Genomic DNA, 57,671 nt, shown 5'->3' on the forward strand with positions numbered 1-57,671 from the left:
TTGTGGTAGGGGCAATTGTTTTTCTGAAGGAACCCTTAGCCATTCCTAATTTATTAGATTTGCCTTTTATTTCTGTTCGACCATTGGGATTGATTTTTCTGTTGATTATTGTCGCTTATTTGTTCCTCACTGTTGCCCGTCAAAAGCCATTAATTATTGGTAAATGGACTTTACCCCATCTTCCGGTGAGACTAGCTTTAGGTCAATTGTTAGTTTCTGCCTTAGATTGGTCTTTAGCTGCGGCTGTTTTTTATGCCATTTTAAGCGCATCTGTTTCTTTACCCTATTCTACTTTTTTTGGAATTTATATGTTAGCACAAGTGGCGGGATTAGCCAGTAATGTGCCAGGGGGATTAGGGGTTTTTGAAACGGTAATGATTTTGTTACTATCTTCCTTTATTTCTTCTGAGGAATTATTAGGGTCATTATTAATTTATCGTGGGGTTTATTATTTTATTCCTTTGACGGTTTCTGCTGTATTGTTAGGTAAATATGAATTAGGGCGTTTTTTGGGTAATAAAAGTAGTTCTTGGGCAGAAGTTCAACAGTAATAAAATAACAGGAAACAGGAAATAGAAAACTGGGAAATCAGTCTAACCTTTGGGTTGATTTTTAAATGCTAAAATTAACCCCAAAGCCTGTTCTACAATATCTGTTTGATTGACTTTTTTTTCTAATTCTTCTGGTTGATAACGTCCTTCTTCAACCTCTAAAGAAGCTGTATCTAAGGCATTAGGATAAGCTTGTTCTAAGGTTTCTCTTAACTCATCCTCACTTAAATAATAACCTTTCGCTTTGCGCCGTTTATTTTTTAGTTGAATTTCTCGCACAGAGTTACGAATAGAAACATCCCAGGAACGAGTTGTGCGGTTTTCTGCTTGCTGTTTAATTAGATGAAGTAATACAATAACAGCATAGCTACGAATATTACTAATAATACCGCTTTTACCCATTTCTTCCAGGTCTTCTACAATGGCCAAAGAACCTCTAATATCACCTTTTAGTAGTAATTCTTTGAGTTCTAGTATTTCTTCCATAGTTTCAATCGGATAAATAATGAGTTCTTTATTATGCTAAAATCCCATCACTTCAGCAATTTTTGATATTTCAGGTTTAATGCCTGATTTAACTTGATTGTTACTATGTTTAATAGCACAATCAGGATCTTTTAGTCCATTTCCTGTTAAGACACAAACCACAGTTGCCTCACTGGGAACTTGCTCTTTTACCTTTAATAAACCGGCCACAGAAGCGGCACTCGCGGGTTCACAAAAGATGCCTTCATGGGCTGCTAAAAGACGATAAGCCTCTAGGATTTCCTCATCAGTAACAGCATTAAATTGACCAAGACTGGCTTCTTTTGCTGCCCAAGCTTTATCCCAACCAGCAGGGTTGCCGATGCGAATTGCTGTTGCTAAAGTTTGGGGATTAGAAATAGGTTTACCATCAATGAATGGGGCAGCACCTGCGGCTTGAAAACCCATCATTTTTGGCAATTTATCACATTTTCCAACGCTATGATATTGACAAAATCCCATCCAATAAGCACTAATATTTCCCGCATTTCCCACTGGAATACATAACCAGTCGGGGGAATTTCCTAAGACATCAATAATCTCAAAAGCGGCGGTTTTTTGTCCTTCTAAACGGTAGGGGTTAACAGAATTAACTAAGGTTACGGGATAATTTTCGGCCATTTTCCGCACCACCGTTAACGCCTCATCAAAATTCCCTTCAATGGCAATCACTTCTGCCCCATATAATAAAGCTTGGGCGAGTTTTCCTAGGGCTACATAGCCATCAGGAATAATCACAAATGCCCGCATTCCTGCCCGTCTAGCGTAGGCAGCAGCAGCAGCAGAAGTATTCCCTGTACTGGCACAAATCACGGCTTTGGCCCCGTCTTCTTTCGCTTTCGAGATGGCCATAGTCATGCCCCGATCTTTAAAGCTTCCAGTGGGGTTTAAGCCATCATATTTTACCAATACTTTAACCCCCCGTCCGATTTGTTGGGAGATGTAGGGAACGGGAATGAGGGGAGTATTGCCTTCGAGAAGGGTAATAACCGGAGTTTCTTCGGTGACAGGAAGATAGGGACGATAGGTTTCAATTAATCCCCGCCAAGGTTTGAAGTCTGAAGGGGTAGGGGTTTCAATGCTGTTATGAGGGGGTTGAGACGTGATGGGTTGAACAGTCATAGGGTGATGGGTTTCAGACTTCTGTTTTTTGACCAGGATTTTCCTATCCTCCTATTGTACCTAAAAGAGCGTCCTAATCTTCAATAGTTGACTTTTGGTTAAAGTTATGTAATAGTTATTTTTTGGGTATTAATATGCGGGACTGGCGGAATTGGTAGACGCGCTAGATTCAGATTCTAGTGTTCTTTCGGACTTTCGGGTTCAAGTCCCGAGTTCCGCATTAATTGAAAGGGTTTCCTCTCCCTATGATTACCAGTGTTCGGAATCCTCTGGTTAAACAGATTCGTAGTTTGCATCGGACGAAGGGAAGACGCGAACAAAATCTTTTTCTATTGGAAGGCACTCATTTGCTAGAGACGGCTTGTCAGGTGAATTTTTCCCTTGTAACCTTATGTTACACTGAGCAATGGCAAGCCCGTTACCCTCAATTGTGGGAAAATGCGCTTAAACGGGTAGAACGGCACGAATTAGTTACCCCAGAGGTATTAGCAACTATGGCAACGACGGTTAACCCTGATGGGGTGGTTGCTACAGCAGTATCTCGGAAGATGGCCATTGGTGCGATCGCTGATTTTAAGTTAGGATTAGTATTGGAAAGATTGCAAGATCCTGGTAATTTAGGGACAATTATTCGCACGGCAGTAGGGACTGAAATTGATGGAATTTGGTTAAGTGATGATAGTGTTGATATTGATCATCCTAAAGTATTAAGGGCTTCTGCGGGGGCTTGGTTTCAGCTTCCTTTGATGGTTGTTTCAGACTTAACGGATGTAATTAAAACCTATCAAAAATCAGGTATTAATATTGTAGCAACATTACCCAATGCCAATCAAACTTATTGGGATTTAGATTTTAGGAAACCCACTTTAATCTTATTGGGAAATGAAGGAGCAGGGTTATCAGATGATTTAGTTGAGTTAGCCGATGAAACTGTGACTATTCCTTTGGGAAAAGGGGTAGAGTCATTAAATGTAGCCATTGCTGCTGCTTTAATGTTATATGAAGCGAGACGACAAGGTAAACAATAATTCCAGTATAGGGTTTATGTAGGGGCAATTCATGAATTGCCCCTACTGTGTACTGTATAAACTCGCTAATTGCTGTCACCTTATTAATAACCACATAATTAAAACATTATTGGCTGATTTTTGAGGGAATATCTAATTGTTGAGTGGCAGCTTTTTGGGCGGCCAATTTTGGTTTTACATAAAGATTTTCTAACAAAACCCCACCACCCGCTACCCAAGGGGGAAGAATTAATGCCCCCAGAATTCCTAATAATTGAACGCCACTTAATACCCCTAAAAGTTGATACAATGGCGGCACATTAACAGATGATCCTACCAAAAGAGGATCAAGAACATAGGTTTCTACATTTTGAATAATAACAAATAATAATAATACCCAGAGAAAAAACCATCCCCCTTGGGCGACTGCAACAATTAGGGCAGGAATTGACCCTAAAACTGGGCCAAAGAAAGGAATTAAATTAGTAATTCCGGCAATGGTTCCCAACCCTAGGGCAAATTCACCAAGTCCTAAAAATTTTAGTCCCAAACTAACCGCTAAACCTAAAATAAAAGAGACTAATAATCTGCCTTGAATATACCCTCCCATTTTTTGACTTACAGGAATAACTTGGGCTTCTAAACGTTCATCCCAAGGGACAGGAAATAAGCTAACAATTCCTTTAACTAAGTTTTTGGAACCTGATAGCATATAACCTGATAATAAGATGGCTAAAATTACATTAAAAACGCTACCAATTATCCCTCTTGTTAAGCCACCCACCCCAATTAGTAATTGCTGACTAGAACGTAATGTCCAAGATACCAAAGATTGCAGATTAAATAATCGATTAATAAACTCAATAACGTCTGGTTCTGTAAAGCCTTTTTGAGTCATAAATGTTTGAATTTCACTACCTAAAACCTCTAGATATACGGGAAATTTTTCTAGTAAATTTTGAATTTGACTGATGATTGTTGGCCCTAATAGGAAGCTAATGCCAGTTATTAAAAATAGTAATCCTAGATAGACTGAAATGACAGCCAACCAACGAGGAAAACCAATCTTTTCCACACTTTTAACCAAGGGAGAAAGGGTAGACGCAATGACAACGGCAATCATTAAAATAACAAGAAGTCCTCGGAGATGCCATAATAATAAAATGGCAAATCCTGAGCCAGCAATCAGGAACAAATTAGAGAAAGAGATTGAGATTTGTTGCTTAGGTATCATAGTTAATAATATTAATAGGCTCTAGATTTTCAGCAGGATCAAATCCAAAAATACGAGAATAGAAAAAGAATTCACTATCTAATGCTCGCTTAATATTTTCAGCACGACGGAACCCATGTTGTTCTTGTTCAAAGGGAACATAAGCAACTGGGATTCCTTTATTTTTTAGACATTCTATCATCTTTTCTGCTTGGTTAGGAGGAACCACTTTATCTTCTAATCCCTGAAAGAAGATGACGGGACAATCTAATTTCTCTGAAAAATGGATGGGAGATCTCGCTTCATAAATTGCTTTTTCTTCAGGATATTTACCAATCAAACCGTCTAAATAACGAGATTCAAATTTATGAGTATCTTTGGCCAATGCTTCTAAATCACTAATGCCATAATAACTCGCTCCCGCCTTAAATGTATCCTTAAAAGTTAAGGCAGCTAAAGTAGTATAACCTCCCGCACTTCCGCCAGAAATTGCCAAGCGATCGCCGTCTACTTTTCCTTGATAAACTAAATATTTTGCCCCATTAATACAGTCATCAACATCAACAATTCCCCAATTTTTATCTAACCGTTGACGGTATTCTCTACCAAACCCTGTACTGCCACCATAATTAACATCAAGATAGGCAAATCCTCGACTTGTCCAATATTGAATTTTTAGACTAAAATTAGGGGAAGCTGCGGCAGTTGGCCCTCCATGACTTTTAACTAATAAAGGGGGTAATTCTCCATTAGTACCAATATAATCTTTATTCGTGGGAGGATAATACCAACCATAAGCACTTAAACCATTTTCTGTGGGAAAAGTAATCAATTCTGGTATGGAAAAATAGCCTGGATCAATATCAACATTACTGGAAGATTGTAGGATTTTTGTTTGCCCTAACTTTAAGTTTAAATAAATAGCTGCTGTGGGTTCTGTTGAGGAGCCACCAATTAACACAATATGCTGTTGATGAGCATGAAGAGAGGCAATATTTGTGTAGGGGGTATCTAATAAACTTAATTGTTTATTCGAGATATCTAAACTAGCTAAATACCACCGTCCATCTTGAGTAAAAGTACAAATTATTTTATTGGCAGAAGTGAAGGCATAAGTTGATAAACCAAACACCCAATGAGGATAAGAAAATTCTGCTGTTAAAGGAAAAAGAGGAACAATACTACCCGGTGATTTATAACAATAAAGATTCCACCAACCATTTTTGTCACTGGAAAAATATAATTGGCCGTCAGGAGACCATTTAGGTTCATTAATTGATTCATCAATATCACCAGCAAGACATTTTATTTCTTCTAATGAACCATCATCTTGAACATTTCCTAACCATAATTTTGTGGCATTCCAAGGCATATTAGGATGATTCCAACTAATCCAAACCAGTTTCGTTCCATCAGGGTTAAGACGGGGAGAAGAATAAAAATCATGACCAGAAACTAAGGTTTTGATTGCTCCTGTTTTAAGATCAATAGAAACTAAGGTATTTTGAGGTTCAACCTCAGCATTACTATGATCTTCACAAACACTAATTAAACGATTATTTTTCTTGTCTAAAATAAAATCTGCATAACGATATTTGTTTTCTGGAGTGACAGGTGAGGGGTCTTGATTAGGGAATTTTTGATAAATTCTTTGATCAGAAAAATTCACAAAATAAATAATACCCTCCACAACTAAAAATGAGCCGCCACCATATTCATGAACACGACTACGAACATTAAAAGGTTGAGGAGTCATTTCTAGGTTTTGACCATCAGATGTGTATTTTATTAGTACATTACGTCCCCCTTCTGTGGGCCGTCCTTCTAACCAATAAATGTCATCGCCATCAAAAATAATACCACCTAAACCAAGACTTCCTGCCACAATTAAATCAGATGTAATCGGAGATTTCCAGGAACCAAAAGGAGCAATTTTGGGAGATAGCATAATAATTATCAGGTTTTTATATGATCATTGAGTGCAAGCAAGGGGACATTGCCCCAATAGGTTATGGTATGTTAATTTTGGGGGAACGCCAAAGACATAACAACGGTCAATTATAGCGACAATTAAGCGCGATCGCAGCGAGAGTATAGGCAATGACAAAAATACGGGTAGGATTATTGTTTGGAGGGAGATCGGGAGAACATGAAGTCTCCATTAACTCCGCTACGGCGATCGCTCAGGCTTTACAATTAGGGGATAATCTCCACAAATACGATGTTTTGCCTGTATATATTCAAAAGAATGGCATTTGGACAGCAGGAGAAACGGCAAAACAGGTTTTAACCACTAAAACCCCTCTCATTACTGACATTGCTACAAAACAGCAATTATGGCAGTTTCCCCCCCAAGTAGAGGAAGTGGATGTCTGGTTCCCGATTTTGCATGGCCCTAATGGGGAAGATGGCACTATTCAGGGGTTATTAAGCTTAATGCAAGTGCCGTTTGTAGGCAGTGGGGTGTTAGGATCGGCGGTAGGAATGGATAAAATTGCCATGAAAATGGTCTTTTCTCAGGCCGGACTTCCCCAAGTTAAGTATATGGCTGTAGAGCGATCGCAAGTTTGGTCAAACCCTTGTATTTTTCCGAAACTTTGTGATGATATTGAGGCGACCTTGGGCTATCCTTGTTTTGTCAAACCTGCTAATTTGGGGTCATCTGTTGGCATTGCTAAAGTGCGATCGCATTCTGAGTTAGAAACAGCTTTAGATAATGCGGCCAGTTATGATCAACGGATTATTATTGAAGCAGGAGTGACGGCCAGAGAGGTAGAATGTGCGGTTTTAGGCAAAGATAACCCTAAAGCCTCTGTAGTAGGAGAAATTACCTTTGATAGTGATTTTTATGACTACGAAACCAAATACACTGAAGGGCGATCGCAAGTACATATTCCGGCCAATTTACCCCCAAATATTGTCACCCAAATCCAAGAAATGGCGATTAAAGCTTTTAAAACCTTGAATTGTGCCGGGTTGGGGCGAGTAGATTTCTTTTATGTTGAAGAAACCCAAGAAATTTATATCAATGAAATTAATACTCTGCCTGGGTTTACCAAGTTTAGTATGTATCCTCAACTGTGGGAAGCAACAGGGGTTAGTTTTGAACAATTGGTTAACCAATTAATTCAACTAGCTTTAGAAGCGAACTTAAGCCCACCATCAGCCAAAAACTAGCGATAGAAGTTGATTTAGGGACAAACGGGAGCTGATTATAAATAGGAACAATATTCATGTCATCTACCAGTTGTCCACCCAACAAATTGTTGCTATCTGTCACTATTCGGTCTTTAATTAGGGTAGATTCTGGTAACATTTTTTTAAGGATCTTACCGGAATCTTGAACATTAATTTTAATGGGACTATTTTCAAGAAAATTAATGGCATAAACCGGATGAGTTGTGCTAAGTACAATAATTCCTGTACCGAGCAGCTTTAAACATAATGTTTTCATAGGAAACCTTAAAGAATTGCTCGATGTCCTTTGATGTAGTTCGTAGTGAGGGCTTCAGCCCTAAAGAGCTTACTACAAACTCATTCATCTTTTTATATGCTGGCAAATAATTTTGGGGGTGAAACACCAATCAAAGGAAACGTAATGATTTTCAGTAAAAGTTATTTTTCTCTTATTAAAACGTAATATTTAATCACAAATATTTACCAATCTGTATCAATAGGGACGTTAGGGTTTTAGGTTTCCCCCTCGAATAACCCAAGTGATTGAACCACTAACCAAGGCTGTTAAGGCAATGATGAAGATCTGCCTCCAGTTTTTTAATCCCCCTACTTTTTCAGCTAAATCAGGAATTTTCTGAATTAGGTTCTTGACTCATGGGGTAAACTCTTATTACATACGTTTTTTGTTGTCCCCACATCATTCATATTTAAAGTGTCTGCTGCTGAAAAAGAAACAATAAGCATTGGTGAAAGCTTCAGTTATCTGGTTTTCAGACATAATTACTCTATCCTTTTAATTTTAAATCAATTCTAATTTTACCCTAAATTTTTTTTCTAGGTTTTCATTTCCTTGAATACGCTTTTTGAAAGCACGTTTAAAAGAATCACTAAAACTGATTTCGGGCATTAATCTTCCAAAGAGTGCATTAATTCATCTATATCTGACGAAAATTTTAAATTACCTGATTGTTCTTCCCCTTGACTGACCAAATAATTCTCATAAATTTCTTCTCGCTTTTCTTCTCGCAAATATTGAGCCAAAAGAGCTTGAATTTTTTCTTTTTCTGGTAAAGAAAGGGTTTTAATTGCTTCTACTACATCACTAAAACTCATTATTTTGTTACTCACCCTGTCACTAATAAATATATTGTACTCAAACCCAACTTAATCGACAAAAAACGGTGGGAAATTGTTACCCACCGTCAAAATTGATGATTAATAATTAACCAGAATGTTACTTAGTTTCTGAGAATTCGGCATCAATGACATCATCCCCACCGCTAGAAGTACCGCCACCAGGGGCAGCACCAGCGTCACCACCAGGAGCAGCACCAGGCGCACCGCCCGCTTGTTGATACATACTGGTACCAATGCTATAGAGGGTTTGCTGTAACTCTTCTGTGAGGGTTTTGATCTTGTCATCATTATCTTGGGCGAGGGCTTCCTTCAGATCCTTAATTAACCCTTCTGCCTTAGTCTTGTCCGCAGGAGGTACCTTATCCCCTAACTCAGTCAGTTGTTTTTCCGCTTGGTAAACTAAAGAGTCAGCTTGGTTCTTGCGGTCAATTTTTTCCCGACGTTCTTTATCTGTCGCGGCGTTAGACTCAGCTTCTTTCACCATGCGCTCAACTTCCGTATCAGGCAGAGTAGAAGCCCCGGTAATACTGATGGACTGTTCTTTGCCAGTTCCCTTGTCCTTAGCGGTTACGTTGAGGATACCATTGGCATCAATATCAAAGGTTACTTCAATTTGAGGCACACCACGAGGGGCGGGAGGAATACCATCTAATCGGAACACCCCTAAATCTTTGTTATCCTTGGCCATTTCCCGTTCCCCTTGGAGAACATGAATTTCCACATTGGTTTGACCATCAACTGCAGTGGAGAAGACCTCAAATTTTTTGGTGGGAATAGTGGTGTTACGAGGAATAATTTTGGTCATGACACCCCCTAGGGTTTCTACCCCAAGAGAAAGGGGAGTCACGTCTAATAACAGGATGTCCTTAACTTCTCCCGATAAAACACCCCCTTGAATAGCAGCACCCATGGCTACCACTTCATCAGGGTTAACCCCTTTGTGGGGTTCTTTATTTAAGACTTTTTGGACTAATTCTTGTACCGCAGGAATACGGGTTGAACCCCCAACTAAAACGACTTCATCAATATCGCTATTGCTGAGTTTGGCATCCTTCATGGCTTTTTCCACGGGGACGCGAGAGCGATCAATTAAGTCGGAACAAAGTTCTTCAAATTTGGCTCTAGTAAGGGTTGTATCTAGGTGTTTGGGCCCTTCTTGCGTCGCCGTAATAAAGGGGAGGTTAATTTCCGTTTGGGTGACGCTAGAGAGTTCAATTTTGGCTTTTTCTGCGGCTTCAGTTAACCGTTGTAGGGCCTGTTTATCTTTCCGCAGATCAATGCCTTCATTTTTCTGGAAGTCTGCCGCTAAATAATCGACAATTTTTTTATCAAAATCATCTCCCCCTAAATGGGTGTCTCCAGAGGTGGCTAATACTTCAAATACACCGTCCCCTACTTCTAAAATAGATACATCAAAGGTTCCACCCCCTAAGTCAAAGACGAGAATCGTTTCATTACTTTTTTTATCTAACCCATAAGCTAAGGAAGCGGCTGTGGGTTCGTTAATGATACGTTTTACTTCAATTCCGGCAATTTTGCCCGCGTCTTTGGTGGCTTGACGTTGGGAGTCGTTAAAATAAGCAGGAACGGTAATTACTGCTTCAGTAACGGTTTCCCCTAAATATTTGCTGGCATCTTCGATTAATTTCCGTAGCACTTGGGCGGAAATTTCTTCGGGGGCAAATTGCTTCCCTTGGGCGGGACAGTCTAATTTGACGTTCCCATTGCTATCGCGCAATACTTTATAAGAGACTTCCGTGGCTTCGGTGGTAACTTCTTCATTTTTGCGACCAATGAAGCGTTTAACCGAATAAAAGGTATTTTCGGGGTTCATCACCGCTTGACGTTTGGCAATTTGTCCCACCAAGCGATCGCCATTTTTGGCATAAGCTACTACGGAGGGAGTGGTACGAAACCCTTCTGCATTAGCAATGACCGTAGGTTTCCCCCCTTCCATGACGGCTACACAAGAATTGGTGGTTCCTAAATCAATTCCGACAACTTTTCCCATATCCACAACTCCAAAATTACTATAAAACCGACTGGATACTGAATTTCAGTGAGAAGCATTAATTAATAGGGATTTGATCTCTATCCAGCTATTCATATCCATAGTGACAACATTGGGACTATCTATGGTAGTGTAGTTTTCCGAACCTAGGATGACGGGTTTGACATTTTAGTGGTAAACAGTCTCTCAATGGGATTGAGATGATTGACCAATGGGCCAATCTTGACGAGGGGGAAAAGACTGATCGGAATGAAACGCGGTGCCTCCAGGTTCAGCCGGCCGATTTAAACGCAGGGCGGCCCCAAATCCTAACCCAGCAGCACTAGAAATCGCGCTGGTAATTAACAAAAATTCTAAGATAAACAACCAAGGACGAGATTTATTACAAGATTTTGCTAATTTCATGAACGTCTCAACACCACCCCTGAAATTCAGTCTGAATTAACTTACCGATAGAGCTTACCGTGAGATGTTAAATTTGCCAAGTCTTTAATTGTCGAAACATAGCCAGAAAATTCTTGAATGTAATGATTTGTTGTGAATTCTAAAGTTAACCTAACGGCGGACTAATCCTCCTAAAAACCTATCATGTAGAGCTTTGAGGAAACTTTTTGCTTGCTTGAGAATTCTGAAAAGATGGGGACAATTTATCTAGTGTAACCCCGGATACTGGGAAATTGTGAAAAACTAGGTTAACGTAGTCGATGATGAGTTTATTTTATAGGTTCAACAATCTTATATTAAAGCCTAGCTCAAATCAAAAAAATAAAATCTTAAAAAAGTATTAAGGTTTTATAATGAAAAATGTTATCAGGAGGAAAAAGCGTGTTTACTCGATTAGCACAACAACATCGTGATTTTGTGAGAGACTTAGTAATGAATCTCCAAGCCTTAGCCATTGTCCTGGAAAACCGAGGTTATTTAGCTTCTTGCTACACTTGCGGCGATCAGCTAAACAGTGCATCGTTTATGGTCAGTTTAAGCGAAAACCATCTCATCCGTTTTTTAGTTTCTGATTATGGAATTACCTGGACAGAAATGCGCGATGATCGGGAATTGATGAAATTAGAAGGAGCAGAAGCCATTAGTCAGTTGCAAGAATTAGCCAATTTGATTAAATATCAGTATCCTTCCCCCTCTCAGGATAAATCAGGCAAAAAGCAAAGCTCTCAATTGGAAACGATGGTTTAACATGAGTTATTGCCGCAAAAACCATTAATATTGTTTTGTAGAAAGCATCCCCCTTTAATGAATTGACAGTTTTTTATCTGCCGATTATTAAATTTTATTGTTTATTTTATGAATTATCTGATAAGCAAACGAGTTCTTCAGGAAACTGAGGGATAGAATCGAGCAATTTTTGGGTATAGTCTTTCTGAGGATTATTAATAATTTCGTCTGCTGTATTAAGTTCTTCAATTTCTCCTTTATTCATCACCATAATGCGATCGCTCATAAATCGGACAACGCTTAAATCATGGGAAATGAAGATACAAGTTAATTTAAAGGTTTGTTGTAAGTCTTTTAATAGGTTTAAAACTTGTGCTTGTACCGAGACATCTAAAGCGGATACAGACTCATCACAAATGAGAAAACGGGGATTTAATGCTAATGCTCTCGCAATACAAACTCTCTGTCTTTGTCCACCAGAAAATTCGTGAGGATAGCGATGAAAACTTTCTTTGTCTAACCCAACTAATGTTAATAATGCTTCAACAAATTCTTTCCTCTTCCTCTCATTTTTTTCGGTTTTATGAATAATCATGGGTTCCATAATTGCTTGACCAACGCTTAATCTTGGATTTAAAGAATTGTAGGGATTTTGAAAAACAATTTGCAGATCTTTTCTAACATTACGGAGCAATTTACTACCCGCAGAAAATTGGGAAATTGGATAATTTTCAAAACTGATATCGCCTTTTGTCGCAGAAATTAATCTCAAAATCGTTCTAGCTAATGTTGATTTTCCACAGCCAGATTCTCCTACTAATCCTAATGTTTCTCCTGCATAAACCTCAAAACTTAGATTGTTAACTGCCTTAACAACATCTTTCTTGAAGCCAAAAATGCCTGATTTGCCGAATTCAACGGTCAAATCTTTAACAGATAAGATCTTTTTCTTTGCTTCTGCTTCTTGAGTGCGTTCATCAATTTCTTTTTGAGAGATAATTTTATAAATTAAATTAGATTCTTCTGATAAATTGGTGTTTTTTTGTCCGTCTATAAAATCTGCAATTGTCGGCAACCTGTCTAATTTAATATGTAAGGGAGGACGACAAGCTAATAAACCTTTAGTATAGGGATTTTTTGGCCTGGAAAGAATTTGTATTTTATCCCCTTGTTCAACAATTTTACCCTGATACATGACCAAGATTTTATCAGCAATTTCATTGATCACCCCTAAATCATGGGAAATAAAAATCATGGACATTTCTCGTTCTTGACAAATATTACGCAAGAGTTGCAAAATGCCTTTTTGAACGGTAACATCTAGGGCCGTTGTGGGTTCATCTGCGATTAAAACGGTGGGTTCACAAGAAATAGCCATTGCAATCATTACCCGTTGTAATTGCCCCCCAGAAAGTTCATGGGGATAACGCTTTAAATATGCTTCTTTTTGCTGTTTAATATAAGCCTGTAATTGCCCATTAACTGAGCCATTTTTGGGTTGAAGTTGCTTTAAATATTTTTCCTCTAATTGTTCATCACTGGAGAGAACTTTGACTTCTTGTAGTAAAGCGATCGCTTGATTATTCGCTTCTTCTTGAGACACATTTTGATGTAATTTAATCGCTTCTGTTAATTGATATCCAATGGTATAAACAGGATTAAAGGAACTCATAGGTTCTTGAAAAATCATCGCAATTTTTGCCCCCCGATACTCTGTCCATTGTTGGGGTTTTAATTGTGTTAATTCAACTGTATTTTGTTCAGAATGATAAAAAGTAATCGTTCCCTTCGTAATTTTTCCAGGGGGTTGAATTAATCCCATGATAGCTAAGGAAGTGACAGATTTTCCTGACCCTGACTCTCCGACAATTCCTAGGATTGCCCCTTTTTTTAGCTGAAAACTAATATTATTAACCACTACCTTAGATTTAGAGCAATCCTGTGGAAGCAGTGATCCGAATCGGTGTAACCCACTCTGTATCAGAAGAAATATAGCAAAAACCATCACTTGTTGGTTACGATTAAAATTAGACTTCCCTTGTCCGGGAAATTCAATACAGAGATCACTAACCTTAAGAACAACGTCATTCATAACTCTAGTCTATGGAAGTTTAAACGAATTTTAACTTATTTTTTCCCATTTGATGGAGCGTTTTTCTTAACTCCATTAGAGTTGCTTAAAATATAATAACAATTGGATGTAGTGAGGGGGATTATGTTAGCCTGTGATGTTATTGAAAATAGCTTTAATACATAGCCTAGCTATTTTGTCAACCCATGAGTAATTATACTCGTCCCAGAAACAGTACAAATGCTCAAAAAAAAAAACTTTAAAAACACTACAATTCAAATAAAACCGGAGCTTAATGAGAGGATGACAACCAAATAATCATACTTATAGAAACTATTTTTAGAAAAAGACAGACTGGCTATAGATTTTTATTGTTTTCCAATCATACCATAAAGGCGTAACTTCGTTCCTAATTAAAAATAATTCTCATTACTTGTCAAGAGCAATGAGAATTGATTGATTGTTATTTTAAAACAAATATTTTTGATTGATTAAATTAACTTATAAATTAGTCCGATGAGGTTTCTTGTTCAATAGAATGCTTCTCGACAGGGCCTAATTGCTGACGAACATCATCAATGGCATGATTAAGTTGAGCAATCTTATCCTCTAAGCGATGACGGGCCATTTCAATACTTTCTTCAGGAGACAATTTGTCTCGTTTTCCTGATTTTAGTAGGGATGAACCTTCTTCCTCATTATTGTTCTCAAGACGAGACGTAACCACTGCCCCGATAATCCCCCCAACGATACCACCGACTAGGGTTCCCACCAAAAATCCGCCTGTAAATCCATCCCGTTGACTCATAATTTTTGACCTTAATACTCATCAATAATGCTATATTTTAGGTTCCGAAGGCGCGATCACCTGCATCTCCCAAGCCAGGAACAATATATCCTTGACCATTAATCCCTTCATCAATAATAGCGGTATAGATGGTCAAACTGGGATAATGTTGGCTTAATTGTTGCAAAGCAGGAGGAGCAGCTACCACAGAAATAATCCGCATTAAAGCCGGATCTCCACCCCGTTTCGTTATTTCTGCCATAGCCGTCATAATTGACCCCCCAGTGGCTAACATGGGTTCTAAGACAATAATTCGGGTATCGGGTTTAAATTGTTCGGGTAATTTGTTGAGATAACAACTGGCTTCTAAGGTTTCTTCATTACGAACCAGGCCTAAATGATAAGTAGAGGCCAAGGGTAGTAAGGTTTGCGCCCCATCTAATAAAGCTAGTCCTGCCCGTAAAATGGGGATCACCGCGATGGGGACTTCAGGATTAATCAAGGTTGCGGGTGAGGGGGCCAAAGGACTTTGAACCGTCGTCTCGAAGGTGGGAAACCAATAACGGGTGGCCTCATAGGTTAACCACCGTCCCAATTCTGTCATGGCCGTTTTAAACAAGACAGAGGGGGTATTAACATCTCGGGCCACTGCTAACCAGTGTTTAACGAGAGGATGATCAGGAACGTAAACACGGAGTTGAAAAGTCATGGGTAAATGGGGATGGGGTAAGTTTATCCTTGAGATAACTCGTTGAGACGAGTTTGGGCCAGTTCAAAATCCGGTTGAATTTCTAGGGTTTTACTATAACTGGCGATCGCTTCTTCTACTCGTCCCAATTGTTCCAAGGCACTGGCCCGATTGTACCAAGCTTGGCAATAGCTTGGTTGGCCCTCAATCACCCGCTCAAAACAGACGATCGCTTCTTCAAATTGTCCCATGTTGTATAACACCAGGCCTTTACCATTGAGGGATTGAAATTCTTGGGGGTTGAGGGCAATGACCCGCTCAAAACTAGCGATCGCTTCTTCAAATTGTCCTAGCTCTCCCAAGGCACTGGCCCGATTGTGCCATGCTTGGATGGAATTGGGGTCAATTTCTAGGACTTTTTCCCAACTGGCGATCGCCCCTTCTAAGTCTTCTAATTTTAGTTGTTGCTCTGCTTGTTTTAACCAAAATTCAAGCGATTCTGGGTTTTCCTGGTCATTTTCTTGATTTTGCTGAGTTTCTGACTGACGAATAATCGCATCAATAATGGCTTGAGGTTGGGTTGAGTCTAAGCCAAATTGTTGAGCAAGTTGGGCAGCAAATTCCTGATTTTGCTCAAGTCTGGCGGTTAATTCTTCTAGGGTTAAGGTGAGGGTTTCGACTTCGGGCTCGTCGGTGGGTGAGGGGGAGGGTATAACGGGAGGAAGGCCATCACCGAGGGAGGGAGGGGTGATCTGAGTTTCCATGATATCGGTCACTAAATGATCGGGGCCCTCATATTCCCAAACTGTACTATCGGCCTCTCTGGTGTAGAGTTTTCGCCCAATTTCGTAAGCTGTTTTGCCAATGGGTTCTATAGCTTGAAAAGACTGAGCTAATTCCCCTAAACGCATCATGCGGGCAGCTAATTGTAAGTTAGGGGCTGAGGAAGAAAGGGCTTTCTCCCCAAATCTTTCTAACCAAGCGACCCAAAGTTTGGCTTTTCCCCGTTCCCCTAAATCTTCAAAATATTTGAGAATTCTGCCTTCATGCCATCCGTGGGCGACTCCATCTAGTAGTTGGCTAAACAAAAATTCGTAATCAGTATCGGTTAAGGGAACCTTACCAGAGGTTTCCTCATCTTGATAACGGCCTGCCAAGGAAGATGAGGCAAAAAACTGACCTAAAAATTGTTTAATCCATTGCCAGATGCGTTTGAGTAAACCCTGCATATTGATGTTTCTAAACTTTGATGATTAAAGAGAAATCAGTATTTTGATAACCCTCGTTTAATTTTATCCTAATGGGGTCTGAATAAGTGAAAATGATCGGGATGATAAAGGTGAGAACGATGATTTTTACTGGGATTTAGGGCTGGACTAATTAGATAAAGGGTAGTGCGAATCAAGTTTTCTGCTTGGGTTACTTCGGCCATTTTTTCTAAGGGAACAATGTAAATTTTTTCATCGGGCCAACCAATGCGGAAACAAATTGCAACTGGGGTATTAGAGGGATAATATTTGAGTAATTTTTCTTGAGATGTTTCGACATGACGGGCAGCTAAATAAAGACATAAACTGGCTTGATGGGCCGCTAAACTGCTTAATTCTTCTGTATCAGGAACTTGAGACGCACTGCCACTAATACGGGTTAAAATAATTGTCTGTACTAAGTCGGGAATGGTTAATTCTGTGCCAATTTTTGCGGCTGCTGCTTGAAAGGCACTAATTCCAGGAATTAATTCAAAGGGAATATTTTCGGCTTCAAGTCTTTGTATTTGTTCATGGATAGCACTATATAAGGTTAAATCTCCTGAATGTAAACGCACCACTGAACAATTATTTTTTACGTTATCAATCATCATTGTCACGATGTCTTCTAAGGTTTTGTTGCCTGTGGGAATTATATTGGCATCATCACGAACATCCTTTAATATTTGTTGGGGTACTAAAGAATTAGCATACAAAATAACATCAGCTTGACTGATAATTTTATAGGCTTTTAAGGTTAATAATTCGGGATCACCTGGCCCCGCACCAATGAAATAAACCGCAGGTTTTAAAGGGAGCATATAGTTAATTATTGGGTTGGATATTCCGAGGAAAAATGGGAGGTATTCTTGATGCTCTTAAGCGATTAAATAATTGACTTAGAGGTAATTCAGCCTGAGATCCCACCAAATACATTGTATTAGGTTCTTGACTAATATATTCTCCATAAGCTGAAGTTAAAAATGGTCTAAATGCTTCGTTTTTGGCTATATAAACCTCGGCAAATCCCACTAATAGAGCATTACCATATTGATCCATAATATCTTGTTTAGGAATGGTTAAATCAGGAAAAGAATCGAGTAATGCTTTCATACTTGCATCCAATTTAGAAAAGTTGACGTGAGCTTGTCCTTGGACTAAAACAAAATATTTATCATCTGTATTAATCCAGACAAATGCTTGTAATTGTTCAATCACGGCAGGGGTTGCTGGATCACTGCTTCCTGCCCCTAAAATAACAGGAATTTTCACTTGAGACAGCCCTTCTGCGCCAAAAATTACGCTAGTAACTGGGTTAATTACTAGGGCAGATATTACTCGTTCATCTCGAAAATTATAGTCTTTTCGTGGTAAATCTAAAGCGCGACATTGCAACACTAAAGACAAATTTGGCCCCCATATTCTTTGACCACAAACTTCTTCTAATCGATTAAAATCAAGGGTCGCACCTGCTACAGCTAAAGCTCCATAACCGCCAAAAGAATGACCCATAACTCCTACATTTTTTAGGTCTAAACGCCCGCCAAATTCTCGATCATTGCGTCTTTCTAATTCATCAATTAGATAGCTAATATCTAAGGGACGATCCACAAAATCATTGAGTTTAAAAAGCTCTCTAGAGAAGCCATTTAACATAGACTCAAGTTGTTTGAAATCGCTGCCTGGATGTTGGGGTAATGCCACTAAATAGCCATAGGAAGCTAATTGTTTAGCCCGCTCTTCAAAATCTTCAGGACGGGAAGCTAACCCATGAGATATAATAATTACAGGGGTTTTTCCTTCTCGCCATTGTTGGGGTTGAATCAAGACAACGTAAAAATCTTGTTGACGACTTTCATCTCTTAATTGAATCACCCGTCTAGGGGCAACCCCATACTTTCCAGGTTGACGAATATCCGGCAAGGTAGAAAAATTAGGAACGGTTTCTTTTTGCGCTGCTTGAGAAGATAAGGTTCTCATTTCTTCGACAACTTCATTAGTGGCTTGTCCTAATAATTCAATATAACCTGCTACTTGAAAAATGTCTTCAATGTTAAACTGCATATTAACAGCTAGATGGTTCAAAACATTAAGCAAAGTAAGTCCTTCTTCTGGATCTAAAGCTGCTTGTACCATCGCCCCTCTTAAGGCATATTTCCCATTTCGTCCCCCTTGAATAGAAACTAAATTGCCCATTTGGGTGAGAATTTTTTCCCCGGTTGGGGTATTAAGAAAACGAGAAAGTTGCACCGCATTAATATCAGCCCGTTTTGATAAAGCTTCTCTAAATTCGGCTTTTTGTTCTGCATTAACCCCCGCCAAATTCATATAATCAGCTAATTCTCGATTAACAACACCTGTTCTCGCAAAGGTGTCTAAAGAATCAATTCCCAAGGATAAATTAATGGGGCCATAAATAAAGACAAGTCGTTGGGCTGCATCAACAGGAAAAGTTGTTAAAATTGCAGCTAAAGTTCCTAATGTTAGGTTTTTTAAGGCTTTAGGGAAGGAACGCTGAGCAGAGGAAAAAAAAGCAACCATAATCTTGCCACAAGGCGACCACTATTAAGTCTTGCGTTACCTACTATAGCAGGATTGGGGAGGGTGGGAGCCGTCGGGTTGGACAAATTTTAAGAGATTCGTTACATTAGTCCACAAGCAAAATGTTCCGTTCACACACACCAAAAAACTGACTAAGTTAAGTCAGATTTATTGCCTATGAAATACATAACTTGGCTAATATTAAGCAGTTATCTGTTGGTTGCTTTTACAGAGGCTGCTTGGGGATTTCAACCATCTGCCTCATTCACTCAGTCAACCTTAGATAACCTAGAAGACGCACCAATTATTCCTAGAGTTCCCCAAAATAACCCCCAAAAAATCAAACTTTCTCGCTCCCCCGAAGAAACGGCTACTAGACTAGCTCAAGAGGTATCGATTCAAATTGCTAATGATATCGCCTATGGGTTGGTCATTGCCCATGAAAAACGACAGGTTAGATATGGGACGAGAATGTACCGCAAAGTTCAAACCGCGATTAATTTGTTGAGACGAGGTGCCGGGTTAGATGGGGCCTCCCGTCGTTCCGGTGTTCCTCGTCCCCTGTTAGATAAATTGATGCAATGGGGACAGCAACGCCCAGGAGCTTCTAGGCATCATGTGGAATGATCGGCCAATTTTAAGCTTTAAACCCTTAAGGGTTACGCTATACAAACAAAACCCGCCTTCGCGGGTTGATCATTTTTCTGTGCAGATAGTTGCTGATTTAGCTTAAGAAACCAAGATTTTTGCCTCAATTAACCCTTCAAACAACTTTAGCCCCTCTACTGACCTAGTAAGGGCATCTGAAGCCCTTTCTGGGTGGGGCATCATCCCCAAAACATTGCCCTGTTTATTCGTAATTCCGGCAATATTGTTGAGGGAACCATTGGGGTTACTTTCCTGGGTTATTTCTCCACTTATGGCACAATAACGAAACAAAATTTGACCGTTATCTTCTAACCCTTTTAGCGTATCCTCATCCCCATAATAACGCCCCTCTCCGTGGGCAATGGGTAGGGTAATGACTTGATGAGGGGAATAAGCTTTTGTCCAAGGTGAATGATTATTTTCGACTCTGATGGAAACGCGATCGCAGATAAAATGTAAATCTCGGTTACGAATTAAGGCCCCTGGTAATAACCCGATTTCTGTTAATACCTGAAATCCGTTACAAATGCCTAAGACTAATTTACCTCGGTTAGCGTGTTCGATCACTGAGGGAATGATCGCCGAAAAACGTGCGATCGCCCCACATCTGAGATAGTCTCCATAACTAAAACCCCCAGGAATGACAATGACATCAAGATCAGAAATATCAGTTTCTTGGTGCCAAATCATGCGGGTGGGTTGGTTTAATAACCCTTCTGTTACCGTGGCAATATCCCGATCGCAATTTGACCCTGGGAAGACAATAACACCAAATTTCATGATTTACCCTACAACGGTTTGACTAGCGGTAATTTCAAAGCGATAATTTTCAATGACAGGGTTAGCTAAAAGGCGATCGCACATTTCATCTAATTGTTGCTGGGCCTGACTTTCATTCTCAGCAGTCATGGTAAGCTCAATATACTTGCCAATTCTCACCTTTTCTACCCCTTCGTATCCTAATTGTTGGAGTCCAGACTGTACTGCTACTCCGGCGGGATCTAAAACCGATGGTCTGAGAGTAACATAGATGCGACAGTGATATTGTTGAGACATAACGGCCGTTGACCCCTACTATGAAGAGTTAAAGTCTATCATTTGTGATAATTTAGCATAACATCAAACTATGCTTTGATAGATATGATTGATTGCTAAGTATAAATTAACCAAGGAAACTTACCCACTCCCCAACCGAAATAAAGAAAGATTACTGACAGTAATAAAACCAGGAAGAAAATCATCGTAAAATAATCAGTTTTTGTTAAAATAGATTGGTGTAAATAGGTACGTTGAGAACTGCCTGAAAAAGCTTTTGATTGTAACACGACTTCTAATTTTTGGGACTTAGCCATTGCATTAAGAATTAAGGGGACAGCAATAGCTGCATAAACTTTTCCTTTGCGAATTAATCCCATATTTTCTAAAGCTAACCCTCGCAACCGTTGAGCATCTAAAATACCTTCTATTTCTTCTAATAATAAGGGAAAGAAGCGCAAAGTAGATGAAAAAATAAAGACAATTTTATAAGGTATTTTCGCTTGAACCATTCCCACAACCATGTGATTAATATCAGTAGTAAAAATACCCAGGGGAATAATTAAAACCATTGTCAAGGTCTTAAAAATAACATTTAATCCGTAGATAATTCCTTCTTGGTTCATAGTTAACCCTCCTACCCACCACCAAGTTTTAGGAACGGCAAAAATAGGGGTTAAAATCTCTCTATCAATTAAGGTTTTGACCTGTTCAATATTAAAAAAGCCCATGGTAACTAAGAGTAGAATATAAAAGGGAATCATCACTTTTAAAACTGTTTTGAAATACGCTAGTTTTACTCCTGCAAATAAACAAGAAAAGGCAACAATTAAAGTTAAAATTCCCCCAGTTATCGGACTTTCCCAAATAAAAGCAATTAGAGTAATTACTCCCATCATAACTAGCTTTGTTCGGAAATCTAAACGGGTAAAAATTGAGTCATGATCGACGGTTTCAAATTTCATCATGGAACAAAACACTCCGCTACTTCAGAGGGGGTTAATAAAGGATAGTTATTATCAGAAAATAGGCTTAATTTTTGTGCCAATAAAACGGCTTGAGGTGGGGTAAGATAGGTAGATTCTAATAAGTCTGTTTGATGATAAACTTGACGAATTGGCCCATCTAATAAGATGGTTCCTTGTCCCATGACAATGACTCTTTCTGCATAGTCTGGCATTAAATATAAATGATGAGTAATTACGATGACTGTTTTACCCATTTGATGTAACTGACGACTCACTTCTAAAATAGCACGAGATCCTTTATAATCTTGTCCTGTCGTGGGTTCATCAAAGATAATTATATCCGGTTCCATCGCTAAAATTGCCGCAATAATAATCCTAGCGCGATCACCTTTTGGTAAGGATAAAGGATGAGCATGACGCTGTTCCAATAATCCCATTTCCTGTAAGGTTTCTGTGACTTTCTTCTCAATCTTTTTCTCATCATAACCTACATTTTCTAGGGCAAATGCTACTTCTTGTTCCACCGTCATATTAAAGATTTGATTATCGGGATTTTGTCCGACATAACCAATAAAATTGGCTAATTCACTTACCGATAAATTTCTCGTATCTTTTTGCCTAATTTTAACTGTTCCTTCTGTCGGTTGTAGCAGGTTTAAAAAGTGTTTTACAAGGGTACTTTTCCCTGCCCCATTTTGACCAATAATCAGTAAATATTCCCCCTCATAAATATTCAAAGAAACCTGCTGTAATGCTTGGGTTCCATCTTCATAGGTATGGCTGAGATTTTGGGTGGATAATAAAGGTTGTTGATCTCCTTGATTTTTCGGTTGAGAAAATTGAAAGGTTTGACTAATTTTTACTGTTTCTTCGAGAGACTTTATTGTATTAAAACCAGAATTTAAAGTAACAGGAATTTCTGGTAAAATAATCCCCTTTTTCTGGATTTGATAGAAGGTTTGAGCAACTTGAGGAGGACGTAAATTATGGGTTGTTAATAGGTCAATTTCTGAATAAATTTCCTTAGGTTTTCCCGTAGCAATAATTTCTCCATCAGAGAGTAAAACCAGGCGATCGCTAAACTCTGCCATTTCTTCTGCTGCATGGGAAACCATAACAATTGTTACCCCCAATTCTTGGTTAAGTTCTTTAACCGTAGAAAACACTTCCTGAGAACCAATGGGGTCTAATTGAGAGGTGGGTTCATCTAATATTAATAAAGTCGGTTGTAGGGCTAAAGCAGCAGCAATTGCTAGTCTTTGTTTTTGTCCTCCTGATAATTCTTGAGGGTGTTTTTTTTCTGTTCCTTCTAAACGAACTGCTGCTAAAACATGAGGAATACGGGCTAAAATTTCCTCTCTTTCCACACAAAGATTTTCTAGGGCAAACGCAATTTCATTTTCCACGGATGTAGAGATTAATTGAGTTTCCGGATCTTCAAAAACGGCTCCTACATAACGGGCCAAATGACTGACAGGATATTTTAGGGTATCACAACCCGCTATATTAACATAACCAAAAAAACGCCCCCCATAAAACTGCGGAACAATGCCATTAAGGGTTAAACAAAGGGTTGTTTTTCCCGCCCCTGTGGGGCCAATAATTCCCAAAAATTCTCCTTGATGAATTTCTAAAGAAATATCTTTGAGAACAGGTTGTTGAGAATTTGGATATAAGTAGGAAACTTTCTCTAAACTAGCAATCAATTCCATAGTATAATTAGTAAATAGCTTCTTTAGGTTTCATTAAACCAATGGCCCGTAATCCCGCAATCACTCGCACCCCAATAAATGCCCCCACTAAAGCGCGAACTAAGTTTTCTAAAGGCATAATAGGTGTTAGAAATAACCAGGTAGCTTCTGGCCAATTATAAATCGGATAAACTATGGCACATTTAATGAGATGAGACAATCCAGCAATCATCCAACTTCCCAAAAATAATCCTAATCCGACCAGACGAAGATTGGAACTATTGATCCATCGAGCGAATAGAGTACGAGTCGGTAAAATAAACAATATTAGTGCTGACCAATCAATAAAAGAACCGACGATAATAATAGGAAGAGAAACGCCATTCTTCATAGCCAGACTGCTATAAACAAATAAGCAAATTATAAAAATAATAGCTAAGCCAAACCACCAATATTTTCGCTTCTTACCTAATACCATTGATCCGGCGGCAAAACTGGTGATCATTGCCCCGAAAATTGAGACTAGGGGAATACCTGCGGTGTGGGGGGCTAAAAACACTCCAATTAAGGTACCAATGCCGCTGGCTGCTGCCCCACCAAAAGGCCCTAAAAGCCATCCTAAAAGGGGAAAAATGCCTTGACTTAAGGGAAATACCCCGCCAGAACCAATGGTAATGGAAAAGGGGATAAAAGCCAATACCGTAACCACTGCGGCCATGACCACAATATAATCTAAGGGAGTGCCATCTAAAGACGCACTACCTAGGGTTTTAATTTCTCGTTCTTGTCCTTGAGGGGTGATAAAAAATGACATGATTGGTTTAGTAAATATAGTCAAAATTCCCAATTTTGGGGGAGGAAGGATGACCGATTACCGAAAATTTATCTCCGAATTATTATATCATCATATCTTCGTAAGTTTTTTGACTTTCGCCCAGGATATTTTCGATTAACAACTTTCGACTAAATAGCCTTGCTTCTGAGAAACATTTGATCTTGTTTGGCAAAATCATGGGAAAAAGTCAAGCTTAACTTGTCAGAGATACCGAACTCAGATACACTTATTCTATGTAAGTTTATTCAATCTATAAATACCGACTTGATTTATTACAATCCTGACATCATTTCCGACGATGACAAAACGATTAGTCCTCCTAGCGAAAAAGCAATGATGACTGAAATCGATGCTGAACTCTTAGAGGAAATTCTATTATTTAAAGCCTCAAAAGCTAATTCATCTATCGCTGTTTTAGAATGGGGTTGTGGGAGAAGTAGTCTTTATTTCCCTTCCGTATTAAACAAGCATGGCTATCAATTTACTTGGGATTCTCTGGAAAATGATCGTGAATATTTTCAGGAGTTTGCCAGTAAGTTACCCCAGGATTTTGTGACTGCAAAAAACGTAACTTTTTATCCTGATAATACCCTTGATAATGTCAGCAATATAAAACGTCATGAATTAGGCAATAATCATTTTCACGTTTTTAATTTAGGGATTGTAAGATCCCCTTTTGTGATGAGTAAACCGACTAACTTACCCAATGGTGATGCTTATGTTGGATTACCTAGTAAGCTTAATCAAAAATATGACATCATTTTAGTAGATGGACGATACAGAAGACGGTGTTTAATCGAAAGTGCTTCCTTGATGAAACCCGATGGTATCACATTATTACATGATGCTTGGCGAACCTATTATCACTGTGCATTTACCGATTTTAAACATCATAGGAGAATTGGGGAAGCTTGGTGGATAGGTTCTCAATCTCCCCTGGATTTTTTAGTACCTGTTTCCTGAAAAAATCTCTACCTATCATCTAAATTCTCTAGACAAATAACAGATAAAATACTGTTTTTTTCGAGGCTCTTAACCTAATTAATCATCATGGAAAAACTCTACGAAGGCAAAGCAAAAATTCTTTATCCCACCGACGATCCAGAGGTATTGCTAACCCATTTTAAAGATGATGCAACCGCCTTTAATGCCCAGAAACGGGGAACCATTCAGGGGAAAGGAGAAATTAACTGTAAAATTTCAACTGCCCTCTTTCAATGGTTAGAATCTCAAGACATTGCCACCCATTTTCTTGAACAACCAAGCCCCGACCAAATGTTAGTAAGGCGGGTGAAAATTCTGCCCCTTGAAGTCGTGATAAGAAACATTGCCGCCGGAAGTTTATGTCGTCAAACCGGATTAAAAGAAGGTCAAATTTTATCTTTTCCCTTGGTAGAATTTTACCTAAAAAATGATGAATTAGGAGATCCCTTATTAACCCGTGATCGCATCTTAATTCTTGAACTAGCCACTCCCGAACAACTAGAAAAACTGCAAAATCTTGCCCTAACCATCAATCAATATTTGCAGCAATTTTTCGAGAGTTGTCAAATTACTCTGGTGGATTTTAAGCTGGAATTTGGCATTGATAGTCAAGGAAGACTCTTATTAGCGGATGAAATTAGTCCTGATACTTGTCGCCTTTGGGATCAAACCGAAACAGATCCCCAGGCCAGAGTCCTTGATAAAGATCGATTTCGTCGAGATTTAGGCCAAGTGGAAGCCGCTTATCAACAAGTACAACAGCGAGTCTTAGCAAAATTATCCCAAGGTAAAATCTAAAGATCTTGGAACATTCTCCGCTAGTCATAGTCAGGATCTTGGGTAATATGGCTCGGCTGTTAGGCACGCTGTTAGCTTATGATGGGTCAATAACAAGCAACGGATAACATTAACAACGCTATAGCTTGATTGGGTGTGTGGACGTGTCAAACGAGATCAAAAAGTTACATTTCTTTCCCTTCCTGGGGATCATTCTGGCAACAACTGCGATATTGGTGGCAGGAAAACCTGTTCACGGGGAAGATCTGCCCTCGATGGTAAGCTTGAGTGAAGCGGAACCCTCCCTAGATTTTCCCGATCCTTTGGGGTTAGAAACTGCATCTGATGAACCTTCTGAGACGATGGAACCCTTTCCCAAGGTGTTTAGCTTAGAAAAAGCCATTGCCGCAGAATCACAACCTGTGACCCCTGCTGAGTCAGAGTCACCCCCAAGATCGGAACCAGGGGCCACGGAAGAAACCCCAACGGAAGATCCTAATACTCCGCCACCGCCAAACATTCCGGAACCTGTCCCCCCCCCAGAGGAGAGTCCCAGTCCCGATGCTCCACCAGTCCCAGAGGGGTTGCAACCGCCACCCCAAGAAGGGGAAGGAAGCAGCCAAAATGAGCCACGGGTATTGGTGGTAGAAGTGCTGATCGAGGGGGTCAACGAAGAATTAAAAAATTTAGTCTATAATACCCTTCAAACCAGACCAGGACGCACGGCTACCCGTTCTCAACTGCAAGAAGATGTTAACGCTATCTATGCCACCGGATTTTTTGCCAATGTGAAAGTAACCCCCGCCGATACGCCTCTAGGGGTACAAATTACCTATACTGTAGAAGCTAACCCTGTCTTAAATAATGTGGTGGTTAATACCGTCCCTGAGCTTGAAGACAAGCGGGCTTTACCTCCCGAAGTCATTCAAGAAATCTTTGGCACTCAATACGGTAAAATCCTCAATCTACGAGATTTACAAGAGGGGATCAAAAAACTCAATGAATGGTATGCCGAAAAAGGCTTTGATCTGGCCCAGGTGATCGGTTCCCCTGAAGTCAGTGATGATGGCGTTGTCACCCTAATTATTGCTGAAGGGGTGATTGAAAATATTCAAGTGCGGTTCTTTGATGCGGAAGATGAACCTGTTGACGGCAGAACCCGTGATTTTATCGTTACCCGTGAGATGCAACTCAAACCAGGGAACGTATTCAACCGCAGGACGGCCCAATTTGATTTACAGAGGATTTTTGGCTTAGGTTTGTTTGAAGATGTACGAATTTCCTTTAGTCCAGGGGAAGACGCTAGAGAAGTCATCGTTAACGTCGATGTGGTAGAAGGTAATACCGGATCATTAGCCGCAGGGACTGGGATCAGTTCTACTAGCGGACTGTTTGGGACGGTGAGTTATCAAGAACAAAACCTAGGGGGCAATAACCAAACCATCGGGGGAGAAGTGCAAGTCGGGGAACGGGAATTGCTCTTTGATGTCAATTTTACCGATCCTTGGATTGCGGGCGATCCCTATCGGACAGCTTACACGGTAAACGGGTTCCGCCGTCGTACCATTTCCCTCGTCTATGATGGGGATGACTCCTCCATTAGAACCCTCAACGGCTTTGATAGTCCTAGGGTTGTGCGCTCAGGGGGTGGGGTTTCCTTTGCTCGTCCTTTATCTGATAATCCCTTTCTCAAACCAGACTGGCGACTGACGGCCGGCGTTAACTATCAACGGGTCCTGATTGAAAACTCTGATGGTGACATTGCTCCCCTTTCTGCTCCCCTTAATGGCTTTCCTGAACAACCCCTGTCCTTTAGTGATTCGGGACGGGATGATATTTTCACCTTAACCTTTGCTGCGGCTCAAGATTTCCGCAACAACCCCTTACGGCCTACCAGTGGTTATGTGGTGCGCTTAGGAATAGAACAAACGGTTCCGGTGGGGTCAGGAAATATCGGGTTTACTCGTTTACGGGGTAACTATAGTTACTACATTCCCGTAGATTTTGTTGATTTAGGGTTTATTGAGGAAGATCAGCCTAAACCCCAAGCTCTGGCTTTTAATGTTCAAGCAGGAACGGTTTTTGAAGATTTACCTCCCTATGAAGCCTTTGTAATCGGGGGTAGTAATTCGGTGCGGGGTTACAATGAGGGGGAATTGGGTAACGGACGCAGTTACTTCCAAGCTACGGCTGAATACCGTATTCCGATTATTCCTTCTGTCGGGGCGACTCTCTTTTTTGACTACGGTACCACTATTAAATCTCAACGCTCTGTCCGAGGTATTCCTGGGGTTGTGCGGGGTTTACCCAGTGATGGCTATGGTTATGGTGTTGGGCTTAGAATTCAATCCCCTGTAGGGCCCATTCGGGTAGACTATGGGATTACTAATGAGGGTGACTCTCGTGTCCATTTTGGTATTGGGGAACGATTCTAAATTGTGCGCCTATAACCCCTATTTTCACGGTCAAAAATTATGACTTGGCAGCTTAAATTAATCTGTTCTTGTTGTATTGATTTAATTTGTAGGGGCATGGCATCATTAATCTCAGGATGAAACCTAAACAATTATATTGCCATGCCCAAACCCATTATTAATAATTTAATTAATTTATTGTATCGATAATTAAATTGGGGCATGGCAATTTATAAATGATGTATGGGGTCAATAATTGGTTATCGATAATTAAATTAGGGCATGGCAATTTATAAATTTTGGATGGGGTCAATAATTGGTTAATGCCATGCCCCTACAATAATTCATAATAATTCATTAATGACGCAACCTTCTAACCAACCACCGCAACCCTAACCAAACATAATAAAAGGGTAAAATCAACAGTCTTAAAACCCCTTGAATTAATCCTAATAATAGTCGTTTCCAGGGGTTGCGTCTTTGGGACAACATTATCCTATAATTTTGATGAAAGGTTTGGGTATTAGGATGATTTTCTCCTAATCTTTCTCGACTAATATTAATTGCTTGTAAATAGAGAGGTTCTGCTTCTTCGTACCTTCCTTGGGAATCGTACAAAGCTGCTAAATTGTTGAGGGAAGTAGCGACATCGGGATGATTGTCTCCTAATAGTCGTTTCCACAGTTCTAATGCTTGTAAAAAGAGAGGTTCTGCTTCTTCGTACCTTCCTTGGAATTTGTACAAAGCTGCTAAATTGTTGAGGGAAGTAGCGACATAGGGATGATTGTCTCCTAATAGTCGTTTCCACAGTTCTAATGCTTGTAAAAAGAGAGGTTCTGCTTCTTCGTACCTTCCTTGGGAATCGTACAAAGCTGCTAAATTGTTGAGGGAAGTAGCGACATCGGGATGATTGTCTCCTAATAGTCGTTTTTTCAGTTCTAATGCTTGTAAATAGAGAGGTTCTGCATCTTCATACCTTCCTTGGGAACGGTATAATTCTGCTAAATTGTTGAGAGAAGTAGCGACATCGGGATGATTGTCTCCTAATAATCGTTTACTCAATTCTAATGCTTGTAAATAGAGAGGTTCTGCATCTTCGTACCTGCCTTGGGATTTGTACAATAATGCTAAATTGTTGAGGGAATAAGCGACATGGGGATGATTGTCTCCTAATAGTCGTTTCCACAGTTCTAATGCTTGTAAATAGAGAGGTTCTGCATCTTCGTACCTTCCTTGGGAACGGTATAATTCTGCTAAATTGTTGAGGGAAGTAGCGACATGGGGATGATTGTCTCCTAATAGTCGTTTTTTCAGTTCTAATGCTTGTAAATAGAGAGGTTCTGCATCTTCGTACCTTCCTTGGGAACGGTATAATTCTGCTAAATTGTTGAGGGAAGAAGCGACATCGGGATGATTGTCTCCTAATAGTCGTTTTCTCAATTCTAATGCTTGTAAATAGAGAGGTTCTGCATCTTCGTACCTTCCTTGGGAATTGTACAAACCTGCTAAATTGTTGAGGGAAGAAGCGACATCGGGATGATTGTCTCCTAATAGTCGTTTTCTCAATTCTAATGCTTGTAAATAGAGAGGTTCTGCATCTTCGTACCTTCCTTGGGAATCGTACAAAGCTGCTAAATTGTTGAGGTAAGTAGCTACATTGGGATAATTGTCTCCTAATAGTCGTTTTTTCAATTCTAATGCTTGTAAATAGAGAGGTTCTGCATCTTCGTACCTTCCTTGGGATTTGTACAAAGCTGCTAAATTGTTGAGGTAAGTAGCGACATCGAGATGATTGTCTCCTAATAGTCGTTGACTCAGTTCTAATGCTTGTAAATAGAGAGGTTCTGCATCTTCGTACCTTCCTTGGGAATCGTACAAAGCTGCTAAATTGTTGAGGGAAGTAGGGACATCGGGATGATTGTCTCCTAAGCGTTTTATCACAACTTCTAGACATTTTTTAGACCAAGGTTCTGCACTTAAATACAATCCTTGACCATTAAAAAAGCGACTTAAACTAATAAATACCCTAATAATTTGTTTATCTGTAACTGACTGTTGTAGCTGTACCTTAAATTGTTCAAAAGATGAGGAAGGGGAGTTAGGAATAGTTTCACTTAAATAGTTCCCTAATTCTTCTAAATGGAGGATGAAGAAACGATAAAAATCAATCTGTTCTAGGGTGGGAGATTGGTTAATATTTTGGAAAATAGCGATTAAATTTTGACTAAAAGTATTCATGAGAGAAAAAGCAGCAGACTCTACTAATTTCTCCTGCAAAAAGAGACGAACCAGTGCATGAATTTTATAATATTCGTCTGTATCATCCCGTTGTAAAAGATGATAACTATATAGTTCCTTCTTTCCTTCGTTTAACTCATCCGTCGATAGATTTAAAGGTGTTCTATTTTCTGCTAAATCTTCCCCAATAGCTACATATTCTACTACCTCCCAAACAATCTCTTTAGGAGAGAATAAACTGAGGAACATTCCCACTTGTTGAGTAATAGGGTTGAGTTTCTCCCAAGTGAAAGCAAAGACCTTTTTAATCTTGTATTCGCTTTTTTCTTGTAGAGAAGCATCTTCTAGTCCCTTGGTTTCTAGCTGACTTAATAGACTAACCAAAGATAAATCAGGATCATTTCTTAAATATCCCCCAATTAACTGTATTCCCAAAGGTAAATACTCCAACCATTCGCATAATTTAGCTGCATTTTCGGGTTCTTTTTGGGTTCGTTTATCTTTGTCACCAAGTAACTTAGTTAACAGTTCTAATGCTTCTGTATCCGAGAGAATATCTAAAGGGATAGTCTGAAAATAATTAGGGTCTAAATTTCGTAAACGAGTTGTTACTAAAAGACGAAAGCGTTTATCTTCTGGAATAGATTCCAGTAAATTTTCAATGTTAGTAATATCATCAAAAACCACCAAAACCAAACCATCAAAAGGATAATGTTGCCAACAATAATTAATCTGTTGCTTTACCGATAAAGGTCTATCTTGATAATCTTTAAAAGGAACATCCAGCTTAAGTTCTACTTGGAAAAATTGCAGAACTTCTAAACTAATATCATTGACACCTTCGCTTAACCAAATAATTCCCCCAGGATAATTATTTTGATATTTATTAGCATATTGACTCGCCAACTCAGTCTTACCAATACCTCCAACTCCTGCAACTGCAGAAATCGCCACCATATCCCCTCGTTTTAAGTCTTCTTCTAGACGCATCATTTCTGTTTCTCGTCCCACAAAATAACGAGAACAAAAGGGGATACGTTTTGGGGGAGTTTTGTTTACCAGTTCCCCAACAGGTGACTTTATTCAGTTAAAATTCTGAGTAAAATTTGTGATATTTGACCCCGCTTCTGCAATAAAACCGACATTTTTCATATATTTAATTACTTGAGGATTTTTGTTGTTTTCCTGCGCTACCTTTTCAGCAATAGCTTTCACCTCAGCATCATTTTCAATTAAAGTTGCCATTACCTCTATCGTTTCTGGTAACGCTGCGGGGTTAGACGCTGCTGCTTGTAATTGTTGTAAAGTATCAGGATGTTCTCTTTCAATAAGTCGCTTAAATTTGTCTATAGTACCATCTAGGGCAATTTCACCCACACGGTTTAAAGCACCTGTTATAGTAATGGTAACAATAGTAGCAAGAAGGGTTAAAGGTTCCATCGGTAAAATACGGAGATCATGGCAGGACTAATCTTATTTTAGTGCCAAATAAAGATAAATTGTGACATAATTATGTCAGGTTATCGAAACTTATACTGTATTTCGACTACGCTCAATAACAGCTTGCCGAAGTATGCTTATGTTACAGTATTAATAACTCAAATGAAAACAGGATAAATCAATTTTATAGAGGAGTGATGATGACATCAACGATTGAAAAAGGCTTTACATTATCAGGAATTGGTTTACATTCTGGGGCAATTACTCAAGTAACAATTTTACCCGCAAAATCTGGAGAAGGACGTTATTTTGTGCGGGTAGATTTACCAGAAAAACCCATCATTCCTGCTCAAGTTTCTTCAGTCAAACAAACAACTTTATCAACAGAATTAGGCTCTAATAATGCTACGGTTCGCACCGTAGAACATTTATTAGCTGCTTTGGTAGGTTGTGGTATTGAAAATGCTCGAATTGAAATTGATGGCCCCGAAGTTCCCTTATTAGATGGATCAGCTAAAAATTGGGTTGATGCTATTATTAAATCGGGTCTGAAACCGTCGAAAATAGTGCCAGGAAGCCCCATTAATGAACCTATATGGGTTAGGGATGGAGATGCTTTTGTAGCGGCCCTTCCTGCCCCAGAAATGCTGTTTAGCTATGGGGTTGATTATCCCTATGAAGCGATTGGTAATCAATGGATTAGTTGGAATCAAAAAAAAGAATCTTTTGTCGATTTTATTGCCCCTGCTAGAACTTTTGGATTTGCTGATCAGATTGAACAATTAAAACAAGCAGGGTTAATTAAAGGAGGTAATTTAGAGAATGCTTTAGTTTGCGATCGCAATGGTTGGGTTAATCCTCCTTTACGGTTTGAAAATGAACCTGTACGTCATAAGTTATTGGATTTGGTAGGAGATTTAAGTTTATTAGGAACTATCCCTCAAGCTCATTTTTTAGCTTATAAAGCAAGTCATAAACTTCATGTTGAGTTGGCTAAAAAAATTCAAGAAATCTCTTAATTTAGTTAGCTAATTTTGAGAGGTAAACCATCTTGAAAAGCGATTAATTGATTAGGTTGTAAGGGTGTCCAAACTTCATTATCTGTTAAGGGAGTGGTCGCAATAACTGCCACGCGATCGCTTTCACGGGTCAATGCTTGAAAGTCTACCGTAACATCTTGATCAATTAAATGGGCAGCCCCAAAAGGAGCTTGTCTAATGATATAATGTAATTTAGTGGAACAATGGGCAAAAAATGACTCCCCATCAGATAATAAATAGTTAAAGATTCCCAGATTAGCTAAGGATAAAGTAATCTCATTCAAGGCATGGTAAAGTATCGCTAAAGGGGGCTTTTCCTGGGGGAATTCTTGACGTAGTTTATTTAAAATAAAACAAAAAGCTTGTTCACTATCCGTCGTTCCCACAGGTTGATAAAATTGAGAATTATTAGGCTCAAAATCTGGTAAATCTCCATTATGAGCAAAAACCCAATATCGTCCCCAAAGTTCCCGTCGAAAAGGATGACAATTGTCTAACCTAATTTCTCCCTTAGTTGCTTTACGAATATGAGCAATAACATGGGTAGAATGGATAGGATAGCGTTTCACTAAGTCAGCAATGGGAGAGTTTGTAGATGGTTTTGCATCTAAAAATAATCGGCATCCTTTCCCTTCAAAAAAAGCAATTCCCCAACCATCTTTATGTTCATCTGTTTGTCCTCCTCGCGTACAAAAACCCTCAAAAGAAAAACAAATATCAGTTGGGATATTACAATTCATTCCTAATAATTGACACATAATAATCTGAGAGAGTTTAGGGATATTTTTACTTGAAATTTTAGGATTCTTGATTTTTTTTCATCGCTCAATGTGGTAACTAATATATGAAATTAGCTAGAGAGATTTTGGTAATTTCCCTCTATATTACCATTATTAATATGAAATTTTTTCAACCATTTATATTTACAGTTTCCGTTGAGTTCAATATCATCCCAAGTTTCGGCGACCCCATTAACAGTACAGAGAGTTAAGGTGATAATATCAAATAAAAATTAGATGGGCCAATTAATCTCTTTGCGTCGAGGTGTAAAGCGACAAGTTTGTTACCATTCCGGTGACTCTCCGGCTTTAGTCTTTGTTTATGGCGGATTGGGAAATCGCTTTAATTGGCGATCGCAGTATGAGTTTTTTGTAACACAGGGAAGGGAAGCTAATGGCTTATAGACATCCACTCCGCCCCAAAGTGAGTCCAGAAGAATATAAACTACTACTGAGACTCCGAGAACGAAAACCCGCACAAAATCCCCCTAAACCAATCATCAAGATGGGCGATCGCTTATCTGATGGTTTTGCTGCCGTTATGGGATCTTGGCGTTTTATCATTATTCAATCGGTTATTTTATCAATTTGGGTGATGCTGAATGGGGTTGCTTTTGTTAAGCATTGGGACCCCTATCCTTTCATTTTGCTTAATTTAGTGCTTTCTTTTCAAGCTGCTTATGCTGCACCAATTATTATGATGAGTCAAAATCGCCAAGCAGCAGTTGATCGCCAAGAAGCTAAACACGACTACGAAGTTAATATGAAGGCTGAATTAGAAATAGGATTACTTCATGATAAAGTAGACCTTCTGAGAGAACAAGAAATAGTTGAACTCAAAAACTTATTGTTAAAACAGCAGAAACAGATTGAACAACTTGAAGAATTTATTAGACAAAAGGAGAGCAGCGAATGACTCTTAAACTTAACAGCAAATAATAAGGAGAAACTTTTGTTAAAAATAACTTTTGAAAAAAGCGTCGCTCTATTTCTTTTAATTTTAGTGCCACTTTCTATCGCAGCAGATGTTCTGAATTGGGACAAGAGTTTTAGTTTTATTTATTCAGTTTTATCGATTATTCCCTTGTCCATTGGGTTAAGTATCGCTACGGAGAAAGTGGCGATTTTTACCGGGCCAACCCTAGGGGGTTTAGTCAATGCTATTTTTGGCAGTGCTACCACATTAATTATTGCATTTGTTGCTTTAAAAGAAGGATTAGTTGATCTGGTCAAAGCAAGTATTACAGGCAGCATTTTAAGCGATTTACTGCTCTTTTTAGGATTAGCTATGTTGACAGGAGGAATTCGTTATAAAGAACAAGAATTTCAACCAATTCTAGCGAGAGTCAACGGATTATCTATGACTTTAGGAGTGATTGCGATCGCCTTACCCACACTAGCGATTAATACCTCAAATTTAGTTGATCCCAAAGCAATTGAGCAAATCTCTGTGATGGTAGCAACTGTCTTAATTATCGTCTATGGATTAACCTTATTATTCTCCTTAAAAACTCACAGTTATCTTTATGATGTTAGTGTAGCAATTGAAACTGAATCAGATTCCTTAGAAGGACAAAAACTAACAGGTGTTTATCATCAGTTATGGTTATGGATAATTGTACTTCTTCTGATGACAATGGGAGTGGCTTTTGAATCGGAATTATTTGTCAAAGATCTTGATTCTGTTATCGATGGATTCGGTTTTACACCATTATTTACTGGGGTAATTTTATTACCTTTAATTAGTGATGTAGCTGGCATTGTTACCGTAGTTCGATTAGCTTTAAAAAATCAGATGGATTTAACAGTGGCCACGGCTACAGGTGATAGTTTATTAATTACTTTATTGGTCGCGCCTTTATTGATTTTAGTAGGAGGAAGAATGAATCCAGGAATGGATCTTGATTTTAACTTTTTTGAGGTTGTTGCAATGGCTGTGGCTGTTACAGTTACTAATTTAATTAGTTTTAGTGGGCGTTCTAATTGGTTGGATGGAACTCTACTTTTAGCCACTTATTTTATTTTGGGAGTAAGTTTCTTTTATCATCCAGTATAATTTAAGGGAAACTAAGGAGTTGTTAGAAAATGAATAATACTAACGTTCTTTCCTCAGATTTATCCTTACCAGACTTGATGAAACAGTTGGGAACATCACCCAATGGACTCAATCAAACAGAAGTCGAAAGTCGCCTTTCTCAATACGGTTATAACGAATTAGAAGAAAAAACCGTTAATCCACTAATAGAATTTCTCTCTTATTTTTGGGGCCCTATTCCTTGGATGATTGAGGCAGCCGTTATCCTATCAGCATTAGTAGGAGATTGGACAGATTTTGGCATTATTTTATTATTATTAGTCGGAAATAGTGTCATTGGATTTTGGGAAGAAAAATCCGCAGGGGATGCCGTCGCGGCCCTTAAATCTCAACTAGCTCTTAATGCAACTGCCAAACGGGAGGGACATTGGACAACAGTACCAGCAAGGGAACTTGTCCCAGGAGATATCATCCGTCTCAAAATTGGGGATGTCTTACCTGCTGATGGACGCTTATTAGACTGTGATCCTCTCAAAATTGATCAAGCTTCCTTAACAGGAGAATCTCTCCCTGTGACTCACAAAACAGGGGATCAGGTTTACTCCGGTTCCATCCTCAAACAAGGACAAGCAGAGGCTGTCGTCAATGCCACAGGAGTTAATACCTTTTTTGGTAAAACAGCCAAATTAGTCGCCGAAACCGATAATGTGAGTCATTTCCAGAAGGCCGTTTTAAAAATTGGAGACTTTTTAATTATTGCGGCGATCGCCCTAGTTGGTATCATCCTCTTTGTCAGACTCTATGAAGGCGATCGCTTCTTCTCCTTGCTAAAATTCTGCTTAGTATTAACTGTTGCTTCCGTTCCCGTGGCTATGCCCACGGTTTTGTCGATTAGTATGGCAGTGGGGGCGCAAAACTTAGCCAAGAAAGATGTAGTAGTCACTCGCTTGTCTTCCATTGAAGAATTAGCGGGAATGGATATGCTATGTTCTGACAAAACCGGAACTCTGACTCTAAATCAATTAACTTTAGGCGATCCTTATACCCTAGAAGGGGTTAACGCCGAGGAAATGATTCTAGCGGCAGCCCTAGCATCCCAGTCAGAAAATGAAGATCCCATCGATTTAACCGTGATCGCTGGACTCAAAGATCAAACCCAACTTCAAGAGTATCAGATCCTGCACTTTACCCCCTTTGATCCCGTCAGTAAACGAACAGAAGCCCAGGTACAAGACCAAAACGGCAAGACTTTTAATGTGGCCAAAGGTGCGCCCCAAGTTATCTTATCCCTTGTCGTTAATACAGCAGACATAGAAGGGCCAGTCAATCAGGTGATCGAAGACTATGCCAAAAAAGGGTATCGGGCTTTAGGAGTAGCCCGCACTAACGATCTCGGACAATGGCAGTTTCTCGGTATTCTTTCCCTGTTTGATCCTCCTCGTCCTGATTCTAAAATAACCATTGAAGCTGCCCGTCGGTTTGGGGTTCCGGTGAAGATGGTGACAGGAGATCAAGTCTTAATTGCGCGAGAAACCTGCCGACAATTAGGCTTAGGTCAAAACATTCTCGATGCAGAAATGCTGAGAAATACTCCCGCTAGTCAACTATCTAACTTAAATGACGAAATCGAGCAAGCTGACGGGTTTGGTCAAGTGTTTCCCGAAGATAAATATCACATTGTTGATGTTCTCAAACATCGGGGTCATATTGTAGGCATGACAGGAGATGGGGTTAACGACGCGCCAGCACTAAAAAAGGCAGATGTGGGAATTGCTGTTTCTGGGGCGACAGATGCGGCCCGTGCGGCGGCAGATATTGTTTTGCTGGCCCCTGGACTTTCAGTGATTATTGATGCTATTCGGCTGAGTCGCCAAATTTTCGCCCGCATGACTAGCTATACCATTTACCGAGTCATTGAAACCATTCGCGTGTTGGTATTTACCACCTTAGCGATTCTTTTCTTCAATTCCTATCCCTTAACGGCTGTAATGATCGTGTTTTTGGCTTTACTTAATGATGGAGCATTAGTCAGCATTGCTTACGATCGCGCTCCTACATCGCAAACTCCCCAATCATGGGATATGACCAGAACATTAGGGATTTCAGCCGCTTTAGGACTTATTTGTGTTTTCGAGACGTTTATTCTTTATTACCTGGCCGAAAAAGTCTTTACCATTCCCAAAGATCTCATCCCTACCTTAGTTTATTTAAACCTTGCCGTCGGGGGAATGATGACCATTTACGCTACTCGTGTCGAGGGGCATTTCTGGTCGATGAAACCTGGCAAAGCTTTGTTATTATCAACAGGAACAGCAGCTTTAATCTCAACCCTGATGGCAATTTTCGGAATTTTTATTCCTGGCATTGGGTTTCCTTGGACAGCCGCCAGTTGGGGTTATGGGTTTATCTGGTTTTTAGTGATTGACCGGGCAAAATTAGGTCTTTATGCTATTTTCGACCGGAAAGAACCGATCTTTGGTAAAAAATATTTGGAGCGTTGGCAGAGGTTTAGAATGTAAGAAGTTATGAGTTGTCTCAGCGATTAAAAAAATTGGGCAACTTATAAAGCTACCCAAAGCATTTAATTATGAACCATGATTAAATCGCTAATTCTAGTCAAAGACTAGACAGCAACGGCTTTCTTGGTTCCAGCAGTTAATTCACCTTTAGCATACTTAGCAGCATAATCATCAAGGGACATTTGCTTGATCTTACTAGCATTGCCAGCAGTCCAGAATTGCTGATAACGATCAAGACAAACTTGCTTCATGTAAGTGATAGAAGGCTTCATGAAGTGACGGGGGTCAAAGTTAGAAGGATCTTTAGCCGCAGCTTCACGAATAGCAGCAGTGATCGCTAAACGGTTATCTGTGTCAATATTGACTTTACGAACCCCACTCTTAATACCTTTCTGAATTTCTTCAACAGGTACACCGTAGGTTTCAGGAATCTTACCACCGTATTGGTTGATCATATCAATCCATTCCTGGGGAACAGAGGAAGAACCGTGCATCACAAGGTGAGTATTCGGCAGAAGCGCGTGAATTTCTTGAATACGGCTAATGGCTAAAACATCGCCAGTCGGTTTTTTGGTGAATTTATAAGCACCATGACTGGTACCGATCGCAACTGCGAGGGCATCAACTTGAGTTTTGGTAACAAATTCTACCGCTTCTTCGGGATCAGTTAATAATTGATCATGGGAAAGCGCGCCTTCAAAACCGTGGCCATCTTCAGCTTCACCTTTACCAGTTTCGAGGGAACCTAAACAACCCAGTTCACCTTCCACACTAGCACCCACAGAGTGAGCCACTTTTACGACTTCAGCAGTAACGCTAACGTTGTACTCAAAACTGGCAGGGGTTTTAGCATCCGCTTCTAAGGAACCGTCCATCATAACACTGGTAAAACCATTGCGGATAGCACTGTAGCAGGTTGCAGGGCTGTTACCATGATCTTGGTGCATAGCAATGGGAATATGAGGATAGCTTTCTGCCGCGGCTAAAATTAAATGACGGAGGAAGTTTTCCCCTGCATATTTACGGGCACCACGAGAAGCTTGTAAGATAACGGGGCTATCGGTTTCGTCAGCAGCCTGCATGATCGACAGGATTTGCTCTAAATTGTTAACATTAAATGCAGGAATACCATAACCGTTCTCTGCCGCGTGATCTAAAAGCAGCCGCATAGGTACGAGTGCCATATATGTCCTCCTAGTCTATTTCTTATTTTTTGTGAGCGAGTCGTTAAGAAAATTAATTCTCTTATCTGTTAATCTTAAGATATATTTCACTATTTGACTAACCTGATTTGGAAGTTTTTTTAATACATATTTTAGTTATTTTGTCAAGTTAATTTTTAATAAATTTCGGGGCAATTTAGTGCTTTTTGGCGAAATAGACTAACATTAAGTAGGAAGGTATTATCCCACTCATTTTCCTACCATGACGGCTCAAAAGTTATCGATTTCCTTACCACCATCCCAGGTGCAATTTATCGAGAATTATAAGATTAGCAAAGGTTGTAAATCTCGCTCGCAGGTCATCGAGAAAGCCTTAGCATTACTACAAGAAAAAGAATTAGAAGCAGCTTATAAACAAGCAAGTCAGGAAATTGACGAAGTTTGGGAAATAACCGTAACTGATGGACTAAGCAATGAAACGTGGTGAGATTTACTACGCTAACCTTGATCCTGCTATGGGTTCAGAAATGGCAAAACGCCGTCCTGTTTTGATTGTAAGCAATGATATAAATAATCGTGCTGCTTCTACCATCACTATTCTTCCCCTTACCTCTAATGTTACTCGTGTTTATCCCTTTGAGGTTTTGATACAACCCTCTGAGAGTGGTTTACCCGTCCCTTCTAAAGTGCAAGCACAACAGGTAAGAACCATCTCTAAAGAACGTATTCAGGAGTCAGCGATTGGAATCTTGAGTGAAGCCATTATGGAATTAGTAAATGCAGCCTTAAGACTTCATTTGGACATTTAGATCGGTTTTGCTTCTTCTTTCTGTAATTTTTGCCCAATTCTCGGTTCTGTTCCTTCCAAAAGACGAATAATATTAGTCCGATGACGAACAATTACATAAATTCCCACAATCACCCCAAATAAACAATAGGGTAAGGGTTGATTTAAGGCCACCATCATAATATTAACCGCGATTACTCCTGTGATGGAACTCAAAGAAACAATGCGAGAAATGGCCAACATTGCCAAAAAACTGCCAAGGGTTCCCAAAGCAATGATGGGGTTAAGCACCAACAAAACCCCTAAACTGGCGGCCACAGATTTTCCTCCGGTAAAATTGAGAAAAATGGACTTACTGTGACCCAAGACAGCCGCGATCGCTCCAAAAACCATTAACCAGGATTTCCATTCCAGGGGAACCAGGTCTACAGGGGACAAGAAAAACCATAATTTGATTAAAACAACCGCTAACATAGCTTTAGCGAGATCTACTGTTAAAACAAAGATAGCTGCTCGTTTACCAATGGTTCGCAGGACATTGGTGGCCCCCGTTGAACCAGAACCATGTTCTCGAATATCAATTCCTTCGAGGTACAATCCGGTAAAATAACCAGTGGGAATTGAACCGAGTAAGTAGTCAACTAAGATCAATAATGCACTAATTAGCCAAGCCATAGGTCAAAATCGTTTATTAATAGAGATAACTGGACATTTGTTGGGGATCAGGCGCAAACGCTAACCACAAAGGAAATTGTAAGAGAGAAAGGTTAATTTGTTCCTCTGTTTCGTCAATGATGACTATGGGTAGAAATTGCTCCTCGACCAACCTCTCCGCCTTCTGTATTAGTGCTTCTGGGGACTCAAATAAGACTACACCCTTTTCTGGACCAAAGTCACCGCGAGAAATGCCTAAACAGTCTTGTAGTCCTCGTCGCCATTCTCCCAGTCTTTCGGGACTATTGGCTAGGATAAGGAAGCGAGTGCGATCGCCATGTAACTGATTAAGCACCGAAATTACGGCTGAGGCCACTAAAATATTTTGTAGGCGACTACCCATAGAACGAATAGTTCCCCGTCCCCCTTGCTTAAAGAACCATTGTTGCACACGCTCGGCGTGAATGGGTTCAAAGGTACGACGCAATTGCCAAGGCGGCCCATAATAATCAGGATTTTTGCGATACTGATCAAGAATTTGTTGAATTCTGCGGGTTTGCTCTGCAAAAGCTTGGGGCGCAAACTGGGCATTAGGGGAACTTGGGGGGGGAGGTGTCGGGGTTTCGGGGGGAGTTGTCCAAGTTTCTCCCGTCGGTAATTCTAATTGTTCCGCAGCGGCCGCTAAATCTTGTAAACTCCCAACCAGATAATCTTTAAACCCTTGTACCCGAATCGCTAAATCCTGGGAAATTCCGGCAAAAGTAGTCTTCATTTCCTCCCGAATGCGATCTCGACGGCGTTCGAGTTGTTCAACGGACATTTCTAGAGTTTGTTTTTGTTGCTGAAGTTCTTTTAACCCTTCTTGAACCATTTGACGCAAAACTTGTTCAATATCTTGGGTTTGTTCCACCAGTTTTTGGGCTTTCCTGATTTCTAAAGCTTCAATTTCTGCGGTTAATGCTTTTTTTTGCTGTTGTAGGGAGTCAACTTGTTGGCTGAGTTGTTGAATCTGAGTTTCTAGGTTTAGAGTTGCTTGGGGTTGAGGGTTGAGGGTTGAAGCGATCTCAACAGGTAATTCTGTGGCTGAGGTTTCCTTATTTTCGGAAGCAGGAAGGATCAGAGGTTCAAGTTTTTCCTCGTCTGGTGAAAGGGGGAAATTTTCGACGAAGTTTTCTTCAACATCAGGAGTTATGTCTGGTTTGGGGGACTGGGAGGGGTCTGAATTCATTAATCCAAAATTTAGTTAAACGGATCGGCTGAAAGATCTTAAAATGTTTTATGATTTTTGACGACACCGATTAACTTTTATTTTATCAGGGGACAGCGTTCTTCTAAACAAGCTTTTAGGGTTTTGGGATCAAAAATAATCGGCAGAAAGTGAATGCTGTTGACTTCCCGAAAATAAAATAAAATGGGGACGGGATTCCAGAAAATACGCCAGTTTGTCCATTCAGCATAGGGGAAGTGGCGAAGAAGCTTACTGGAACGGTAAACATCTAAGGAGGTTGGGGTAAACTGTAAGCGAATCGTTACGGTTTGTAATAAGAGAAATAGACCAAACAGAGCTAAGGGTAAGCTGAACCAAGGTTGTACTAAGAGAAGGGGAATCGCAATTGCGATCAAAACCAGAGGAATTTTGTAGCTAGGGGCTAATTCAATGGTTTGTTCGCCTACGGAGGGTGAAGTGAGAGAAGTCATCGGTTTTTTTGAAGTTAGGTTTTTTGATTAATTAGTCTTATCTTAGCATTTTTTGCGGTTAAATATTTCCCTAGGATAACTAAAATAATTCTCAAACAGCGTTTCTATAAATTGTATTTTGGTAGGGGCGATTCATGAATTGCCCCTACAGACATTGCTTAAAGTTTTATCAATACCAAAAAGCCTGAAATAAGACATAATATTATGCTTAACCAATCTCCCCATTTAACATATAAGGTTTGGGTGTTTCTGCGATAAATTGTATCTTGATGTAATTGGTAGGTATTAAGATCAGATATCCATAAAGTATCCCCGTGAGGATTAATAATTGCGGAATATCCTGTATTGGTTGCTCTGGCCATCCATCTATCGGTTTCAATGGCGCGAATGATATCCTGTGCATGATGTTGGGCGGGCATTATTTGACTATAATGGGCATTATTGGAAGCGGTAATAATAAACTCTCCTCCTGCTTTTGCTTGGCGACGAAAATGCTCACTAAAGGCAGATTCATAACAAATTCCTGTAATAGCTTGACCAAAAGGAGTCTTAAAAATTTGATCTGGTTTTCCTGCTGCTAAATGACTATCTAAGGGAGAAAGTCTATTAATGATTTTACCGAGAATGTTTTCAAAAGGGATATATTCACCTAAAGGCACTAATTTGACTTTATCAAAGCGACTTAAGATTTTACCTGTTTCTGTAATCATCAATAAACTATTAGTATAACTTGTTCCTTGACTACCAAATGCTCCTAAAATTACAGGGACTTTTTTGTTTAAAATTGCCGTATAAAATGAACTATTATTAACAATATAATTCCAATCAAAGGGTAAGGCGGTTTCTGGGGTAATTACTAAATCAACATCTTGAATAGCTAAGGTTTCATAGCCTTTTGTATAACCTTCAATGGCTTTTTTCCATCCTTCAGGATAAAGTTTAATAGTATTGGGGATATTTCCTTGAATAATTCCGACTTTAATGGCTTGATTCTCATTATTAATAATAGGTTGATTATATAATAATAATCCAATTAAATGTAAGCTAATAAACATTAAGATTGCAGTGATTAATAAACTTAAAGATTGAGCTTTATTTTTATGATTGTTTTGCCCTAAGATAAGGGACTCTGCTATCAAACCATTAACGGCAACAATAGCAGCAGTTACGGTTGAATAACCGGATAATTTAGTCAGTTGTAAAATCCCTAAATTATGGGGACTCTGAGTATAAGATAAAGAAGTCCACCATAAAGCACCTTGATTCCAAATTAATTCTAACAAACACCAGATAGCTGCCCCAACAATTACCCTTGAAATTGCTTTAATTAATCCATTTTTAAAGCCTAATTTATTAGTATTTTTTAGATTAAACCAACGGATTAAAAATGACCAAAAAGTAACTAATATCGCACCCCAAACTGTAATAAAAACCCAACAAAATGCAGCAATAAATAAACTTACTAACCAAGGAACTCCCATCCAAGTCATGGGATGAATTCCGGTAATCCAGAATAAAGCAAAACCATGATAACAAAATCCCCAAACAAATGCCATCAAGGTTTTTGGACTGAAAATAAAATTTTTTAGAGTTAATTTAGGGTTATTTTTATCATCTAAAATTGTGAATAACCACAAGGGAATTAAGGCGATCCAAGCCAAATAAAAAGCAGAAAATGGAGCCGTTGTCAACCCCATTAATAAACCACTGAAAGCGACTAATAAAATTTTCATGTTTTAGGAAAAAAATTAATAAATTAGACCATCAATGGTCAAGCTAAACAAACAAAGTCCGCCTTCGCGGACTTATTTGAGTTGATAAATATGAGATAATTACTCTTCAGTATAGGCGGGAAATAAATCGCGGGGAAAATCTTGTGCCGCCAAACAAGTATCCATCGCTTTAACAGGTGTTATATCTGAAACTTGTCTAGCAGAAGCAATCACACATTGCGAATAAAAACCTGGTTGTAAACTAGCACGACAGGAATTTAATAAGGTTAATAAAGCGGTTTCATTGCTATTAGTTTCTGGGTCAACATTGGCCAGACTAGGAAATTGATGATAAATATCCGCCACACAGTTACCTAAGTCAATAGGTCGTCTAACCTGATAACAAGCTCTTAAAGAGTCATTCCCCTTAATAGGAGTTGCAAGACCAATCATACTAACACATTGAGATAATTCTTTGGGAATTAGTGCATCAGAACAAGCAATGGCAGCATCATTGCCTGATACCTGATATTTTTCCAATTGTGTAATACAGACACTAAACTGGTTCCAACCATCAGCTTTAGCGGGTGAAGGTGCAAGACTCAAAAGCAACAAACTAGCGGGAAGGGGAATAATAGCGCAGACACGAAGTAAACGGGTGAATAAGCTTATCATAGGGATTTGAGGAATTATCTAGACCAGATTAATCAATCATCTTGGATTTTAACAAAAGATTTTTGCTCGTCAATCAAAATCCCGATGTTCCTGTTACAATTCAAAATTTTCTTCAAACCATTGACGGGTCATAGGTTGTTCAATCATCAATCCTTCTCCTCCTAACACATCCAAAGGTTTTCCGTCAACGGATAACCAAACTTTGGCTTTAGGTTCTAAACTGGTGGCTGTATACAAAAGTTGAGCTAAACGACCAGTCATCGAAGCACTGCCGCCCCCTGTGGTAAATTCTGAAGATAGATTGAGATGGACTCCTTCTTTGTCTAATTTGAGGCTTAGTAGCTTGGTATTTGGGGGAATGGTAGTAGATTCATTCTCAGTATTTGACCCCGATAATAAGCCTTCTAATGCCGTTCGTAAGACTTCTTCAGCCGTCAGAGACTTTTGGGCGATAACCGGACTACTTTTTAATTTTAGGCGATCGCCTGTGGTATCTAACCAATAAATGGCTCCCCGTTGTTGAGTGCTTGACTCTTGGTTAACTGGACTTTCTGTAGGGTTTGGGGAAGTGGTTTGAGGGGACTGGGTTAAATTATTTAAGGCCCACCAAGCGGCCCCACCTCCCGTTGCTAAAACGGCAGCAATGACTCCAGCAATAAAGGCGACGGAGGAACGACGTTGATGATTATTATCCTGCATGATCTTTCCCCTGAACCGTGTATAACTCTAATGACGATTTTAGCTTAGGTTACGGTTCCTCAGCCGAGGCCGGATTAAGGCGAAAAAATGCCACAATATCTAAAGTATCCTCATTGAGATTTAACTTTAAAATTCTGGCTATGAAGCCTTGATTTTCAAAAATTGCTAAATCTAATTGTTGATTAATGCCTTCCGTTAACAGTCCTAAAAATCGTTGTGATAATTTTCTTTCGTTGAGGGTAGCACTGAGATCAATGAGTTTAATAGAACGGCCTCCCTCCACTTGAAAACTCACTTCAGCCGTAATATCTAATTGATTACTTTCTTGTCCTTCTTCCGCTTCTTGTTTCAATTCTACTTCTAATCCTAAACGATTTTCTTGCAAAAAATTGAGGCGTAATTTTACAATTTCAAACCGAGGAGCTTGTGGGGGAAGAACTTGATCTAACAGTTTTTGTATTTGAACTTTAATATTAGGAGATTCCAGGGCTTGATTGAGATCAGTTTCTTTGATCACCATGCGAAACGCCCCTTGAAAGGGTTTACGGAGAGATTCCCGTAATTTTTTAATCCCTCCCGGTTGTTGGATACGATTGAGATCGAAATCAAGGGGATCAGTTTCTAGTTCAAAAGAATCAATTCTCAGATTCTCAATGGGTTCGAGGCCACGACTAGCAATACGAATGCGATCAACTTTCCCCTGAATGGGTTGATAACTGGGGGTATTATCAACCCGAACCGCTAATTCTTCAACCCCGGCAACTTGGGCCCGTAGGGTGTTAGCGACAACAGTATCGACAATGAACCCCACCGGGGTAATGGCCGCAATGAAACTGGAGAGAAGAATGGTAAACCATTCCATAGGACAATAATTTCCCCAAAAATGTTCTACGTTGAGAGTAACATAACCTGAGTGCGGGGTGGGCAATGCCCACCCCGCAATTTTTGATTATTTATGACAGCGATCGCTCGAATTATAAACAATGCTACTAAAACGTCCCTCAACAGTGCCGACTTCTACACAATAGCCAGTTTTATTTTCGATATAATAAGCACTTTTACCCCCTTCAAAAGTAACGGTATTGCGGTAAGTATAGCCTCTGGAAATTAATTGATTTTCGGCTTGTCCAGCCCTTGAACCCACTAAATCTTGCAACGCCGGAGGTGTGGTACTGTAAAGATTTTCAGGCGTGTTACCTTGAGAATGGGATGAAGAGGGTGCTTTTTCCCCCTGATAGACATAAACCGATTCTTTTTGTAAGCGAAAAATTAATGTTTCACCATCTATTTCTCGGATGACAGGTTTCCCATTTTGATCGGTATAGTTATTAGTGCCATTGGGTTTCAATTCGTAAGTTATCCCATCTTCCCGTCGAATGCTAATAAACCCTTGACGTTGAGAAAAGGTACAATTTACTACTTTAGAAACTTTATCTTCTCCTTTAGGATAAATGTCACAACGAGAGTCGATAGTGTCTGCTTGGACAATGACAGAAAAAGATAGGGTAGAAGCGATAATAATCGTTGATAAGACGGCGTTTTTATTGTTCATTGATAGGCAAAATTTGATCTCTTTAGCATCCCAAAATTATACTCCTTAATGCGTTACAATCTTCCTTCATTTACAGTCGAGAAAAAGTAGTTATAAAATTCGGTTCCCGTCGCCACATTGATCACAACAACTCGTTTTGTGTCTTTATCGTACATAACCCGAACTTTTTTATCTTGAGCCGTAAACATATTACCTGAAGTACGCTGCAACATTCCAGCAAAGAAAAACTCACCATCTTGAATTTGAACTGCAATTTGGTTGGGATTTTTTTGGGGAGTCATATACGTCTTTTGAGGTTGGCCAGACTGGGCAATCTCAATCGTGTTATTCTGTAAGGAACTAGCTTTAATGGGTAAGGAAATCCCGACTGTACCAATAATACAAATGATCGCTAATAAAGAGCTTGGAAATTTCATTGTTTTGCTCAAAAATTTTCAACGATAGGCACATTAACAGAGAGTACAAATATATGGTTTATTTGGCACCTTGCTGCATTATAAATGATTTGGTTGCTCAAAATTTGTCTAAAACCACTTTTTGAGGTTAACTAATGAAAACGATAACCAAGTATTGTTAACTTTATGAAAGAACAATCCCTACCTGTTGGTTCCCTGGACTGGTTTTATCGGGAAGTTACTCCCATCAATGATCTCAATAATGTTCCTGTGATGTTACTGCATGGCTTGCCCGCTCAGAGTTACACTTGGAGAGGGGTAATGGATATTTTAGGAGATAATGGGTTTCGGGCGATCGCCCCAGATTGGATCGGGTCAGGATTTTCGGCTAAACCGGATAAACGAGATTTTCCCTATACTTCATCAGCTTATCAAGAAGCATTAGGGGCCTTGATTGAAGCCTTAGAATTAGAAAAATTATCCTTGGTGGTGCAAGGGTTTCTGGCATCGGTGGCCCTACAATATGCCTTAACTCATCCTGAAAAAATTGAGCGTCTGATCATCCTCAATACGCCCCTATCTCCAACGGTTAAACTTCCTTGGGCTATGCAGCAATGGGCCTTGCCTTTTATGGGAGATATGGTAACACAAGATCCTTTATTGGTAGATCGCACCTTAGAGGGAGGCAGTGGGTTTGTGATTTCTGAGGAAGATTTAACGGTTTATCGTCAACCTTTCTTAAAAAGTTCCTCCGTGGGACGGGCCTTATTAACCACCACCAAGAATCTCAAACTATCTCAAACTATGGTAGAAATTGAAACGGGGTTAGGAAATTGGCAACATCCGACTTTGATTATTTGGGGAATGGCTGATCCTTGGTTATCTGCGGATATCCCCCAAAGATTGGCCGCTAATCACTCAAATATAGAATTTGTCAAGCTTGATCAGGCAAAACACTATCCCCAAGAACATTGGCCCAAAGAAGTTGGCGCGGAAATTGTTAACTTTTTACGTCGTCAGGTTTTTGCATAGCGACTTTTAAAGAGTTCTGAATTTATATTGACCAACTTACTAAATTCTTGCGAAAATCAACTGAGGAGTTTACTCAGTATCATACTAGAAATTAAAATTATGCCACGTCTTCGGTCTATTTTGTCCCTGTTGTTGGTTGCTGTTGCCATCTTCTGTGTCAGTTGCAGTGGCCCTCAAGCTAAGATCCCAACTACCTATTCCCCTGAGAAAATTGAACAATTACAAGTTCTCATTGAACCCATTCAAGAAGCACGGGAAAATATGTCAGTTCTCAAAGAGTTTATTTCTGAGCAAAATTGGATTGACACCCTTACTTATATTCATGGGCCTCTCGGTGGTTTACGTCGGGAAATGAGCAATTTAACTCGTGATTTATTACCCAAGGATCAAAAACAAGCTAAACAACTATCTCAAGATTTGTTTAGTGATTTTGAACGCCTTGATACTGCGGCTAAAGCTCGCAATAATACTGATGCTCAACGGCAATACCGTGATGCAGTAAATCACTTTGATGCCTTCTTAGATTTACTGCCGAAAGCCAGCTAATAAAGCCATCAGAGTTAATTAGCCTGATGATAGAATAAAATACCTAGGGGCATAATCAATTATGCCCCTATCCAATATGTAAATTATCTAAAAACTATGACCCGTATTGCCATTATTGGCGCAGGAATTATTGGGGCGGCGATCGCCTATGAATTGAGTTTACTTGATGGTTTAAATATTACCCTAATTGATGACAAATTCCCCGCTTCTGGTTCTACTGGGGCAGCATTAGGGGTATTAATGGGCATTATTAGCCATAAAACTCAGGGCCGAGGTTGGAAACTTCGTCAAACCAGTTTACAACGTTATGAAACCTTAATTCCTGAATTAGAATCATTAACGGGAAACCCTATTCCGGTTAATCGTCAAGGGATTTTAATGTTACGTTTTCAGGATGACTCAAGGGAAGGATGGGAAAGTTTAGTCAAACTTCGAGAGTCTCAAGGCTATTTGTTAGAAATTTGGGATAAAAATTCTCTCTTACAACGCTGTCCTCAAATTCAAAATAAGCGCATTATTGGGGCTATTTATTCCCCCCAAGATCGTCAAATTAATCCCACAATTTTAACTCAATCTCTGGTCACAGCAGCCGCTAAAAATGGGGTGAATTGTCAGTTTGGGATTAAAGTTCAAAAGATTATTCCAACAGCTTTAAATAATGGTCAATATTACCAACTGCAAACAACCCAAGAAACCTTAACAGTGGATTGGTTAATTATTGCCGCAGGGTTAGGATCAACGCCTTTAATTACCCCTTTGAAACCGATTGTAAAGATTCAACCCGTATTGGGACAAGCTTTACAAATTAAGTTAAATCACCCATTAGGAAAGGCGGATTTTCAACCGGTGATTACAGGGGAAGATGTCCATATTGTTCCAAGCAAAAATGATGAATATTGGCTCGGTGCAACGGTAGAATTTCCTGATCAAATGGGGGAAGTTGTGCCAGAATTAGAATTATTAGAACAGGTCAAACAACAAGCGATCGCCTTTTGTCCTATGCTTCGGGAAGGAACGGTGATCAAAACTTGGTTTGGTAAGCGTCCCCGTCCTGACGGAGAACCAGCACCAATTATTAAAGAATTACCTGATTATCCGCAAATTTTATTAGCAACAGGTCATTATCGTAATGGGGTATTATTGGCCCCCGCAACCGCTTTGATGATTCGAGAGCAAATAAAAAACAATTAAATCCGTAATCATTTTACTGAATAATTAATTATGTTGAATATCATTCTTGTGATCTTAATTATTCTCACAGGTTCTGCTATTTGTTCCTGTACAGAAACCGCATTATTTTCTGTTTCTAGCGTTAAAGTTAAACAGTTAGCTCAATCAAAAAAGCCCCAAGCAATAGCGTTACAATCAATTCGCGGCAAAATGAATCGTCCTATTGCCACAATTGTAATTATCAATAATATTTTTAATATTGTAGGCAGTATTATTATAGGAAGCTTGGCAACTGAAGTTTTTGGCGATGCTTTATTAGGACTATTTTCTGGCATTTTAACGTTTTTAATTATCATTTTTGGGGAAATTATTCCTAAAACTGTGGGGGAAAGATATGCGGAACCCATTGCCTTATTTGCGGCTATTCCTATTCAGTTTTTAACGGTGGTTTTTACTCCTATTGTTTGGTTAATGGAACAAATAACTTCACCTTTTACGAAAGGGAAAAAACTTCCCACAACTAATGAAGCAGAAATCCGCTTTTTAACAATGATAGGTTATAAAGAAGGGGTGATCGAAGGGGATGAAGCAGAGATGATTCATCGAGTATTTCAATTAAATGATTTAACGGCCGCAGTCTTAATGACTCCTCGGATAATTTTAACTTTTTTAAAAGGAGATTTAACCTTAGCTGAAGCTCAAAATGCTATTATTACATCTGAACATAGTCGTATTTTAATTGTTCAAGAATCAATCGATCAAATTTTAGGTTATTGTTTAAAAGATGAGCTTTTGACGGCAATTATTGAAGGAAATCAAGAAGAAAAAATAAGTAATTTCGTTCGCTCTGTTCATTATGTTCCTGAAATGATTAAAGCTGATAAACTATTAAAAAGTTTTCAAGATGCTCGTGAACATTTAATGGTAGTCTTAGGTGAATATGGTGGTGTTTCGGGAATCGTTACTTTAGAGGATGTTTTAGAAGTCTTGACAGGGGAAATTGTTGATGAAACCGATCGCATTGTCGATCTACAACAAATCGCTAAAAAAAAGCGCAATGTTCTCTTAAATGCCAGAGGAATAGCAGAAAAATCAATAGATACAAGCACAAACGATATTGTCAATAATTAAGACACAATTCTTAACGTCAGGAAAACTTATGGACATAACAAGAAATGCTGAAGCAGCAATTGGTTTATTTCCCTAAACTCCGTTCATAATAAATTGTATAGGAACAATTGAAAAACCATAGAATTATGTCTATAGAAATTGGCGACTTTCAACTATGCCTGATGTTAATAGGTAATGCAGTATTATGTTTACTGCTTCCCAGACTCTTAACCATGAATTGGTTAACGGCTTTTTCTGGTGATAATGTATCCACTTCCAAGGCAAGATAGGGAAGAAGAAAGTTCATCCCCACGTTGAAAAAACATCGAACGACAGTGGGTAAAGAATTTGGTTCTACAGAACTTGTTATGCTAAATCAACACCTACATACAGACTGAAGCCTGATACTATAGAAACCAGTTATCCCTTCCGAGACTAAATTGAACCCGCGTAGGCGGGTTTTGTCTGTATAGCTTAACCCTTAAGGGTTTGAGCCTATATTTTTTAATAGTTTTACATAGCAGATTCGGTAGAGCCAAGACATTTTACTAATTTTGTTTAAGGGTTTGCAACTGTTGAAGCAAAACGTCGATTTCAGCTTGTAAATGTAAATATTTGACTTGTTGTACTGCTTGATAGGATTTCCTTACTTGTTTCATCTGGTTATCTTCGCTTTTTGTCCCTAATGACTGCTTAATTGTGGGAGAAATGGCGTTTCGGGGGTTTTCTGAAGACGAACGAGAAAGGATTTGATTAGTCATAGAGGTTTTATTAAGTATATTTACTTATGAATTTTTCCCTGCGCTGTACATTATAGCCGATAGTGGTCACTCATGTATAGTGCATCACCCTTAAATTTTGTCAGATGGGGTAATTCTCTACTGTTGTCCTTGATACACAGTCATTAAACTGCCATCAGCGTTATAAACTTCCACAGATTTTCCCGTCAGTTTACTTATGTTTTGGAGACGATATTCAAAGGTAGAAAGATGCTTGAGGAGTTCAACTTGAATTTGTAAATTTGCCTCTACTTTTGCTTGTAATGCTAGATTCCAAACTTGTTCTAAATAATGAGAATCTAATTGAATTTTAATTAATTCTTCTGTGATTTTATATTGACAAATTTTTTGGGGTTCTAAACACATTGCCTTTAGTTCTGACTGGATTTTTTGATTTTGTATCGATTTTTTTAATTGATTTTTTGCTCTATTTAAAGACAAAGGATAAGCTGATAATAATGGTTGAGATTGATTCCATTTAAAGGTATTTTGAGGGATTTGTTGAAGATAATTGATTGCTCCTTCCCAAGAATTTACTGCTTTTGTCCATTGATTTTTTGTTTCTGATGTTTCTGCTAATTTTGCTTGATTCACAGCTTTTTCGTAGACTTTAACTGCATTTTCTTCTTGATTTTTGCGTTTTTCTGCCCTAACTAAATAGGATAAATAGGTTTTGAGAAGGGGACGGGAGGAATCATAGACAGTTGTCGATGGGGAAATATTTTGGATTTTTTTAATGGCAGTTTTCCAAGTGGCATAAACTAATTGCAAATCTGTTAAGCTTTGGGCAGAGTCTTGACGTTTATTCGCAATTTCTGCTGCTTCCTTTGCAGCCTTGAGACTGGTTATAGCATTTTTTTCAGAGGTTATTTGCTCAGCGGTTGAGTGAATTTTCTCCTGATATTTTTGGATTAAATTTTCTGTGATATAACCGAGATATTTATCCTGATTTATCATTTTTATTTTATCTAGAGATTCTTGCCAAAGTCTAGCGATTTTTTGTAGCTCAGACATAGGTAAAGGAGATTTCTTATAGAGTAATATAGCTTGCTTTTCAAGGTCTTTTGCTTCTAGAATTAAAGTAATATTACTAATAGTTTGCTGATAGTTTTGTTCTAACTGAGAGGCCTCTGAATAATAACTTGACCACCAAGGGACTGCCCGTAATAGGTTAACAGATTCACTCAAGTTTTGTTTGACCTTTAAAAGAGCCGTATCTGCTGAAGAAGTTATCAATAAATTCAAAGGTTTTTGAGCAATAGTTTCAGCTTGACTAATAATTTGACAGTTATCAAATAAGCAAGGACGGGTCAAAATATAAACCGTACTTAACATCAAGAAACTGCCCATACTTCCCCCAATTAATAACCATAATAACTGATGAGACTTAAAATTAATAATCGTTGTATTTTTAAGTTTTAATAACCAGGATTTTGCTAAAGTTTTAGATTTCTTCCAAAAAATCTGAGTGTCTTTATTGAAAATCTGCCCAGACAACAAGTCAAAAAAGCTCGGAGTAAAAGACTGTTCTAATTGGCAATATTCGCCATTAACTAAATAAAAAATTTCTACAAAATAGGCTTGAGATAGATTTTCTGCGGCTAAAATTTTGTCAATAAAAATTTCTATTTTTTGAATATTAAGATCAGAATTATTAGGATATTCAATGAGAATAATTAATAATTCTCCTAAAAAACACTTAACTTCTAGCGGTTCAGGAGATAAACCAGATCTTTGTAACTGGTTAATTAATAACCCTTCTAAGGCTTCTAATCTGGTTGTATTTGGAACAACAGTCATCATCATCGCTTTTCCCCATCACCCAATTCTCCCATCGTAAGCTAAGGAGACATTTATGTCATTCCTATTACTAATTTTAGGGACTCAAAAATAAAATCTAATTAAGGACTTACCTCGACATTCCGTTCAACGATCGCAATATTCCATTCTCCTAATTGACTGGTTTGGAAAGCAACTTTACTCCCGTCCCCCGTAATGGTTGGTTGTCTGACGGAACCCCGAACATTAGCACTAAGCAATTCTGAACGTTGTTTCAGGCGATCATAAACCATAATATCCGGTTTACCCCGTTCTGTGGAAACGTAAGCGAGATAGCGTCCATCTGCACTTAATGCGGGTTGATCTTGACTAGAGTCTCGACGGTTAAGGTTAGGAAGAGAAACCAAACGACGCTGTTCTAGGTCAAAAAGATAGATGTCTCGATGACCCAAACGCTCTGAAGCAAAGGCCAAATATCGTCCATCACCACTATAAGCAGGATATTCTTCAGGAGACTTGCTATTAAGTCCACCTGTAGGAATTTGTGGGGTAATTAATAAAGGGTGATTACATCCAGTTAAAATAATGCCTAGGAATAGGATCACCGAGAAAGGGACACGAAGTGAGAACATCCGTTAAAAATCAAAGAAAACAAAAGGCATCTGTAGTAGATGCCTCTAGCTTGTCGAAATATTCAAGAATTTACTTGAAACCGACGGCAGCTTGCCAAACGAAGGCCAAGGCCAAGAAGAAAAGGGGAATGGTAGGGAGAACATCTACCAAGGGATCAAAAATTTGATAAGCTTCGGGCAATTTTGCTAATAATAAGGCTGCTTCCATATTTTTATGAACCTTTCCAACGCTTTTTTGTTATGGATCACTGAACATCCTACCATAAGTTGAAGCATCTTCTCACAGATCAAGAAGGTTCATGATACAGTTAAGACAAATTAACTTGTATCCTAATCTGATGTTATTAGCTGAACTGCGATCGCCTATGCTATTAGGGTTTCAGTTTCAATCTCCTGGCCCGATTTTATTTGAAGTAGGGCCCTTTGCTATTCGTTGGTATGGCTTTTTAATTGCTTCTGCGGTATTAATTGGGGTAACGTTATCACAATGGTTGGCAAAACGTCGCCAGGTAAATCCTGATTTGATTGGCGATTTAGCCATTTGGTTAGTCTTAGGGGCGATTCCCTGCGCTAGACTTTATTATGTAATTTTTCAATGGCAAGAATACGCCCAACGTCCAGGGGATATCGTCGCTATTTGGAAGGGAGGAATTGCCATTCATGGGGCGATTATTGGGGGAACTTTAGCGGCGTTAATTTTTGCTCGTTTAAATAAGGTTTCTATCTGGCAATTGACGGATTTAGTGGTTCCCTCTTTGGCCTTAGGTCAAACCATCGGTAGATGGGGAAATTTCTTTAATTCAGAGGCCTTTGGTGCGCCGACTAATTTACCTTGGAAGCTTTATATTCCGGTCAGTAATCGTCCGGTTGAGTATCTTGCTTATGAATATTTTCATCCGACTTTTTTATATGAATCTTTCTGGAATCTCTTAGTCTTTTGCATTTTATTAAGCTTATTTTTTTGGGGTTTAAAGCAGCAAAATTCTTTGAAACTTGGGACATTATCTTTAGTTTATTTAATTGCCTATAGTTGTGGTAGAGTTTGGATAGAAGGATTAAGAACTGATAGTTTAATGTTGGGGCCATTAAGAATTGCCCAAGTGATTAGTTTGGTGATGATTGGGTTAGGCATTTGGGGGTTATTTTGGTTGTATCAGCTTAAAAAACCTTTGCCTGATGTCGTTTCTACAGGTGATAATTAAATGAATTTTACTTTAGATAAGCTTTTACATCTTCAATACTATAGTATTCAAAATCATTGTGTAAACTCTATTGATAGAATTGTGCTTTTTCTTATGTACTAGAAACCTAAGTTATTAAGAGGATACTGATTAATCATGAATACGTTGTCAAAACAACCTTTTAAACTGATTATTATTTTAATAATTGTAGTAGGGGTTGCTATTAGATTAGTTAATCTAGAGCAAAAAGTTTACTGGAAAGATGAGGTTTTCACCTCTTTAAGAGTATCTGGTTATACAGAAGAAGACGTTAACAAAAAACTTTATACTGGTAAAACTTTGAGTTTAGAAGATTTACATAAATATCAACAAACAACGTTATTTAATAATCCAATTGGTACAGTTTATGGTTTAGCAAAGGAAGAAGCACAGTTACCGCCTTTGTATTTTTTAATCGTTAAGTTATGGGTCAGTCTATTTGGTAATTCAGTCACGGTTACTAGATCTATTTCTGCTATATTGAGCATTATTTCTTGCTTGATTATTTATTTATTATGTCGAGAATTATTTGATTTTAAAATGGTGGCATGGGTTGGGATGGCTTTATTTGCTGTCTCTCCTTTTCATATTATTTATTCTCAAGTTGCTAGACCTTATAGTTTATGGTTATTAACCAGCTTACTATCGAGTTGGCTGGTTTTACGAGCATTAAAAATTAATCATAAAACTAATTGGGGTATGTATACTTTTAGCATTATGATGGGACTTTATACTTCTCCTTTTTCTTTATTTTTAAACCTTGGTCAAGGAGTTTATATATTTTCACAAGAAAGGTTTAAATTCAACCAAATTGTTAAAAAATACTTAATATCTTTTGTGATTGGAATATTGGGATTTTCCCCTTGGTTATTAATTATTGTTTTAAGATATCATCAAATTAAGGGAAGAACTAACTGGTCTAGTTATAGTTATTCTAATGGAATCCCTGAATTAGTCTTTAATTGGCTTCGTAATATTACTCGTCTTTTTGTTGATTTTGATCAACTAAATGGAGGTTTTACATATATATATCAACATCCCTTTCTCTATTTAGTTTTTTTTATTCCTATAACCTTTTTAGTTGGGTATTCAATTTATTTTCTGTGTCGTAATACCCCAAAATCAACTTGGCTATTTATTATATTATGGATTGCTAGTACCGCTTTTCCTTTGATGTTAGCTGACATGATTCTTGGGGGAAAACGATCAGGAACAGCGAGATATCTGTTACCTTCTTATTTAGGATTTCAAATAGCTACTGCATATTTTTTGGCCACCCAAACCGTTAATTCTTCCATAGTTTGGAAACAGAAACTATGGCAAAGTATAACCGTTTTTCTCTGTTGTATAGGTTTGTTCTCATCAATCTATATCTCCCCTAAGTCATTTTGGTGGAGTAATGATCCCTCTCGCTATTT

General features: G+C 38.9%; 58 protein-coding genes and 1 tRNA gene (2 of these 59 cut by a window edge). 23 read left to right on the top strand and 36 right to left on the bottom strand.

Annotated features, from left to right (window positions below):
• Nucleotides 1-551, top strand: partial view of a lysylphosphatidylglycerol synthase domain-containing protein gene (locus VB715_RS10720; RefSeq protein WP_323301199.1) — the 3' portion only. Its footprint begins 415 nt before the window's first position; 551 of the gene's 966 nt are visible here — the last part of the coding sequence; the start codon falls outside the window, past its left edge; its stop codon occupies nt 549-551.
• A gap of 42 nt (nt 552-593) precedes the next feature.
• Here the strand turns inward: VB715_RS10720 and VB715_RS10725 are convergent, their stop codons facing one another.
• Nucleotides 594-1,037 (bottom strand): DUF29 family protein, encoded by a 444-nt coding sequence (locus VB715_RS10725; protein ID WP_323301200.1) that lies wholly within the window; start codon nt 1,035-1,037, stop codon nt 594-596.
• A 36-nt stretch (nt 1,038-1,073) separates the two neighbouring features.
• Nucleotides 1,074-2,198 carry a threonine synthase gene (gene thrC / locus VB715_RS10730; RefSeq protein WP_323301201.1) on the bottom strand — a complete coding sequence of 375 codons (1,125 nt, stop codon included), beginning with the start codon at nt 2,196-2,198 and terminating at the stop codon, nt 1,074-1,076.
• A gap of 136 nt (nt 2,199-2,334) precedes the next feature.
• Between thrC and VB715_RS10735 the strand changes: the two genes are divergently transcribed.
• Together VB715_RS10735 and VB715_RS10740 are read left to right on the top strand one after the other, a co-directional pair.
• Nucleotides 2,335-2,418 (top strand) — tRNA-Leu (locus tag VB715_RS10735).
• Nucleotides 2,419-2,443: 25 nt separating this feature from the next.
• Nucleotides 2,444-3,226 carry an RNA methyltransferase gene (locus VB715_RS10740; RefSeq protein WP_323301202.1) on the top strand — a complete coding sequence of 261 codons (783 nt, stop codon included), beginning with the start codon at nt 2,444-2,446 and terminating at the stop codon, nt 3,224-3,226.
• A 106-nt stretch (nt 3,227-3,332) separates the two neighbouring features.
• Here VB715_RS10740 and VB715_RS10745 read toward each other — a convergent pair whose 3' ends face one another.
• Entirely contained in the window at nt 3,333-4,439 is a 1,107-nt protein-coding gene (locus tag VB715_RS10745) for an AI-2E family transporter (protein WP_323301203.1), read from the bottom strand.
• Nucleotides 4,429-6,366: a S9 family peptidase gene (locus VB715_RS10750; RefSeq protein WP_323301204.1), complete on the bottom strand. Its 1,938-nt coding sequence runs from the start codon at nt 6,364-6,366 to the stop codon at nt 4,429-4,431. Before VB715_RS10750 ends, VB715_RS10745 begins: the two co-directional genes overlap by 11 nt.
• Nucleotides 6,367-6,518: 152 nt before the next feature.
• Between VB715_RS10750 and VB715_RS10755 the strand changes: the two genes are divergently transcribed.
• Nucleotides 6,519-7,595 (top strand): D-alanine--D-alanine ligase family protein, encoded by a 1,077-nt coding sequence (locus tag VB715_RS10755; RefSeq protein WP_323301205.1) that lies wholly within the window; start codon nt 6,519-6,521, stop codon nt 7,593-7,595.
• On the opposite strand, the gene VB715_RS10760 is transcribed toward VB715_RS10755, so the two are convergent.
• The 4 genes from VB715_RS10760 to VB715_RS10775 all read right to left on the bottom strand — a co-directional run bounded on the left by VB715_RS10760 (nt 7,534) and on the right by VB715_RS10775 (nt 11,148).
• Nucleotides 7,534-7,872, bottom strand: a complete 339-nt coding sequence (locus VB715_RS10760) for a hypothetical protein (protein WP_323301206.1) — start codon at nt 7,870-7,872, stop codon at nt 7,534-7,536. The two genes, VB715_RS10755 and VB715_RS10760, sit on opposite strands and share 62 nt — an antisense overlap.
• 629 nt (nt 7,873-8,501) lie before the next feature.
• Nucleotides 8,502-8,708 (bottom strand): hypothetical protein, encoded by a 207-nt coding sequence (locus VB715_RS10765; protein ID WP_323301207.1) that lies wholly within the window; start codon nt 8,706-8,708, stop codon nt 8,502-8,504.
• Between the two features lie 121 nt (nt 8,709-8,829).
• Nucleotides 8,830-10,743, bottom strand: a complete 1,914-nt coding sequence (gene dnaK, locus VB715_RS10770; protein WP_323301208.1) for a molecular chaperone DnaK — start codon at nt 10,741-10,743, stop codon at nt 8,830-8,832.
• Between the two features lie 186 nt (nt 10,744-10,929).
• The gene (locus VB715_RS10775; RefSeq protein ID WP_323301209.1) at nt 10,930-11,148 is read right to left on the bottom strand and encodes a hypothetical protein; all 219 of its coding nucleotides are present in this window, start codon (nt 11,146-11,148) and stop codon (nt 10,930-10,932) included.
• Nucleotides 11,149-11,568: 420 nt separating this feature from the next.
• Here VB715_RS10775 and VB715_RS10780 point away from each other — a divergent pair, with 420 nt between their 5' ends.
• The gene (locus tag VB715_RS10780) at nt 11,569-11,934 is read left to right on the top strand and encodes a DUF1815 family protein (protein WP_416336926.1); all 366 of its coding nucleotides are present in this window, start codon (nt 11,569-11,571) and stop codon (nt 11,932-11,934) included.
• Nucleotides 11,935-12,040: 106 nt separating this feature from the next.
• Here VB715_RS10780 and VB715_RS10785 read toward each other — a convergent pair whose 3' ends face one another.
• The 6 genes from VB715_RS10785 to VB715_RS10810 form a co-directional block, all read right to left on the bottom strand.
• Complete coding sequence (locus VB715_RS10785) at nt 12,041-14,005, bottom strand: ABC transporter ATP-binding protein (RefSeq protein WP_323301211.1); 1,965 nt, start codon at nt 14,003-14,005, stop codon at nt 12,041-12,043.
• Nucleotides 14,006-14,492: 487 nt separating this feature from the next.
• Complete coding sequence (locus VB715_RS10790; RefSeq protein WP_323301212.1) at nt 14,493-14,792, bottom strand: hypothetical protein; 300 nt, start codon at nt 14,790-14,792, stop codon at nt 14,493-14,495.
• Nucleotides 14,793-14,829: 37 nt separating this feature from the next.
• Nucleotides 14,830-15,480, bottom strand: coding sequence for a uracil phosphoribosyltransferase (gene upp / locus VB715_RS10795; protein WP_323301213.1), 651 nt, complete (start codon nt 15,478-15,480; stop codon nt 14,830-14,832).
• 23 nt (nt 15,481-15,503) lie between these two features.
• A complete protein-coding gene (locus VB715_RS10800) occupies nt 15,504-16,688 on the bottom strand; it encodes a tetratricopeptide repeat protein (protein ID WP_323301214.1) in 1,185 nt (394 codons plus the stop codon).
• Between the two features lie 68 nt (nt 16,689-16,756).
• A complete protein-coding gene (gene cobM / locus VB715_RS10805) occupies nt 16,757-17,527 on the bottom strand; it encodes a precorrin-4 C(11)-methyltransferase (RefSeq protein ID WP_323301215.1) in 771 nt (256 codons plus the stop codon).
• 4 nt (nt 17,528-17,531) lie between these two features.
• Nucleotides 17,532-19,247, bottom strand: coding sequence for an alpha/beta hydrolase (locus VB715_RS10810; protein WP_323301216.1), 1,716 nt, complete (start codon nt 19,245-19,247; stop codon nt 17,532-17,534).
• A gap of 177 nt (nt 19,248-19,424) precedes the next feature.
• Between VB715_RS10810 and VB715_RS10815 the strand changes: the two genes are divergently transcribed.
• Entirely contained in the window at nt 19,425-19,874 is a 450-nt protein-coding gene (locus VB715_RS10815) for a hypothetical protein (RefSeq protein WP_323301217.1), read from the top strand.
• Nucleotides 19,875-19,976: 102 nt separating this feature from the next.
• Here the strand turns inward: VB715_RS10815 and purQ are convergent, their stop codons facing one another.
• The 5 genes from purQ to VB715_RS10840 all read right to left on the bottom strand — a co-directional run bounded on the left by purQ (nt 19,977) and on the right by VB715_RS10840 (nt 24,403).
• Nucleotides 19,977-20,675 carry a phosphoribosylformylglycinamidine synthase subunit PurQ gene (gene purQ, locus VB715_RS10820; protein WP_323301218.1) on the bottom strand — a complete coding sequence of 233 codons (699 nt, stop codon included), beginning with the start codon at nt 20,673-20,675 and terminating at the stop codon, nt 19,977-19,979.
• Nucleotides 20,676-20,678: 3 nt separating this feature from the next.
• Entirely contained in the window at nt 20,679-20,951 is a 273-nt protein-coding gene (purS, locus tag VB715_RS10825; RefSeq protein ID WP_323293206.1) for a phosphoribosylformylglycinamidine synthase subunit PurS, read from the bottom strand.
• 95 nt (nt 20,952-21,046) lie between these two features.
• Nucleotides 21,047-21,898, bottom strand: a complete 852-nt coding sequence (locus VB715_RS10830; protein WP_323301219.1) for an energy-coupling factor transporter transmembrane component T — start codon at nt 21,896-21,898, stop codon at nt 21,047-21,049.
• On the bottom strand, nt 21,895-23,610 hold the full coding sequence (locus VB715_RS10835) for an energy-coupling factor transporter ATPase (protein ID WP_323301220.1): 1,716 nt from the start codon (nt 23,608-23,610) through the stop codon (nt 21,895-21,897). Before VB715_RS10835 ends, VB715_RS10830 begins: the two co-directional genes overlap by 4 nt.
• 7 nt (nt 23,611-23,617) lie before the next feature.
• The gene (locus VB715_RS10840; RefSeq protein ID WP_323301221.1) at nt 23,618-24,403 is read right to left on the bottom strand and encodes a hypothetical protein; all 786 of its coding nucleotides are present in this window, start codon (nt 24,401-24,403) and stop codon (nt 23,618-23,620) included.
• Between the two features lie 354 nt (nt 24,404-24,757).
• Between VB715_RS10840 and VB715_RS10845 the strand changes: the two genes are divergently transcribed.
• The 3 genes from VB715_RS10845 (at nt 24,758) to VB715_RS10855 (ending at nt 28,620) form a co-directional block, all read left to right on the top strand.
• Nucleotides 24,758-25,387, top strand: a complete 630-nt coding sequence (locus VB715_RS10845; protein WP_323301222.1) for a hypothetical protein — start codon at nt 24,758-24,760, stop codon at nt 25,385-25,387.
• Between the two features lie 87 nt (nt 25,388-25,474).
• Nucleotides 25,475-26,206, top strand: a complete 732-nt coding sequence (gene purC, locus VB715_RS10850) for a phosphoribosylaminoimidazolesuccinocarboxamide synthase (protein WP_323301223.1) — start codon at nt 25,475-25,477, stop codon at nt 26,204-26,206.
• Between the two features lie 254 nt (nt 26,207-26,460).
• Nucleotides 26,461-28,620, top strand: coding sequence for a BamA/TamA family outer membrane protein (locus VB715_RS10855; RefSeq protein ID WP_416336930.1), 2,160 nt, complete (start codon nt 26,461-26,463; stop codon nt 28,618-28,620).
• 336 nt (nt 28,621-28,956) lie between these two features.
• Here VB715_RS10855 and VB715_RS10860 read toward each other — a convergent pair whose 3' ends face one another.
• Together VB715_RS10860 and VB715_RS10865 are read right to left on the bottom strand one after the other, a co-directional pair.
• Nucleotides 28,957-31,830, bottom strand: a complete 2,874-nt coding sequence (locus VB715_RS10860; RefSeq protein ID WP_323301225.1) for a tetratricopeptide repeat protein — start codon at nt 31,828-31,830, stop codon at nt 28,957-28,959.
• A 90-nt stretch (nt 31,831-31,920) separates the two neighbouring features.
• Nucleotides 31,921-32,277 carry a hypothetical protein gene (locus VB715_RS10865; RefSeq protein ID WP_323301226.1) on the bottom strand — a complete coding sequence of 119 codons (357 nt, stop codon included), beginning with the start codon at nt 32,275-32,277 and terminating at the stop codon, nt 31,921-31,923.
• Nucleotides 32,278-32,477: 200 nt separating this feature from the next.
• On the opposite strand from VB715_RS10865, the gene lpxC reads away from it, so the two are divergent.
• Nucleotides 32,478-33,296, top strand: coding sequence for a UDP-3-O-acyl-N-acetylglucosamine deacetylase (gene lpxC / locus VB715_RS10870; protein ID WP_323301344.1), 819 nt, complete (start codon nt 32,478-32,480; stop codon nt 33,294-33,296).
• Between the two features lie 5 nt (nt 33,297-33,301).
• Here lpxC and VB715_RS10875 read toward each other — a convergent pair whose 3' ends face one another.
• Complete coding sequence (locus VB715_RS10875; RefSeq protein WP_323301227.1) at nt 33,302-34,075, bottom strand: class II glutamine amidotransferase; 774 nt, start codon at nt 34,073-34,075, stop codon at nt 33,302-33,304.
• A 258-nt stretch (nt 34,076-34,333) separates the two neighbouring features.
• Here VB715_RS10875 and VB715_RS10880 point away from each other — a divergent pair, with 258 nt between their 5' ends.
• From VB715_RS10880 to VB715_RS10895, 4 genes are read left to right on the top strand one after another with little or no spacing between them, the layout of a single operon-like run.
• Nucleotides 34,334-34,501, top strand: a complete 168-nt coding sequence (locus tag VB715_RS10880; RefSeq protein ID WP_323301228.1) for a hypothetical protein — start codon at nt 34,334-34,336, stop codon at nt 34,499-34,501.
• Complete coding sequence (locus tag VB715_RS10885; RefSeq protein WP_323301229.1) at nt 34,491-35,012, top strand: DUF1003 domain-containing protein; 522 nt, start codon at nt 34,491-34,493, stop codon at nt 35,010-35,012. The genes VB715_RS10880 and VB715_RS10885 overlap by 11 nt, the downstream gene beginning before the upstream one ends.
• A 45-nt stretch (nt 35,013-35,057) precedes the next feature.
• Nucleotides 35,058-36,152 (top strand): calcium/proton exchanger, encoded by a 1,095-nt coding sequence (cax, locus tag VB715_RS10890; RefSeq protein ID WP_323301345.1) that lies wholly within the window; start codon nt 35,058-35,060, stop codon nt 36,150-36,152.
• Nucleotides 36,153-36,181: 29 nt separating this feature from the next.
• Nucleotides 36,182-38,650, top strand: coding sequence for a plasma-membrane proton-efflux P-type ATPase (locus VB715_RS10895; protein WP_323301230.1), 2,469 nt, complete (start codon nt 36,182-36,184; stop codon nt 38,648-38,650).
• 104 nt (nt 38,651-38,754) lie between these two features.
• Here the strand turns inward: VB715_RS10895 and fba are convergent, their stop codons facing one another.
• The gene (gene fba, locus VB715_RS10900; RefSeq protein WP_323301231.1) at nt 38,755-39,834 is read right to left on the bottom strand and encodes a class II fructose-bisphosphate aldolase; all 1,080 of its coding nucleotides are present in this window, start codon (nt 39,832-39,834) and stop codon (nt 38,755-38,757) included.
• Nucleotides 39,835-40,075: 241 nt separating this feature from the next.
• Here fba and VB715_RS10905 point away from each other — a divergent pair, with 241 nt between their 5' ends.
• Both VB715_RS10905 and VB715_RS10910 read left to right on the top strand, forming a co-directional pair.
• The gene (locus tag VB715_RS10905; RefSeq protein WP_323301232.1) at nt 40,076-40,300 is read left to right on the top strand and encodes a CopG family transcriptional regulator; all 225 of its coding nucleotides are present in this window, start codon (nt 40,076-40,078) and stop codon (nt 40,298-40,300) included.
• Nucleotides 40,287-40,622: a type II toxin-antitoxin system PemK/MazF family toxin gene (locus tag VB715_RS10910; RefSeq protein ID WP_323301233.1), complete on the top strand. Its 336-nt coding sequence runs from the start codon at nt 40,287-40,289 to the stop codon at nt 40,620-40,622. The genes VB715_RS10905 and VB715_RS10910 overlap by 14 nt, the downstream gene beginning before the upstream one ends.
• Here the strand turns inward: VB715_RS10910 and plsY are convergent.
• The 9 genes from plsY to VB715_RS10955 all read right to left on the bottom strand — a co-directional run bounded on the left by plsY (nt 40,619) and on the right by VB715_RS10955 (nt 48,006).
• The gene (plsY, locus tag VB715_RS10915) at nt 40,619-41,275 is read right to left on the bottom strand and encodes a glycerol-3-phosphate 1-O-acyltransferase PlsY (RefSeq protein ID WP_323301234.1); all 657 of its coding nucleotides are present in this window, start codon (nt 41,273-41,275) and stop codon (nt 40,619-40,621) included. The genes VB715_RS10910 and plsY overlap by 4 nt on opposite strands.
• 16 nt (nt 41,276-41,291) lie before the next feature.
• Complete coding sequence (locus tag VB715_RS10920) at nt 41,292-42,482, bottom strand: DUF3086 domain-containing protein (RefSeq protein ID WP_323301235.1); 1,191 nt, start codon at nt 42,480-42,482, stop codon at nt 41,292-41,294.
• A 77-nt stretch (nt 42,483-42,559) separates the two neighbouring features.
• Nucleotides 42,560-42,952 (bottom strand): DUF3119 family protein, encoded by a 393-nt coding sequence (locus VB715_RS10925; protein ID WP_323301236.1) that lies wholly within the window; start codon nt 42,950-42,952, stop codon nt 42,560-42,562.
• Between the two features lie 158 nt (nt 42,953-43,110).
• Nucleotides 43,111-44,685 (bottom strand): apolipoprotein N-acyltransferase, encoded by a 1,575-nt coding sequence (gene lnt / locus VB715_RS10930; protein ID WP_323301237.1) that lies wholly within the window; start codon nt 44,683-44,685, stop codon nt 43,111-43,113.
• A gap of 99 nt (nt 44,686-44,784) precedes the next feature.
• Nucleotides 44,785-45,339 carry a hypothetical protein gene (locus VB715_RS10935; RefSeq protein ID WP_323301238.1) on the bottom strand — a complete coding sequence of 185 codons (555 nt, stop codon included), beginning with the start codon at nt 45,337-45,339 and terminating at the stop codon, nt 44,785-44,787.
• Nucleotides 45,340-45,432: 93 nt separating this feature from the next.
• Nucleotides 45,433-46,038, bottom strand: coding sequence for a GerMN domain-containing protein (locus tag VB715_RS10940; RefSeq protein ID WP_323301239.1), 606 nt, complete (start codon nt 46,036-46,038; stop codon nt 45,433-45,435).
• Between the two features lie 49 nt (nt 46,039-46,087).
• The gene (locus VB715_RS10945) at nt 46,088-46,966 is read right to left on the bottom strand and encodes a DUF2993 domain-containing protein (protein WP_323301240.1); all 879 of its coding nucleotides are present in this window, start codon (nt 46,964-46,966) and stop codon (nt 46,088-46,090) included.
• 21 nt (nt 46,967-46,987) lie between these two features.
• Nucleotides 46,988-47,590 carry a hypothetical protein gene (locus tag VB715_RS10950; protein WP_323301241.1) on the bottom strand — a complete coding sequence of 201 codons (603 nt, stop codon included), beginning with the start codon at nt 47,588-47,590 and terminating at the stop codon, nt 46,988-46,990.
• 53 nt (nt 47,591-47,643) lie between these two features.
• Entirely contained in the window at nt 47,644-48,006 is a 363-nt protein-coding gene (locus tag VB715_RS10955; protein WP_323301242.1) for a hypothetical protein, read from the bottom strand.
• 165 nt (nt 48,007-48,171) lie between these two features.
• Here VB715_RS10955 and VB715_RS10960 point away from each other — a divergent pair, with 165 nt between their 5' ends.
• The 5 genes from VB715_RS10960 to VB715_RS10980 all read left to right on the top strand — a co-directional run bounded on the left by VB715_RS10960 (nt 48,172) and on the right by VB715_RS10980 (nt 52,133).
• Complete coding sequence (locus VB715_RS10960; protein ID WP_323301243.1) at nt 48,172-49,017, top strand: alpha/beta fold hydrolase; 846 nt, start codon at nt 48,172-48,174, stop codon at nt 49,015-49,017.
• 99 nt (nt 49,018-49,116) lie between these two features.
• The gene (psbQ, locus tag VB715_RS10965; RefSeq protein WP_323301244.1) at nt 49,117-49,563 is read left to right on the top strand and encodes a photosystem II protein PsbQ; all 447 of its coding nucleotides are present in this window, start codon (nt 49,117-49,119) and stop codon (nt 49,561-49,563) included.
• A 96-nt stretch (nt 49,564-49,659) separates the two neighbouring features.
• On the top strand, nt 49,660-50,754 hold the full coding sequence (locus tag VB715_RS10970) for an FAD-dependent oxidoreductase (protein ID WP_323301245.1): 1,095 nt from the start codon (nt 49,660-49,662) through the stop codon (nt 50,752-50,754).
• A 30-nt stretch (nt 50,755-50,784) separates the two neighbouring features.
• Entirely contained in the window at nt 50,785-51,864 is a 1,080-nt protein-coding gene (locus tag VB715_RS10975) for a hemolysin family protein (protein WP_323301246.1), read from the top strand.
• A gap of 125 nt (nt 51,865-51,989) precedes the next feature.
• Nucleotides 51,990-52,133: a hypothetical protein gene (locus tag VB715_RS10980; protein WP_323301247.1), complete on the top strand. Its 144-nt coding sequence runs from the start codon at nt 51,990-51,992 to the stop codon at nt 52,131-52,133.
• A 258-nt stretch (nt 52,134-52,391) separates the two neighbouring features.
• Here the strand turns inward: VB715_RS10980 and VB715_RS10985 are convergent, their stop codons facing one another.
• From VB715_RS10985 to VB715_RS11000, 4 genes are all read right to left on the bottom strand, one after another.
• Nucleotides 52,392-52,604: an aspartate kinase gene (locus VB715_RS10985; RefSeq protein ID WP_323301248.1), complete on the bottom strand. Its 213-nt coding sequence runs from the start codon at nt 52,602-52,604 to the stop codon at nt 52,392-52,394.
• 117 nt (nt 52,605-52,721) lie between these two features.
• Nucleotides 52,722-54,428: a hypothetical protein gene (locus VB715_RS10990; protein WP_323301249.1), complete on the bottom strand. Its 1,707-nt coding sequence runs from the start codon at nt 54,426-54,428 to the stop codon at nt 52,722-52,724.
• Between the two features lie 95 nt (nt 54,429-54,523).
• On the bottom strand, nt 54,524-55,033 hold the full coding sequence (locus VB715_RS10995) for a biopolymer transporter (RefSeq protein ID WP_323301250.1): 510 nt from the start codon (nt 55,031-55,033) through the stop codon (nt 54,524-54,526).
• Between the two features lie 70 nt (nt 55,034-55,103).
• A complete protein-coding gene (locus VB715_RS11000; protein ID WP_323291255.1) occupies nt 55,104-55,241 on the bottom strand; it encodes a photosystem II reaction center protein K in 138 nt (45 codons plus the stop codon).
• Nucleotides 55,242-55,398: 157 nt separating this feature from the next.
• On the opposite strand from VB715_RS11000, the gene lgt reads away from it, so the two are divergent.
• Together lgt and VB715_RS11010 are read left to right on the top strand one after the other, a co-directional pair.
• Nucleotides 55,399-56,235, top strand: a complete 837-nt coding sequence (gene lgt / locus VB715_RS11005) for a prolipoprotein diacylglyceryl transferase (protein ID WP_323301346.1) — start codon at nt 55,399-55,401, stop codon at nt 56,233-56,235.
• Between the two features lie 135 nt (nt 56,236-56,370).
• On the top strand, nt 56,371-57,671 hold the 5' portion of the coding sequence (locus VB715_RS11010) for a glycosyltransferase family 39 protein (RefSeq protein WP_323301251.1). The gene runs 289 nt beyond the window's last position; 1,301 of the gene's 1,590 nt are visible here — the first part of the coding sequence; the start codon lies at nt 56,371-56,373; its stop codon lies beyond the right edge, outside the window.

Source organism: Crocosphaera sp. UHCC 0190 (assembly GCF_034932065.1).
GTDB lineage: Bacteria > Cyanobacteriota > Cyanobacteriia > Cyanobacteriales > Microcystaceae > UHCC-0190.

Bases quoted from the DNA above. Each gene is read 5' to 3' on its own strand.
- VB715_RS10885 (WP_323301229.1), top strand. From the start codon at position 34,491: ATGGCTTATAGACATCCACTCCGCCCCAAAGTGAGTCCAGAAGAATAT.
- VB715_RS10790 (WP_323301212.1), bottom strand. From the start codon at position 14,792: ATGAGTCAACGGGATGGATTTACAGGCGGATTTTTGGTGGGAACCCTA.
- VB715_RS10950 (WP_323301241.1), bottom strand. From the start codon at position 47,590: ATGAACAATAAAAACGCCGTCTTATCAACGATTATTATCGCTTCTACC.
- VB715_RS10875 (WP_323301227.1), bottom strand. From the start codon at position 34,075: ATGTGTCAATTATTAGGAATGAATTGTAATATCCCAACTGATATTTGT.
- VB715_RS10835 (WP_323301220.1), bottom strand. From the start codon at position 23,610: ATGGAATTGATTGCTAGTTTAGAGAAAGTTTCCTACTTATATCCAAAT.
- VB715_RS10865 (WP_323301226.1), bottom strand. From the start codon at position 32,277: ATGGAACCTTTAACCCTTCTTGCTACTATTGTTACCATTACTATAACA.
- VB715_RS10740 (WP_323301202.1), top strand. From the start codon at position 2,444: ATGATTACCAGTGTTCGGAATCCTCTGGTTAAACAGATTCGTAGTTTG.
- VB715_RS10935 (WP_323301238.1), bottom strand. From the start codon at position 45,339: ATGATAAGCTTATTCACCCGTTTACTTCGTGTCTGCGCTATTATTCCC.
- VB715_RS10775 (WP_323301209.1), bottom strand. From the start codon at position 11,148: ATGAAATTAGCAAAATCTTGTAATAAATCTCGTCCTTGGTTGTTTATC.
- VB715_RS10765 (WP_323301207.1), bottom strand. From the start codon at position 8,708: ATGAGTTTTAGTGATGTAGTAGAAGCAATTAAAACCCTTTCTTTACCA.
- VB715_RS10800 (WP_323301214.1), bottom strand. From the start codon at position 16,688: ATGCAGGGTTTACTCAAACGCATCTGGCAATGGATTAAACAATTTTTA.
- VB715_RS10910 (WP_323301233.1), top strand. From the start codon at position 40,287: ATGAAACGTGGTGAGATTTACTACGCTAACCTTGATCCTGCTATGGGT.
- VB715_RS10815 (WP_323301217.1), top strand. From the start codon at position 19,425: ATGAAATACATAACTTGGCTAATATTAAGCAGTTATCTGTTGGTTGCT.
- VB715_RS10725 (WP_323301200.1), bottom strand. From the start codon at position 1,037: ATGGAAGAAATACTAGAACTCAAAGAATTACTACTAAAAGGTGATATT.
- VB715_RS10995 (WP_323301250.1), bottom strand. From the start codon at position 55,033: ATGTTCTCACTTCGTGTCCCTTTCTCGGTGATCCTATTCCTAGGCATT.
- VB715_RS10880 (WP_323301228.1), top strand. From the start codon at position 34,334: ATGGGCCAATTAATCTCTTTGCGTCGAGGTGTAAAGCGACAAGTTTGT.
- VB715_RS10895 (WP_323301230.1), top strand. From the start codon at position 36,182: ATGAATAATACTAACGTTCTTTCCTCAGATTTATCCTTACCAGACTTG.
- plsY (WP_323301234.1), bottom strand. From the start codon at position 41,275: ATGGCTTGGCTAATTAGTGCATTATTGATCTTAGTTGACTACTTACTC.
- thrC (WP_323301201.1), bottom strand. From the start codon at position 2,198: ATGACTGTTCAACCCATCACGTCTCAACCCCCTCATAACAGCATTGAA.
- VB715_RS10745 (WP_323301203.1), bottom strand. From the start codon at position 4,439: ATGATACCTAAGCAACAAATCTCAATCTCTTTCTCTAATTTGTTCCTG.
- VB715_RS10960 (WP_323301243.1), top strand. From the start codon at position 48,172: ATGAAAGAACAATCCCTACCTGTTGGTTCCCTGGACTGGTTTTATCGG.
- lnt (WP_323301237.1), bottom strand. From the start codon at position 44,685: ATGAAAATTTTATTAGTCGCTTTCAGTGGTTTATTAATGGGGTTGACA.
- VB715_RS10840 (WP_323301221.1), bottom strand. From the start codon at position 24,403: ATGTCATTTTTTATCACCCCTCAAGGACAAGAACGAGAAATTAAAACC.
- VB715_RS10975 (WP_323301246.1), top strand. From the start codon at position 50,785: ATGTTGAATATCATTCTTGTGATCTTAATTATTCTCACAGGTTCTGCT.
- VB715_RS10750 (WP_323301204.1), bottom strand. From the start codon at position 6,366: ATGCTATCTCCCAAAATTGCTCCTTTTGGTTCCTGGAAATCTCCGATT.
- purQ (WP_323301218.1), bottom strand. From the start codon at position 20,675: ATGAAATTTGGTGTTATTGTCTTCCCAGGGTCAAATTGCGATCGGGAT.
- VB715_RS10985 (WP_323301248.1), bottom strand. From the start codon at position 52,604: ATGACTAATCAAATCCTTTCTCGTTCGTCTTCAGAAAACCCCCGAAAC.
- VB715_RS10905 (WP_323301232.1), top strand. From the start codon at position 40,076: ATGACGGCTCAAAAGTTATCGATTTCCTTACCACCATCCCAGGTGCAA.
- VB715_RS10760 (WP_323301206.1), bottom strand. From the start codon at position 7,872: ATGAAAACATTATGTTTAAAGCTGCTCGGTACAGGAATTATTGTACTT.
- VB715_RS10855 (WP_416336930.1), top strand. From the start codon at position 26,461: ATGGTAAGCTTGAGTGAAGCGGAACCCTCCCTAGATTTTCCCGATCCT.
- purC (WP_323301223.1), top strand. From the start codon at position 25,475: ATGGAAAAACTCTACGAAGGCAAAGCAAAAATTCTTTATCCCACCGAC.
- VB715_RS10980 (WP_323301247.1), top strand. From the start codon at position 51,990: ATGTCTATAGAAATTGGCGACTTTCAACTATGCCTGATGTTAATAGGT.
- purS (WP_323293206.1), bottom strand. From the start codon at position 20,951: ATGTCTCAACAATATCACTGTCGCATCTATGTTACTCTCAGACCATCG.
- VB715_RS10920 (WP_323301235.1), bottom strand. From the start codon at position 42,482: ATGAATTCAGACCCCTCCCAGTCCCCCAAACCAGACATAACTCCTGAT.
- psbQ (WP_323301244.1), top strand. From the start codon at position 49,117: ATGCCACGTCTTCGGTCTATTTTGTCCCTGTTGTTGGTTGCTGTTGCC.
- upp (WP_323301213.1), bottom strand. From the start codon at position 15,480: ATGACTTTTCAACTCCGTGTTTACGTTCCTGATCATCCTCTCGTTAAA.
- VB715_RS10940 (WP_323301239.1), bottom strand. From the start codon at position 46,038: ATGCAGGATAATAATCATCAACGTCGTTCCTCCGTCGCCTTTATTGCT.
- VB715_RS10990 (WP_323301249.1), bottom strand. From the start codon at position 54,428: ATGATGATGACTGTTGTTCCAAATACAACCAGATTAGAAGCCTTAGAA.
- VB715_RS10970 (WP_323301245.1), top strand. From the start codon at position 49,660: ATGACCCGTATTGCCATTATTGGCGCAGGAATTATTGGGGCGGCGATC.
- VB715_RS10955 (WP_323301242.1), bottom strand. From the start codon at position 48,006: ATGAAATTTCCAAGCTCTTTATTAGCGATCATTTGTATTATTGGTACA.
- lgt (WP_323301346.1), top strand. From the start codon at position 55,399: ATGCTATTAGGGTTTCAGTTTCAATCTCCTGGCCCGATTTTATTTGAA.
- VB715_RS10830 (WP_323301219.1), bottom strand. From the start codon at position 21,898: ATGATGAAATTTGAAACCGTCGATCATGACTCAATTTTTACCCGTTTA.
- VB715_RS10925 (WP_323301236.1), bottom strand. From the start codon at position 42,952: ATGACTTCTCTCACTTCACCCTCCGTAGGCGAACAAACCATTGAATTA.
- VB715_RS10810 (WP_323301216.1), bottom strand. From the start codon at position 19,247: ATGGTTGCTTTTTTTTCCTCTGCTCAGCGTTCCTTCCCTAAAGCCTTA.
- cobM (WP_323301215.1), bottom strand. From the start codon at position 17,527: ATGCTCCCTTTAAAACCTGCGGTTTATTTCATTGGTGCGGGGCCAGGT.
- VB715_RS10785 (WP_323301211.1), bottom strand. From the start codon at position 14,005: ATGAATGACGTTGTTCTTAAGGTTAGTGATCTCTGTATTGAATTTCCC.
- fba (WP_323301231.1), bottom strand. From the start codon at position 39,834: ATGGCACTCGTACCTATGCGGCTGCTTTTAGATCACGCGGCAGAGAAC.
- lpxC (WP_323301344.1), top strand. From the start codon at position 32,478: ATGACATCAACGATTGAAAAAGGCTTTACATTATCAGGAATTGGTTTA.
- VB715_RS10860 (WP_323301225.1), bottom strand. From the start codon at position 31,830: ATGATGCGTCTAGAAGAAGACTTAAAACGAGGGGATATGGTGGCGATT.
- VB715_RS11000 (WP_323291255.1), bottom strand. From the start codon at position 55,241: ATGGAAGCAGCCTTATTATTAGCAAAATTGCCCGAAGCTTATCAAATT.
- VB715_RS10845 (WP_323301222.1), top strand. From the start codon at position 24,758: ATGATGACTGAAATCGATGCTGAACTCTTAGAGGAAATTCTATTATTT.
- VB715_RS10755 (WP_323301205.1), top strand. From the start codon at position 6,519: ATGACAAAAATACGGGTAGGATTATTGTTTGGAGGGAGATCGGGAGAA.
- dnaK (WP_323301208.1), bottom strand. From the start codon at position 10,743: ATGGGAAAAGTTGTCGGAATTGATTTAGGAACCACCAATTCTTGTGTA.